At 42.5% G+C, this 57,671-nt stretch carries 62 protein-coding genes and 1 rRNA gene (1 of these 63 running past the window's edge); 14 read left to right on the top strand and 49 right to left on the bottom strand.

The features are described from left to right. Positions 1–904: the 3' portion of a protein translocase subunit SecF gene (secF, locus tag EC846_RS00315; RefSeq protein ID WP_047429292.1), read on the top strand. 65 nt of this gene lie to the left of the window's left edge; the window shows 904 of its 969 coding nt (coding positions 66–969); its start codon lies off the left edge, out of view; the stop codon is at positions 902–904. A gap of 83 nt (positions 905–987) precedes the next feature. Here the strand turns inward: secF and EC846_RS00310 are convergent, their stop codons facing one another. The 36 genes from EC846_RS00310 to EC846_RS00135 form a co-directional block, all read right to left on the bottom strand. Then, positions 988–1,641, bottom strand: a complete 654-nt coding sequence (locus EC846_RS00310) for a 4'-phosphopantetheinyl transferase family protein (RefSeq protein ID WP_123773740.1) — start codon at positions 1,639–1,641, stop codon at positions 988–990. A 25-nt stretch (positions 1,642–1,666) separates the two neighbouring features. Continuing rightward, positions 1,667–2,101, bottom strand: a complete 435-nt coding sequence (locus EC846_RS00305) for an excinuclease (RefSeq protein ID WP_123773739.1) — start codon at positions 2,099–2,101, stop codon at positions 1,667–1,669. A gap of 14 nt (positions 2,102–2,115) precedes the next feature. Further along, the gene (locus tag EC846_RS00300; RefSeq protein WP_047429288.1) at positions 2,116–3,339 is read right to left on the bottom strand and encodes a beta-ketoacyl-ACP synthase; all 1,224 of its coding nucleotides are present in this window, start codon (positions 3,337–3,339) and stop codon (positions 2,116–2,118) included. Then, positions 3,339–4,064, bottom strand: a complete 726-nt coding sequence (locus tag EC846_RS00295) for a 3-ketoacyl-ACP reductase FabG2 (protein WP_123773738.1) — start codon at positions 4,062–4,064, stop codon at positions 3,339–3,341. The genes EC846_RS00300 and EC846_RS00295 overlap by 1 nt, the downstream gene beginning before the upstream one ends. 8 nt (positions 4,065–4,072) lie before the next feature. Beyond that, positions 4,073–4,510, bottom strand: a complete 438-nt coding sequence (locus tag EC846_RS00290; protein WP_123773737.1) for a 3-hydroxylacyl-ACP dehydratase — start codon at positions 4,508–4,510, stop codon at positions 4,073–4,075. Then, positions 4,511–5,713, bottom strand: coding sequence for a beta-ketoacyl-[acyl-carrier-protein] synthase family protein (locus tag EC846_RS00285; protein WP_123773736.1), 1,203 nt, complete (start codon positions 5,711–5,713; stop codon positions 4,511–4,513). It abuts the gene before it with no gap. After that, entirely contained in the window at positions 5,710–6,264 is a 555-nt protein-coding gene (locus EC846_RS00280) for a DUF3261 domain-containing protein (RefSeq protein ID WP_123773735.1), read from the bottom strand. Before EC846_RS00280 ends, EC846_RS00285 begins: the two co-directional genes overlap by 4 nt. Before the next feature lies 1 nt (position 6,265). Further along, a complete protein-coding gene (locus EC846_RS00275) occupies positions 6,266–7,561 on the bottom strand; it encodes an NAD(P)/FAD-dependent oxidoreductase (RefSeq protein WP_123773734.1) in 1,296 nt (431 codons plus the stop codon). Positions 7,562–7,585: 24 nt separating this feature from the next. Beyond that, positions 7,586–9,898, bottom strand: a complete 2,313-nt coding sequence (locus EC846_RS00270) for an MMPL family transporter (protein WP_123773733.1) — start codon at positions 9,896–9,898, stop codon at positions 7,586–7,588. Next, entirely contained in the window at positions 9,873–10,544 is a 672-nt protein-coding gene (locus tag EC846_RS00265) for a LolA family protein (RefSeq protein ID WP_123773732.1), read from the bottom strand. Before EC846_RS00265 ends, EC846_RS00270 begins: the two co-directional genes overlap by 26 nt. Beyond that, on the bottom strand, positions 10,537–10,965 hold the full coding sequence (locus tag EC846_RS00260; RefSeq protein WP_004775601.1) for an acyl-CoA thioesterase: 429 nt from the start codon (positions 10,963–10,965) through the stop codon (positions 10,537–10,539). The genes EC846_RS00265 and EC846_RS00260 overlap by 8 nt, the downstream gene beginning before the upstream one ends. Before the next feature lie 9 nt (positions 10,966–10,974). After that, complete coding sequence (locus tag EC846_RS00255; protein ID WP_123773731.1) at positions 10,975–12,540, bottom strand: HAL/PAL/TAL family ammonia-lyase; 1,566 nt, start codon at positions 12,538–12,540, stop codon at positions 10,975–10,977. A gap of 1 nt (position 12,541) precedes the next feature. Next, positions 12,542–13,471 (bottom strand): acyltransferase, encoded by a 930-nt coding sequence (locus EC846_RS00250; protein ID WP_062846162.1) that lies wholly within the window; start codon positions 13,469–13,471, stop codon positions 12,542–12,544. Between the two features lie 4 nt (positions 13,472–13,475). Further along, complete coding sequence (locus EC846_RS00245) at positions 13,476–14,216, bottom strand: glycosyltransferase family 2 protein (protein ID WP_123773730.1); 741 nt, start codon at positions 14,214–14,216, stop codon at positions 13,476–13,478. Positions 14,217–14,224: 8 nt separating this feature from the next. Then, positions 14,225–15,898, bottom strand: a complete 1,674-nt coding sequence (locus tag EC846_RS00240) for an AMP-binding protein (protein WP_123773729.1) — start codon at positions 15,896–15,898, stop codon at positions 14,225–14,227. Positions 15,899–15,904: 6 nt separating this feature from the next. Continuing rightward, positions 15,905–16,456: a septation protein IspZ gene (locus EC846_RS00235; protein ID WP_171409956.1), complete on the bottom strand. Its 552-nt coding sequence runs from the start codon at positions 16,454–16,456 to the stop codon at positions 15,905–15,907. After that, positions 16,453–16,701 (bottom strand): acyl carrier protein, encoded by a 249-nt coding sequence (locus tag EC846_RS00230; protein ID WP_005193178.1) that lies wholly within the window; start codon positions 16,699–16,701, stop codon positions 16,453–16,455. Before EC846_RS00230 ends, EC846_RS00235 begins: the two co-directional genes overlap by 4 nt. Before the next feature lie 11 nt (positions 16,702–16,712). Next, positions 16,713–16,973, bottom strand: coding sequence for a phosphopantetheine-binding protein (locus EC846_RS00225; protein WP_004775609.1), 261 nt, complete (start codon positions 16,971–16,973; stop codon positions 16,713–16,715). Next, positions 16,957–17,778: a lysophospholipid acyltransferase family protein gene (locus EC846_RS00220; RefSeq protein WP_123773728.1), complete on the bottom strand. Its 822-nt coding sequence runs from the start codon at positions 17,776–17,778 to the stop codon at positions 16,957–16,959. Before EC846_RS00220 ends, EC846_RS00225 begins: the two co-directional genes overlap by 17 nt. Further along, a complete protein-coding gene (locus EC846_RS00215; protein WP_123773727.1) occupies positions 17,763–18,377 on the bottom strand; it encodes a beta-ketoacyl synthase chain length factor in 615 nt (204 codons plus the stop codon). The genes EC846_RS00220 and EC846_RS00215 overlap by 16 nt, the downstream gene beginning before the upstream one ends. Before the next feature lie 252 nt (positions 18,378–18,629). Then, the gene (der, locus tag EC846_RS00210) at positions 18,630–20,039 is read right to left on the bottom strand and encodes a ribosome biogenesis GTPase Der (RefSeq protein ID WP_004775614.1); all 1,410 of its coding nucleotides are present in this window, start codon (positions 20,037–20,039) and stop codon (positions 18,630–18,632) included. 393 nt (positions 20,040–20,432) lie between these two features. Further along, complete coding sequence (gene bamB / locus EC846_RS00205; protein WP_047429262.1) at positions 20,433–21,575, bottom strand: outer membrane protein assembly factor BamB; 1,143 nt, start codon at positions 21,573–21,575, stop codon at positions 20,433–20,435. Beyond that, positions 21,575–22,273 (bottom strand): YfgM family protein, encoded by a 699-nt coding sequence (locus EC846_RS00200; RefSeq protein ID WP_123773726.1) that lies wholly within the window; start codon positions 22,271–22,273, stop codon positions 21,575–21,577. The genes bamB and EC846_RS00200 overlap by 1 nt, the downstream gene beginning before the upstream one ends. 29 nt (positions 22,274–22,302) lie before the next feature. After that, entirely contained in the window at positions 22,303–23,595 is a 1,293-nt protein-coding gene (gene hisS / locus EC846_RS00195; RefSeq protein ID WP_004775620.1) for a histidine--tRNA ligase, read from the bottom strand. Further along, positions 23,592–24,707 (bottom strand): flavodoxin-dependent (E)-4-hydroxy-3-methylbut-2-enyl-diphosphate synthase, encoded by a 1,116-nt coding sequence (gene ispG / locus EC846_RS00190; protein WP_005259644.1) that lies wholly within the window; start codon positions 24,705–24,707, stop codon positions 23,592–23,594. The genes hisS and ispG overlap by 4 nt, the downstream gene beginning before the upstream one ends. A 22-nt stretch (positions 24,708–24,729) precedes the next feature. Beyond that, the gene (locus EC846_RS00185; RefSeq protein ID WP_062846167.1) at positions 24,730–25,527 is read right to left on the bottom strand and encodes a helix-turn-helix domain-containing protein; all 798 of its coding nucleotides are present in this window, start codon (positions 25,525–25,527) and stop codon (positions 24,730–24,732) included. Further along, entirely contained in the window at positions 25,518–26,324 is an 807-nt protein-coding gene (gene pilW / locus EC846_RS00180) for a type IV pilus biogenesis/stability protein PilW (protein WP_004775625.1), read from the bottom strand. The genes EC846_RS00185 and pilW overlap by 10 nt, the downstream gene beginning before the upstream one ends. Positions 26,325–26,341: 17 nt before the next feature. Beyond that, positions 26,342–27,577 (bottom strand): 23S rRNA (adenine(2503)-C(2))-methyltransferase RlmN, encoded by a 1,236-nt coding sequence (gene rlmN / locus EC846_RS00175; protein WP_123773725.1) that lies wholly within the window; start codon positions 27,575–27,577, stop codon positions 26,342–26,344. A gap of 121 nt (positions 27,578–27,698) precedes the next feature. Further along, on the bottom strand, positions 27,699–28,130 hold the full coding sequence (gene ndk, locus EC846_RS00170) for a nucleoside-diphosphate kinase (RefSeq protein ID WP_004775629.1): 432 nt from the start codon (positions 28,128–28,130) through the stop codon (positions 27,699–27,701). A gap of 108 nt (positions 28,131–28,238) precedes the next feature. Then, positions 28,239–28,439: a Fe-S cluster assembly protein IscX gene (gene iscX / locus EC846_RS00165; RefSeq protein WP_004775630.1), complete on the bottom strand. Its 201-nt coding sequence runs from the start codon at positions 28,437–28,439 to the stop codon at positions 28,239–28,241. A 107-nt stretch (positions 28,440–28,546) separates the two neighbouring features. Further along, entirely contained in the window at positions 28,547–29,098 is a 552-nt protein-coding gene (locus EC846_RS00160) for a phosphatase PAP2 family protein (protein WP_004775631.1), read from the bottom strand. 32 nt (positions 29,099–29,130) lie between these two features. Next, positions 29,131–30,402, bottom strand: a complete 1,272-nt coding sequence (locus EC846_RS00155; RefSeq protein ID WP_047429493.1) for a glycosyltransferase family 4 protein — start codon at positions 30,400–30,402, stop codon at positions 29,131–29,133. 533 nt (positions 30,403–30,935) lie between these two features. Continuing rightward, positions 30,936–31,775 carry a symmetrical bis(5'-nucleosyl)-tetraphosphatase gene (locus tag EC846_RS00150; protein WP_123773724.1) on the bottom strand — a complete coding sequence of 280 codons (840 nt, stop codon included), beginning with the start codon at positions 31,773–31,775 and terminating at the stop codon, positions 30,936–30,938. Then, on the bottom strand, positions 31,775–32,587 hold the full coding sequence (gene rsmA, locus EC846_RS00145) for a 16S rRNA (adenine(1518)-N(6)/adenine(1519)-N(6))-dimethyltransferase RsmA (RefSeq protein WP_004775636.1): 813 nt from the start codon (positions 32,585–32,587) through the stop codon (positions 31,775–31,777). Before rsmA ends, EC846_RS00150 begins: the two co-directional genes overlap by 1 nt. Before the next feature lie 32 nt (positions 32,588–32,619). Then, a complete protein-coding gene (gene pdxA / locus EC846_RS00140; RefSeq protein ID WP_123773723.1) occupies positions 32,620–33,588 on the bottom strand; it encodes a 4-hydroxythreonine-4-phosphate dehydrogenase PdxA in 969 nt (322 codons plus the stop codon). An 81-nt stretch (positions 33,589–33,669) separates the two neighbouring features. Beyond that, positions 33,670–34,305: a hypothetical protein gene (locus tag EC846_RS00135; RefSeq protein WP_123773722.1), complete on the bottom strand. Its 636-nt coding sequence runs from the start codon at positions 34,303–34,305 to the stop codon at positions 33,670–33,672. A 267-nt stretch (positions 34,306–34,572) separates the two neighbouring features. On the opposite strand from EC846_RS00135, the gene rplM reads away from it, so the two are divergent. Both rplM and rpsI read left to right on the top strand, forming a co-directional pair. Continuing rightward, a complete protein-coding gene (rplM, locus tag EC846_RS00130; protein WP_005226762.1) occupies positions 34,573–35,001 on the top strand; it encodes a 50S ribosomal protein L13 in 429 nt (142 codons plus the stop codon). Between the two features lie 12 nt (positions 35,002–35,013). After that, positions 35,014–35,400, top strand: a complete 387-nt coding sequence (gene rpsI, locus EC846_RS00125) for a 30S ribosomal protein S9 (RefSeq protein WP_004775642.1) — start codon at positions 35,014–35,016, stop codon at positions 35,398–35,400. Between the two features lie 62 nt (positions 35,401–35,462). Here the strand turns inward: rpsI and EC846_RS00120 are convergent, their stop codons facing one another. Beyond that, complete coding sequence (locus EC846_RS00120) at positions 35,463–35,861, bottom strand: hypothetical protein (RefSeq protein ID WP_123773721.1); 399 nt, start codon at positions 35,859–35,861, stop codon at positions 35,463–35,465. Between the two features lie 126 nt (positions 35,862–35,987). Between EC846_RS00120 and EC846_RS00115 the strand changes: the two genes are divergently transcribed. The 9 genes from EC846_RS00115 to EC846_RS00075 all read left to right on the top strand — a co-directional run bounded on the left by EC846_RS00115 (position 35,988) and on the right by EC846_RS00075 (position 43,271). Next, positions 35,988–36,647 (top strand): glutathione S-transferase N-terminal domain-containing protein, encoded by a 660-nt coding sequence (locus EC846_RS00115; protein ID WP_004775645.1) that lies wholly within the window; start codon positions 35,988–35,990, stop codon positions 36,645–36,647. Positions 36,648–36,661: 14 nt separating this feature from the next. Further along, positions 36,662–37,087, top strand: a complete 426-nt coding sequence (locus EC846_RS00110; protein WP_004775648.1) for a ClpXP protease specificity-enhancing factor — start codon at positions 36,662–36,664, stop codon at positions 37,085–37,087. Positions 37,088–37,102: 15 nt separating this feature from the next. Continuing rightward, positions 37,103–37,765: a hypothetical protein gene (locus tag EC846_RS00105; RefSeq protein WP_123773720.1), complete on the top strand. Its 663-nt coding sequence runs from the start codon at positions 37,103–37,105 to the stop codon at positions 37,763–37,765. 386 nt (positions 37,766–38,151) lie between these two features. After that, on the top strand, positions 38,152–38,511 hold the full coding sequence (locus EC846_RS00100; protein WP_004775651.1) for a hypothetical protein: 360 nt from the start codon (positions 38,152–38,154) through the stop codon (positions 38,509–38,511). A 162-nt stretch (positions 38,512–38,673) separates the two neighbouring features. Beyond that, a complete protein-coding gene (locus EC846_RS00095) occupies positions 38,674–39,642 on the top strand; it encodes a hypothetical protein (protein WP_004775653.1) in 969 nt (322 codons plus the stop codon). 8 nt (positions 39,643–39,650) lie between these two features. Then, positions 39,651–40,193, top strand: coding sequence for a GTP-binding protein (locus tag EC846_RS00090; protein WP_123773719.1), 543 nt, complete (start codon positions 39,651–39,653; stop codon positions 40,191–40,193). A gap of 23 nt (positions 40,194–40,216) precedes the next feature. Further along, positions 40,217–40,636: a roadblock/LC7 domain-containing protein gene (locus tag EC846_RS00085; RefSeq protein WP_123773718.1), complete on the top strand. Its 420-nt coding sequence runs from the start codon at positions 40,217–40,219 to the stop codon at positions 40,634–40,636. Between the two features lie 352 nt (positions 40,637–40,988). Next, positions 40,989–42,332, top strand: a complete 1,344-nt coding sequence (locus EC846_RS00080; protein WP_123773717.1) for a sphingomyelin phosphodiesterase — start codon at positions 40,989–40,991, stop codon at positions 42,330–42,332. Positions 42,333–42,344: 12 nt separating this feature from the next. Then, complete coding sequence (locus EC846_RS00075; protein ID WP_123773716.1) at positions 42,345–43,271, top strand: lipase secretion chaperone; 927 nt, start codon at positions 42,345–42,347, stop codon at positions 43,269–43,271. A gap of 53 nt (positions 43,272–43,324) precedes the next feature. Here EC846_RS00075 and EC846_RS00070 read toward each other — a convergent pair whose 3' ends face one another. The 6 genes from EC846_RS00070 to EC846_RS00045 form a co-directional block, all read right to left on the bottom strand. Continuing rightward, on the bottom strand, positions 43,325–45,283 hold the full coding sequence (locus EC846_RS00070; RefSeq protein WP_123773715.1) for an acetyl/propionyl/methylcrotonyl-CoA carboxylase subunit alpha: 1,959 nt from the start codon (positions 45,281–45,283) through the stop codon (positions 43,325–43,327). Positions 45,284–45,353: 70 nt separating this feature from the next. Continuing rightward, positions 45,354–46,187 carry an enoyl-CoA hydratase/isomerase family protein gene (locus tag EC846_RS00065; RefSeq protein ID WP_123773714.1) on the bottom strand — a complete coding sequence of 278 codons (834 nt, stop codon included), beginning with the start codon at positions 46,185–46,187 and terminating at the stop codon, positions 45,354–45,356. A gap of 10 nt (positions 46,188–46,197) precedes the next feature. Next, positions 46,198–47,358 carry an acyl-CoA dehydrogenase family protein gene (locus EC846_RS00060; protein WP_047429228.1) on the bottom strand — a complete coding sequence of 387 codons (1,161 nt, stop codon included), beginning with the start codon at positions 47,356–47,358 and terminating at the stop codon, positions 46,198–46,200. Positions 47,359–47,455: 97 nt separating this feature from the next. Continuing rightward, positions 47,456–49,069 (bottom strand): acyl-CoA carboxylase subunit beta, encoded by a 1,614-nt coding sequence (locus EC846_RS00055; RefSeq protein WP_123773713.1) that lies wholly within the window; start codon positions 49,067–49,069, stop codon positions 47,456–47,458. Between the two features lie 2 nt (positions 49,070–49,071). Further along, complete coding sequence (locus EC846_RS00050) at positions 49,072–49,947, bottom strand: SDR family oxidoreductase (RefSeq protein WP_123773712.1); 876 nt, start codon at positions 49,945–49,947, stop codon at positions 49,072–49,074. A gap of 14 nt (positions 49,948–49,961) precedes the next feature. Beyond that, positions 49,962–51,767: an acyclic terpene utilization AtuA family protein gene (locus EC846_RS00045; RefSeq protein WP_123773711.1), complete on the bottom strand. Its 1,806-nt coding sequence runs from the start codon at positions 51,765–51,767 to the stop codon at positions 49,962–49,964. A gap of 195 nt (positions 51,768–51,962) precedes the next feature. Here EC846_RS00045 and EC846_RS00040 point away from each other — a divergent pair, with 195 nt between their 5' ends. After that, on the top strand, positions 51,963–52,562 hold the full coding sequence (locus tag EC846_RS00040) for a TetR/AcrR family transcriptional regulator (RefSeq protein ID WP_123773710.1): 600 nt from the start codon (positions 51,963–51,965) through the stop codon (positions 52,560–52,562). Between the two features lie 95 nt (positions 52,563–52,657). Next, positions 52,658–54,280, top strand: coding sequence for a TIGR04141 family sporadically distributed protein (locus EC846_RS00035; protein ID WP_123773709.1), 1,623 nt, complete (start codon positions 52,658–52,660; stop codon positions 54,278–54,280). A gap of 56 nt (positions 54,281–54,336) precedes the next feature. On the opposite strand, the gene EC846_RS00030 is transcribed toward EC846_RS00035, so the two are convergent. From EC846_RS00030 to rrf, 6 genes are all read right to left on the bottom strand, one after another. Further along, positions 54,337–55,500: an acyl-CoA dehydrogenase family protein gene (locus EC846_RS00030; RefSeq protein WP_123773708.1), complete on the bottom strand. Its 1,164-nt coding sequence runs from the start codon at positions 55,498–55,500 to the stop codon at positions 54,337–54,339. 132 nt (positions 55,501–55,632) lie between these two features. Continuing rightward, the gene (locus tag EC846_RS00025; RefSeq protein ID WP_123773707.1) at positions 55,633–56,196 is read right to left on the bottom strand and encodes a DUF4256 domain-containing protein; all 564 of its coding nucleotides are present in this window, start codon (positions 56,194–56,196) and stop codon (positions 55,633–55,635) included. A 22-nt stretch (positions 56,197–56,218) separates the two neighbouring features. Then, positions 56,219–56,566, bottom strand: a complete 348-nt coding sequence (locus EC846_RS00020; protein ID WP_123773706.1) for a GFA family protein — start codon at positions 56,564–56,566, stop codon at positions 56,219–56,221. Between the two features lie 89 nt (positions 56,567–56,655). Then, a complete protein-coding gene (locus EC846_RS00015; RefSeq protein ID WP_123773705.1) occupies positions 56,656–57,048 on the bottom strand; it encodes a DUF2007 domain-containing protein in 393 nt (130 codons plus the stop codon). Between the two features lie 54 nt (positions 57,049–57,102). Beyond that, a complete protein-coding gene (locus tag EC846_RS00010; protein ID WP_052138574.1) occupies positions 57,103–57,444 on the bottom strand; it encodes a hypothetical protein in 342 nt (113 codons plus the stop codon). Between the two features lie 139 nt (positions 57,445–57,583). Then, positions 57,584–57,671 (bottom strand): 5S ribosomal RNA (gene rrf / locus EC846_RS00005); the annotation flags it as partial.

The raw sequence follows: 57,671 nt of genomic DNA, 5'->3' as shown, positions 1-57,671 counted from the left end.
GTTCATGAAGATTGCCAAACCTGCGGCTATCTTCTCGATCCTGCTGACGATTGCGAGTATCTTCTTTATCGCGACCAAAGGTCTAAACCTCGGTTTGGACTTCACTGGTGGTATTTCTGCTGAATTGAACTACAAGCAAGGCGTGCAGCCATCGCAAGTGGTGCAGGCACTGGATCGTGCTGGCTTTAAAGATGCAGTAGTACAAACTCTAGGAAGTAATACGGATCTGATCGTCCGTATGCCTGTACAAGAAGATCTGGACGTCGAAGACCTTAGCAATAGTATCACCAAAGCCGTTCAATTGCCAAATAACACCGTAGAAGTTCATAAAGTGGACTCTGTCGGCGGTGCAGTAGGTAATGAGCTTTATGTGCGTTCTGCGGGTGCAGTGGCGCTTGCATTGATCTTGATGCTGATCTACGTGACCATCCGCTTCGAGTTTAAACTCGCGATGGGTGCGGTCATGTCGTTATTCCACGACATCGTCATTATTATCGGTGCATTCGCATTGTTCCAGTGGCCTTTCGACTTAACCGTATTGGCTGCGGTACTTGCAGTGATTGGTTTCTCGCTCAACGATAACATCGTTGTATCGGATCGTATCCGTGAGAACTTCCGTAAGATTCGCGGTGCCACACCTCGTGAAATCGTTGATATTGCACTGACAGAAACCTTACGTCGTACCATCCACACCTCGATGACTTTATTACTCGTGGTCCTTGCCATGATGTTCTTGGGTGGTGATGGCTTACACTGGTTCTCTGTTGCCATGTTTGTCGGTGTATTCGTGGGAACTTACTCATCGATTTATATCGGTACAGCATTCGCTTTATGGCGTGGTCTGAATCGTCAGGACTTTATTGTTCAAGTTAAACCTGAATTTGAAGAAGAAGAGATTCCTTAAATCCCTCTCCTCTTGGATTCAAATAAAATGCCAGCAATTGCTGGCATTTTTTATCGCGTTAAAATCTGCTATACCTGTCGATCTTAATGCTGAACAATCTGAATTTTTGGAAACTGAAAACCTCGGCAAGACTGCTCTGCCCGCCATGCGATAGTCACCACGATTTTCTGGTTCAGGATAAAGTTCTGATACGCAAAAGTTCCAATCAATGGATGTGAACACATGCCGCCCTGATTTGAGGGATGAACCTGCGTATTCAAGCTATTCAGATCCAGACGAATCCCTAAACCAGAGGCTTTTAAAATCGCTTCTTTGGTGGTCCAAACTCTAAACCAATATTCCAGATCCTGATCTTGCTGTTGCCAAATCTGGTATTCCTCGGGATGAAATGCATGCTGCGCCAAAGCATCGTAACGGACTTTTCGATCTAGCTCCTCAACATCAATACCGATATCTTGAACACGCTCACTCATTGCCAACGCATAATATTGCTGACTATGCGAATGATTAAAATGTAAGGAATGAGAGCTTAAAAAAGGTTTGCCATGCTCATGTTTGGCAAAAATCAATTTATCTATGCAGCAATCCAGTTGATGGGAAAGCAACTGATTACGTCGGGCCTGAATCTGCTGTTTTTTATAATGATTAAAGCTTCTTAAATCAGCAAAATCTGTTTTATTCTTTTCAAGCAGTTGAGCCAATGCCTGAACATGGATTTCAATTTCACGTGTCGTCATTGGCTTAACCTGATCTTATCTATGCTTAAAATTTAACAAGATCGCCTTTGAGCGCAACACTCGCTACCGCCATGCCTTTATAGCATTGATAGGTGCTTGAGCTTTGTGCTTCATTCTTTTTAAAATAGCTCACAATATTCGTCACAGCATTGGCGCCACGTGCTTTCGCAGCTTTGTCTAACTGTATCAATGCAGAACGAAGTACCCAGTCACATGACTTTTCAGCCGACTTACCAAAGCCATTGGTCTTCTGATTGGTCACGATATCTTGTTCTAACACCTTGCCACCTGCTTTATTTCCTTTCAGGTAGAACTTTACGCTCCCATCTAAAGTACCATCCGCAACTGCACGATCCACAGCAGCTTTAAAATCAAAATTATGTACAGTATCGGCAGCTTGAACAGATGCGGCAAAACCTGTGCTTAAAATTGTTGCTAGAAATAATTGTTTCATTGACATTATTATGCCCCTCGTTATGTTACACGTTTAAAAATCAGTGACGTATTAATACCGCCAAAAGCAAAGTTATTGCTCATCATTATATTGATATCACTCGTTCTTACCTGCTGAGTAATATAATCCAGATCACCGCATTGTGGATCAATTTCATCCAGATTCAGGGTTGGAATCAATTGTCCGCGCTGCATCATTTCAATTCCTAACCACGCCTCGATCGCACCACAAGCACCTAAAGTATGTCCAAAATAGCTTTTTAAGGAACTAATCGGTTTACGTCCTAATATTCGTGCAGTGGCCTGACTTTCTGCAATATCCCCCTGATCGGTAGAAGTCCCATGTGCATTGACATAATCAATCTGGCTGGCATCCAGCTTGGCATCTTTAAGCGCCATTTGCATGCATTGTCCCATTCTTTCAGTATCAGGTCTGGTGACATGCTGTCCATCGGTATTGCTTGCATAGCCAATAATTTCAGCATAGATCGTGGCGCCACGCTGCTTGGCATGTTCATATTCTTCAAGAATCAAGCTACCCGCACCTTCACCAATCACTAAGCCATCACGTTGTGTATCAAATGGACGAGGTGATTTTTCAGGATGATCATTCATTCCACTGGTGGCCAATAGCACATCAAAGACGGCTGCCCCTGCGGCACTCAGTTCCTCTGCGCCGCCTGCAATCATGACAGTCTGTTTGCCATATTTAATCGCCTCATAAGCTTGACCAATAGCCATTGAACCTGAGGTACATGCACTTGAAGTCGGTAAGGTTAATCCTTTTAAACCGAAGTAGACCGTCATATTCACGGCGCTGGTATGGGACATCATCCGGATATAAGTGGTGGCATTGATCTTACTCATATCCTGATCAATCAACATATTACCAAACTCGCGAACGGCATCGACGCTACCCGCCGAAGAACCGAAAGCCACGCCAGCATCGCCACTTTTCAGGATTTCGTGATCAATAAGTCCCGCATCCTGTAATGCATTTTCCGCACTGATCACGGACATAAGCGCAACACGTCCCATGCCACGCGTGACCTTACGATTAAAATGCTTGGCAACCTGAAAGCTGCTAACAGGTCCCGCCAGCTTGGTTCTTAAATCTGGATATTGCTCCCACTCAGGCATATAGCAAATGCCACTTTTACCCGCATGGAATTGCGCAAAAATTTCATCCGCAGTTTCACCTAATGAGGTAATACCTGCCATGCCTGTAACCACAACACGCTTCATCAGATCAGTCCTCCATTGACCGAAATCACCTGACGGGTAATATATGATGCCTCATCTGAACACAAGAATTTCACCACACCAGCAACTTCATCGACGTGTCCCATGCGTTGCATTGGAATCATTTTTAAGGCGTGCTCTTTAACTTCTTCAGTGACCATTTCGGTTTCAATCAGGCCTGGTGCAACACAATTCACCGTAATTTTGCGCTTGGCTAATTCCAGAGCCAATGCTTTAGTCGCGCCGATCAGCCCTGCTTTTGCTGCACTATAATTCACTTGTCCACGATTGCCCATAATCCCAGATACCGAAGACAGTGTGACAATACGTCCACCTTTACGTAAATGGATCATTGGCATAATCAAAGGCTTAAGCACATTATAAAACCCATCTAACGAGGTCGAAATAACTTCATCCCAGTCCTGATCGGTTAAAGCTGGAAATGCACCATCATGGGTAAGACCTGCATTCAGCACCACACCATAGAATGCTCCATGCTGCTCAACATCTTGTTCTAATAAGTTTTTAACCAGTTCCCGTTCATTCACATCAAATAATAAATAATGGCTGTTTTGCCCAAGACTTTGAATCTGCTCGACCACTTGCGCGGCTTCAGCTTCACGCGAACGCGCATGAATGGTGACATCAAACCCCGCTCGAGCCAGTTGCAATGCAATTGCTTTACCAATGCCACGACTTGAGCCTGTCACTAATATTCTTCTATTCATTGTTGTTCCTAAAACGATAAAGTCTGTGTCGATGGATCTGTCGGCTCATAAACACTTAACATGGCACTAATCACCTGCGCATTGCAGTGAATTTCACAAGAAAACTGCCCTAAGCCTTCATGCAGATATTGCTGTTCAACTCGAATTTTCAGTGTCTGTCCAACTGCAAAATAGGCAAAAGGTAATTGAAGTTTTCGCGTTCCCAACAGGAAACCAACCTTAGGCGCTTGCTGTAATTGTTGCCCCATCCAGCCTGAATAAGCACTAATGGTCTGTGCCATAATTTCAATGCTTGTCCATGTTGGCAAACCTGCTGCTTCACAGAACATTAACTCAGGGCGAATGGTCAGTTCAGCAATCGCATAACCGTCATTGGCTTCAACCAGATGATCAATAAAGACCATGGGCTGTTCGTGCGGAATATATTGAATTGCATCCAGTTTCATTTATGTTCCCACACCAAATAATAAGCTGATATTACTGCCCCCAAAGGCAAAAGAGTTACTCAACACATAATGAATACTCTCAGCCAACTGAGAATCAGTGACATAGTGCTGATCAGCCAAATCAGGATCAATTTCTGTGTGTTGATGTAAGGGCAACCAGTTCTGATCTTTTAATAGCTGGGTACAAATAAAAGCCTCTATCGCCCCCGCCGCACCCAAACAATGTCCTGTCTTGTGCTTGGTACTGCTTAATGCCACATGCTGAGCAGAGAAGATTTGCCGAACTGCCTTGATTTCCATTGCATCATTTTGCGGTGTGGCAGTCCCATGCAAATTGATATATCCCACCTGTTCAGGTGTAACCACGGCACTCTCTAAAGCACGCTGCATTGCTGTCGCAGCCCCTAAACCTTCAGGATGAGGTGCAGAAATATGCCATGCATCCATCGACTCACCCACACCGTAGAGCATGATAGGTGCAGATGCCTTGGTTAGTAAAAATAATGCAGCAGCTTCACCAATATTAATTCCATCACGATTGACACCGCAGGGTTGGCAAATATCAGCAGATAAGCTTTCCAGACTATTAAACCCGTTTAAGGTCAATTGACATAAGCTATCGACACCGCCCACCAGTACGGCATCTGCCAATCCAACCTGAATTAAACGCTGTCCCGCAGCAAATGCTTTGGCACTCGATGAGCAAGCCGTCGAAATGGTATAGGCAGCGCCCTGCCAATCTAAATAATGTTGCAGTGCTTTTGCCAGACAGCCCATTTCCTGTGGCTGATGTGAAATTTCAAGCGTTTCATCGCCATTAAAATACCGCTTGAGTAATTTCTCACTGTCAGAAATGCCTGAGGTTGAAGTTCCCATCACAATACTGAGACGTTTTGGATTAATCCCCGCAATCTGCTGTTGGAGCTCAACCTCAATTTTTTGCAGCGCAGTCAAGGCAAAACGTAGATTTCGTGAATCAAGTGTCTTTAAAGATTCTGGCACGGTTTCAATTAATGCATCTGCATAACGCCCTACCCAAACTGGACGATCGGCTAAAAATCCTGTTTCCAGTGTCAGGGTATTGTCAGGCGTCGTTAAGCGTTCGCGAATGTGCTGAATATCCTGACCTAATGCGGATAGTCCGACACTGAGGGGAATACCAACCGCTTGCAACGGTGCTTGCTGAGATAAAGAGTGACTCATGGCTGCATCCCTTGCTCAGGTTGATCACTATTTAAGGTATTTTCAATCGGACTTAAAGTCATTCGATAAGGGACTTGCACATTATCCAGCTCAATTGAACTGCCATTTTTCTGGATCTGCAAAATGACTTTCTGCTGAATCAACACCTGTTGTTGATGCTCGCCATTGTTAACAGTGACGCCTTGCTGTCCCAAAGTTGCAAATTCAGGATAAGTTGCAAATAAAATATCCCGAACCACAAACTCAAAAGGAAGTAAGCGCATCTGGTCAATGCGTTGCTGCACCTTGACTTGCTGTCCATCAAACTGGAGCTGAAACAAGGCTTGTCCTGTCAGCCCCAAACCCACCAGACTAAGCTGTTGTCCCTGCTGCTGCTGATATAGCAAAAAACTAAAGCTCTTGTCTTTCCACTGCACTTCAACTTGATCTTGTCGTTGATATTGCTGCGCAGGCCAATGACTGCTTTGCAGCCCTTGCGCATGCGGTGTCAGCTGACAGCCCGTAAATAACAATACACTACAGCACAATAGGCTGGTCCAAATCCGTTGCATATTAAACCTCAAAGGCTTTCTCATGCGCCACACCATCACGGCAATACTCAGCCAGAGTACTTAAACGGCGCTTGGCATTTTTATGAATTGGATTGTGATCATCCCATGCATATCCCGCCAAAAGTGAGGAAATCATACGGCGAATTCCTTCATTTTGATGCGTTGCAAATACCACATCCTGAAATTCACCTTCATACCAGGACTCCACATAAGCACGGAACACCTGAATACCTTTACGTAAAGGCATTTCATATTCCTGCATCCAGTCCACTGGTTCACCTTGCAACATACGGTCAAGCAAAGGAATCGCCAGACTGGAAGATTTCAGTGCGATGGTTACACCCGAAGAAAATACCGGATCAAGAAACTCTCCCGCATTGCCGAGTAAAGCGTAATTACGCCCTGCCAAATGTTTTACATTGGCGGAGTAACCGACCAAAGTACGCACTGGTGTATCAAATTTTGCTTGCTGCAACACCGCAGATAAAGCGGGATCATCTGCCAGAATGCGTTTCAATAATGCTTCTGGCTCATTTTGTGTCGCATCTTCCACATGATAATGGTCAAAGAAATCCTGTTCTGCCACCACACCAAATGATGCGCGACCATCCGCAAAAGGAATCAGCCAGTACCATGCACGGCGATCTTTTTCATGAACCGTGATCAGAATTTTCTCACGATCGAAATCGGCACGGTCACCAATACCATCTTCAATATGGGTAAATAAGGCACGACGAACAGGAAAATTTGACGGACTTTCTAATTCTAGAAACTTCGGTAAGATGCGCCCGAATCCACTGGCATCCAATAAAAATCTAGCCTGAATTTGATAATGTTGTTGTGATTCATCCATCACCGTCAAAATCGGATGTTCAGTCTCAACATCGACTGCAATCACTTCGTGCCCAAAGCGTATATCAGCACCATAATGCTGTGCCTGCTGAGCCAGTAAATGGTCAAAATCAGCACGGCGAACTTGCCACGTTGTACCAGGGCCTTCACTAAATTTCTCAGTGAAATCATAATGGCTACGTTTTTCACCACACAAAAATGCAGCACCATTTTTAAACTGGAAAGCATGCTCTTCAACATGCGCACGCACCGTTTCCAATAGTCCCGCTTCTTCCAGAAACACCATACATTGTGGCAATAGCGATTCGCCAATTGAAAAGCGTGGAAAATATTGCTTCTCAATCACCGTCACAGCATAGCCTTTTTGACGAAGCAAGGCTGCGGCTGAACTGCCCGAAGGCCCAGCGCCTATAATCACCACATCTGTGTGTTGTAAAGTACTCATCTCATCCCCTAAAACTTAAATCTTCTAATGCTCTTGTAAGTTCACAATATGTTTTTGATCTGCTGGTGTAAGCAATGTCGCATAAATAAATGAAAAGATGACGCCCAATAAAACCGTTAAACCGAAACAATGAATTGCATAGGTATGACTTAATGATAATAAACCAAAGCCCAATAAGGTCGACATCATACACAAAAACAGTGCCATGCCAACGATCTGGGGATGATCATGTCCATGTCGATAGAAAATCGCATAATCCACGCCAATCCCGATAATCAGGAAAGTTCCCATGATACTAAACAGGTTAATTTCCACACCCAACCATGCTTGAATCGCAAACGTCGTCAATAACGCCAAACTGACTGGTAGAACCAGCGGCAGGATTGAACGCTTGCCATAGATGATACCCAACCCGATAGCCAAGCTCAGCAAAGCATAAATCAGTAAGTGCTGGGCTTGCTGGCGATGCTGTGCAAAAGCATGCGAAAGCGTACTGACCGGTTGCTGAAAATCAATATGGGACGATTCCAGTTGCTGCAATATATCGACCTGTTTCACCCCACTGACCATCACCAGACGTTCAGTTGGATTAGGCTGTAAAAATGCCAATGGATGCTGCTGAAAAACCTGTTGTGTCAATAAAGGTTGCTGCTGCAATTGCTGTTGCCACTGCTGCACATCTGCAAACTTTAAACCCATGCTTTCTGCATAGTTTTTCAGTGCTGTTGCTGGAATTTGCTGAAGCAATTTCACATTTTGCTGTTGCTGAGCGAAGGGTGGAATCCATTGTCCCAAGGCCTGAAAGCTTTCAATCTGGCCTTGCGCCTGCAAGTGTTGCAGTTGCTGGACTAATTTTGACTCCTGCTGTTCAAGCTCCGCATTTGAGTTTGCCCGCACCACAAAATAGTCACTACTTTGCTGTTGCCCAAACAGAGAACGAATATACTGATCTTCCTGTTTCAGCTTGCTGTCCATGCTTTGCAAATTACGAATATCATCATTCGCTTGCAATGCAAATAGACTGACGCCACCGATCACCAGAATAGTTAAAATAAAGCCATAGCGAACTTTCTGATGCTGCTGAAACCATTGTCTCACCTGCCCGATCCAAACTAGACGGCGAATTGCAGGCTGTGCATTTAAAGGCGGTAAGCGTGGCAATAACAAGACACTGGTGATCCATGCCGCAACCAAGCCCACAATCGAAAAGACCGCAATTTGTCTAAAGGCAGGAAATGGCGTGAAGCTTAGAAAAATATAAGCCACCACCGTTGTCATTAAGCCCATAAACAAGCTGGGTAACAACGGGGTTAGAATTTTAAAGCCATCCAGCTGACGGTGCTGGGATTGCATCGCCATAAAATAGAAAGAAAAATCGACACAGACCCCGATTAAACTTGCCCCAAACACCAGCGTCATCAGATGAATTTCCCCAAACACCAGATGGGTGACTGCAAATGCCAGCAAGCTGCCTGTTGATACAGCAATAAATTCAGTGATGAGTGGACGAAATGAACGGAAACCGAACCAGACCAATAAAATTAATCCAAACGTCGAGCCTAACCCAATGGTTGAAATTTCCTGTTTCGCCGACTGCGTGCCGAAATTAGAAAATAAAATGGTTCCAGTCCAATGTGACGTTACTTTGAGCTGTGTAAGCTGCGGTTTGAGCTGCTCAATCCAGCCTGTGACCTGTTCCTGATAATCGATGTTATAAGGACTATTCTTTAATTCCAACACCAATAAACGTGATATTTTATGCTCATCATGAATCGTGGCGAATCCGTCTTCCAACTCGATATGATTTCCCGCCTGATTTACCACATTTAGCATATAACGTGGAAATAACAGCAACGGATCCTGCTGCAATGAGGTCGCAGTAATCGGCATGCCGACACTCATGAGTTGCATCAAGCTTTGCTCAGTGAGTGCTTCATAATCCTGTTGCTGTAAAAACTGCCGATCTTGCTGGCTCAGTAAGCCTGCTCGATGCTGATATAACTGTTTGGAAAATTGTTCTAAATCGAGTTGTGGCTTAAGCGGCTGCCATAAATCACTGTGTTGCAGTTTCTGCTGGAACAGTTGAGTCGCTTGCGCTAAGGCCTGTTGATCTGAGCTCTCTAAAACGACAAAAACTTTCTCATTCAGTTGATCGCTTATATATTTCTGAGTTTGCGCGAGTTCAGGATTTTGCTGTGTTTCAGGCAACAGAGCAAAAATATTGGTCTGGATATGAATATCCTTTTTCAACCATGCCACTGCAAGCGCAAGTCCAACAATGGTTAAAAGAACTAACCAGATGGCAGTAAATTTATTTTGCCAATTGGAAAAGCGCATCTTCAGCAGCCGTGAGTTGGTTCGGTTGAGTATTTTGATTACGGAATAAAATCGTGGTGCTGTTATTGCCCTGTTCCTGAATCACAATTTTATTCACATATTGCTGTCCTTGTGCATCTATTCGCACAAACAGCTTTTTAAATAATCCTGATTTAGGTGTCAGAGCAACGTTCCAGCCTGTTGGTCGATAATCCGCTGAAACAACATTAAAATTCTTCGCCAGTGCCTTTTCATCACCAGACATCAACTGTAAGAATAAAGTCGCAACTGAACTATAAGGTGACTGATCAATCTGAATCTGGCTATAGGTTCTCTGTGTTTTCTGGACGAGTTTCTTTTGCGTAACGATCAGATCTGCCTGAACAGGACGCTTAATTTGCCACAGCACGCCATTAGATTTGGCAAAGGTCAAGGCACCATTAGAAGTAAAGGTTTTATTCAAACTGGCGAGTTTCTTTTGCTGCTCAAAATCAGCACGTACGATGTCACTTTTAGACAGCTGCTTAAAAATTGAAGATACCTGTTCGGTATTGGCAGAAGCAGCCACACTGAAACCAAGCAATAAACTCCACACAACACTGTGCATTGCTAACCAGTGACGTTTTTGCAGCAGGCGCTGTAAGATATTCGAGAGCAGATTAATCATGATGATGCTCCTTAAATGCATCCCAAGCATTCAAACAGTCCAGTAAAACTTGCGGAGACTGAAAACACATTTCACGATTGGCAATGTTTACCGCAACTTGTGTGGTATAACCCTTGGTTAAACGGCGCCCGGTTTCTGCATCCAGAATCAAATACTCGATTTTTAAACGATTCTCCCACTCTTTTAAAATGGCACGGACTTTGATTTTCTGTTCAAACTCAATGCCCTGTACATAACGCACATGACTTTCAATCACGGGCCATGCATAGCCTGATGCTCTCATCTGGTTGTAGTTATAATTAAACTGTTCCAGCAACTTACAACGGGCGATTTCAAAATACTTTAAATAATGTCCATGCCAGACCACATTCATGGTATCAACATCATGAAAAGGAATCTCAATGATTACATCTGCCTGCATTATGCGCTCCTATGCCTTTTCCTGAAACTGATTGAACAATTCAAAGTTGTCGAAACGATCAATGATTTGTTGTAATTCAGTTTGTAATGGGCGGTCTTCTTCAAGTAATGCAAAACTTTGTAAGGTCCATTCGACAAAGGCTTTTAAACTTGGACTGAGTTGTGAAACCACACCTTTTAAATACACCGCCTGTACGCTGGCACAACATAAAGCCGCCAGAACCTGCTGAGTCAAGGTAATCACACGAGTTGCATCCCGTGCTGCAATGGTGCCCATACTGACTTTGTCTTGATTATGGCATTCGGTAGAACGAGAAAAAATAGAGGCCGCTAAAGTATGCTTCAATGCTTCGGCAGTCCAAGCTGACACCCCGATTTGTACGGCTTTAAAACCATGATTTAGTGGCAAGCGGTCTGCACCAGAGCCTGTCAGATTACGCGGCAATCCATGATTCATTTTATGATCAACCAGTTGTGCAATTTGGCGATCCATCAGATCTGCAATATTGGCAATCATGATCTTTAAACTGTCCATGGCCTGTGCAATATGCCCACCATAGAAGTGTCCACCATGCAGGACCCGTAAGTTCACAGGATCAATCAACGGGTTATCGTTACTCGAATTTAATTCATTTTCAATAAACTGGCGCAACCATGTTTTTGAATCTTCAAACACCCCAATAATATGCGGTGCACAACGTAAGGAATAACGATCCTGCAAACGTGGACTTTGATGCGCTGTTTGTACTTCACTATTCAGCCATTCACGTAGTTGCTGTGCAATCAGTTGCTGTCCCTGATGAGGCTTTTGTGCAAATAAGACTTCATCAAAATGACTTGGATTCCCTTCAAGTGCCAGTACATTTAAGGCTGTAATCAAAGTACTTGCCAATGCCACCTGTTCAGCCTTTTTATAGTTTAAGCAAGCAATCGCCGTCATCACAGCAGTACCATTCATCAGTGCCAACCCTTCTTTCGGACGTAAGGTGAGCGGCTGAATTCCTTTCTCGGCATAGACTTGGGCGATCGGCACAACCTTAGCTTGTGCATAGACATCCCGCTCGCCGACTAAAGCACCAGCAATATACGATAAAGGGGTCAAATCACCACTTGCGCCGACAGAACCTTCTGATGGAATCACAGGAATGATATTTTCATTAAGCATCCAGACCAGACGCTCCAGCAATGCCAAAGAGACCCCTGAATAACCACGCGCCAATGAGCAAAGACGTGTGACCACGACCGCACGTGCAGTGATCAGGTCCAGATTTTCACCCAAACCACAGCCATGAAAACGAGACAAATGCAAAGGCAGTTCATTGACTTGATGCATAGGAATTTCAACCAGACAGGAATCCCCATAACCCGTGGTCACGCCATAAATCACACCTTCATCAAGCAAGAGTTGATCTAAAAAATCAGCACCACGCTGAATCAATTCACGCCAAGCCGTTGATGTAGGTAAAGCCACTTGCATCTCTTGGCGGGCAACAGCCACCACATCTTCGATACTCAGCGCTTGTTCCCCCACAACCAGAACAGGCTTGACCCTTGCTTCAATTTGACTTGCATTCACGTTATTTTGTCCAAAACTGATAAAAATTAAACCATTGATACGGTGCACGTAAGCAATGCTGTTCTAATACGGTGACATAGGATTGTGTGATGTGTTGCATGCTGCTTAAACGGGTTTTACGCGGTAAATCGACCTGTTCAGCAATCAAATGAATATGCACCTGAAAGTTTTGCTGGGCACGATAACAAAACACAGCCAGCACAGGCACTTTGAGTAAATTTGCCAGAATCCATGCACCTTGAGGTAGAGCCGCTTCTCGACCTAAAAACTGTACGCTTTGCACACGATCTGATTGCACAGGGACACGATCTGCGGCCACAATCACCCACTCACCTTGCTGCATTTTTTCCTGCAACAATATGGCGGTTTCAATTCCCAATTCATCGACAGAAATTAAATTCACATCGGCTTTATCATTAATTTTTTTTAAAAACTGGTTAAATTGAGACGCGTGTTTTTGATAGACCAGCACGTTAATTTTTTGTGGATGTTCAGACTTTATCGCACGCAACAATTCAATATTGCCAAAATGCGACACCACAATAATCGTACCTTTCTGATAATGCTGCTGAAAATGCTCATGCCCAAATAACTGTAATTTTTGTTCAGGAATATGACCTAACCAGCCTTCAATTTTATCTAAAATGCATTCACCGAATTGCATAAAATGCGTATAGCTGTTGGTCCAGTTCGGCATCGCTTCAAACGGTGATTGTGTGCCTGCAAACTGGTGCAAACGTTGTAAATATTGCAGCGATGCCTTGCGTGCAGTCACGGCAAAGAGCCAATACCACATGATAATAAAGTACAGCACGACACGGCATAACCAGCGCCCGCCACAACGATAAAAACCAAGCATGAGCATCAAGGGTAAAAGCCCGCCACGCTCTTTAATATCGTGCCAAGTGCGATCTGTTCTGTGCTGTACCATAAAATTAGTCAGCCTTGATCTTATGCCAGACTAATTTAGGCAACCGAATCAGCATGCCAGCAAATAGCCTTGCATGGGCTTTGCTTAAACCGAGATTATCTCGCCACACATTAAAATGAGAAATGCCATGTTCAGGATAAATCACCTTGGTCGGTACATTTACAAACTGGATATTTTCCCACTTTAACCGTACCAAAATCTCACTATCAAAGCCCATTCGCGGCTGGAATCGGGCTGTGTTCAGAATCGGTATTGTTTGCGCCAATGGATAGATGCGGAAACCGCACATACTGTCTTTAATCTCAAAAGATAGACTATTCAGCCAGACCCAGAAGTGTGTGATATAACGACCATAGAGGCGCTTTTTAGGTACAGAAGCATCAAAAACAGGTTGCCCAATTACCATCGCCTGTGGATGCTGTTGCGATAACGCAATAAATTTCGCCACATCGTCCCAACAATGCTGACCATCTGCATCGATCTGCAATACATGGCTCATGCCCAGTTGTGCTGCATGTTGCAGGCCCGTGATCACGGCTTGGCCTTTACCTAAATTTTCTGGATGCTCAACCAAATCGACCAAAGCATTGTGTTGTGCCAGTTGATGCAGAATCGCTGTACAGGCAGCATCACTGCCATCATTAACCAAGATGATCGGATACTGGAACTGGGATAAATGCTGCACCAGATCAGCCAGATAATGCGGATGATTATAAACAGGAATCACAATGCTATATGTCAACATAACTGCCCCTACACCTCATCAACGGCAAACGAAAGACGGCCAGAAGCCAAAGTCTGTTCTGCGGCAGTCATTTCAAAGCTAATTTTATGCTGTTTTCGCGTTAATTTTAATTGTATCACTGCATATGGACGTATCAGGTTCTGGAACTTGATCTGCTCTAAGCCCTGACACTCATTTAAATCAGACCAGCTATTCTTGGCAAACTGTTGAATAAAACTGATCTGCCCAACGCCAGGATAAATCGGTTGATTCGGGAAATGTCCTTTAAAGCATTCCAGCTCAGGTGGGAACTCGAGTAAAAGATACTGCTCATCCTGCACCTGCCACTGTGATAAAACCACGGGTTGTAGCATTGGTGCAAAGAGCGCTTTTAAATAGTTTTTATCTCGTTTTGACTGCGCATTTTGTGGAATCTGACTGAGGAAACGCCATTGTCTTGGAATCGCAATGTTTTCAAGCTGAAACTGGAGCTGCTGCTTTAACTTCTTCACAAATGTAGCTTTACCCAGTTCAATCATTTGCTGCTGAGCCGCTGGTGTAAGCACCACAATGCACGCCAGAATTTGGCGATTCTGATGTTCTGTCACCAAGGCATGACTTTGTTCAACCTCAACCAAAGTATTGATCTGCTGTTCAATGGCATCCAGACTTAAACGCTTTTCTTCGAGCTTGATAATCCGATCGAGTCGCCCCAATAGTTTAAATTGCTTCAGATTGATATCGATCAATTCAGCAGCATCCCCAGTAATGATCCAGCCAGACTCACCCGCATGGTTACTTTGCACCATAAGCTGAGTAGTCGCAGAAATCTGAATTTCGACATTATCAAATGCTGTCCAAGCGGCCTCATCCTGATGACGGTGTGCGATGCCCCCCGTTTCGGAGCTACCCAGAACTTCCACAATCGGTACATTCAGATGCGGACGAATACCTGCATCCAGTTTTCCACCTGAACTAAAGGTCATTTCACAATGTTTTAAGGCTAAATCCTGACTCCAACGTTTTAATAGCGCAGGACTTGAGATCACATAATTCATCCAACCCGCTTGAGCTAAACGCTGTTGTGCTTGAATAACATCTTCTGGGAAAGCCAGTTGTGTATTGAAAAAAGGACGACCCATTGCCAACGGTAAAAGCAACTTAAACAATAATCCATAGATATGCTGGTGGCTAACCGTCGCAATCGCAGCACTTTTTTCATTGAGCTGGAAACTGCTGGCCAAGCCTGAAACTTCATTTAAAAGCTGCTTTAAGGTCCGTTCAATCTTTTTCGGTTCCCCTGTTGAGCCAGAGGTAAAAAACATTACTTCCGCCTGATCGAGGAATTCATCCTGTTGCAATCTGATCAGGTTCGCTTCATATTCACTGTGCTTTAAAGATGCTTGAACAGGTTGACGCTCAAGAAAATGAATATCTTGCTGTAAAAATTGTTGCTCTAAATCACGCACTCGATGCGGCGGTAAAATAATTTTTTTATTCGCGAGCAAGCCTGCAAAAAACAAGACACTAAATTGATAACTGTCCTGCTCCCATAACGCCCAGATCTGTTGAGGTAAATTTTGAATAGCCGCTGTCTGTTCAGCAACATCTTGCCAAAAGTCCGCATAAGAAATAGTTTTAAATTCAGTGCTAATACAAAACGTTTTCGCTGAATCGGTATCGTTATAAAAGAAGATAGGCATAGTATTTTAAGATATTGTTTGATTTAAACGTTGATGTCTTTTGCGCAAGATAAACTCACCCAATAATAAAATTCCCATCAAAACGTAAGAGATAAAACCATTATAGATCACCCAAAACTTCATTGGCGCAAAGCAGGTTGCTAATGCAATCAGGGCATTGATACTAAAAAATATACACCAGACCACAGTCACTTTACGTGTCCACTGTACCCCCGATGCAGGTAAATCAGGTTCCATCAGACGGGCAAAACGCTCAATCATGGAAGGTGGCTTATATAATGTCAGGGCAAAGATAAGCAAAGCGCCCAAACTCATCCCAACTGGATAAAGCTTTAGCCAGGCATGATCTTTTAAAATCAGACTCAAACCACCGCAAACAATGGCCAGTCCAGTCAAAGGTAACATCAAGTCTTTTTTCGCACTGACTAAACGAAGTATACCCAGAACGACGAGTAAACCGCTGACCCAGAGAAACTGACCATGCGATAGACTCCATCCGACAATAAAGGGGTATAACACAAAAAATGTGATCACGCCCCCTCTGAACAGATATTTCATTCAGCCGTCATATTCTGAATGACAACAACCACATCTTGTACTGTTCTAACGGCTTTAAAGTCTTCTGGCTTCACTTGCTTGCCAGTCAGTTCTTTAATTTTCACCACTAAATCCACAGCATCAATACTGTCGACATCGAGATCTTCATATAAATTTGAATCAAGCTGAATATCGTCAGGCTCAATTTCAAATAAATCCTGCATCCATTCTCTTAATTTTGCCAGCACCTGTTCTTGAGTTAACATCGATCTACTCCTTAAACTGCTTGCTGTGCTTCAACCAAAGCCACCAGACTTTGAACTGATTTAAAATGTTGTTTGGTCTCATCTGACTCAGCATTCAAATGAATGTTGTAACGCTTTTTCAATGCCAAGCCCAACTCTAGAGCATCAATTGAGTCTAAACCTAAACCCTCACCAAAAAGTGGAGCATCGGTTTCAATATCACTGATGCTAATATCCTCAAGTGCGAGAACATCAATAATCATTTGCTTTAATTCATCAGCAAGATTGCTCATTTTTAGATAACTCATCATTAAAAATTTGATAAAACTGTTGATTCAACTGACGTACCTGCTTAGGGCTAATGTCTGAATCCGCTAATAGGTCTTTGACCTCAATTGCATCGAGTACCTTAATTTCAATATGAAAGGGTTGCGCAGGTACATGATACCATTTTTCATTTTTGGTTAAGGTCGACGGTGTACAACGTATCAACACTGGACGCACTGGCACATTGGCACGAATGGCAATATTTGCAGCACCACGTTGAAACTCATTCAGAGATTCGCCTTTTTCTGTGCGGGTTCCTTCAGGAAAGATCAACAATGAAGCCGCGCCCTGCTCTTTTAAACGCACCACGCAATCCTCAATAAACTGCTGTGAACCTGCATTTAAAATATAACCTGCGCTACGAACTGGCCCACGGGTAAAGGGATTTGACCATAATGATTGCTTAACCACACAATTGGCTTGTTGCATCAGACCAATCATCACCACCACATCAATCAAAGTGGGATGATTGGCAATCACCAGTTCTTGGCGGCTATTTTGTAATTTTTCCAGCCCTTCTACCGAATAGGTCATGACGCCTAACTTGACCATCATTTCGGTAAAGCCTTTAAAGCTATAACGAATCACTTGCTGCGCACGTTGCTGGCGGATTTGTGGATCACGGCTGGTCACATGAACCAGAGGCGCAACCAATGTTGCAATGCCGATACCGCCCGCACCAAAACTTGCAAAGCTAAATCCTGTAGCGGCAACACGCCAAAAATAATTGGTTTTTTGTTTAATCTGCTTGAGCTTTAACATTTTTTCCATCTCACTACAGACGGTTTTTCTTCTACAGATTGCCAAAATTGGTAAAAAGCCAAACTTTCCATGTGCTCTGAACCAAATAATGCCAGAACCTCTAAATTAGGTTGTTCTAGACTCACAACCGTTGCCAACGAAAATGCTGGAAAATCAGATGCATCACTATAGAGTGTCGGTAAAGCTTGATCATAAGCCACCACCAGAACATGCTTTACTTTGGTGCTGGATTTTAAAATGGCATAGGCTTCAATCAAGGCTTCGGTCCATTCACAACTCAGGCTTATAGAAGGTGTATCGTCCTGACACAAAATCGAATATAAGCCTGCAATCGCATTATGGACAGAGGTTGAAAATTGTGTAGGTGATGGTGTTTGTTCTTGTAATACATCTTTTAGAATATCTAAAGTTTTTTGCTCATCCCCGTATTTTGAAACCCAGACGATATAATCTGCATGCTGACCTGCCAAAGCGGTTAATGCGCCATGGAGAGCCATTTTTGCCAATGGAGATAAACGGCGACGTTGCATTGCAGGAATAGCCTCTAGCGCAGCATAGTTTTGCTGTGCATAGGTAAGCTGAGGCTGCGTTAGATGTAATTTAAACATGCAATGCACAATCCAATCTGGTTTAAAAAATAGACAATTTAAGGAAATTTTGCGGTGGCATTATAGCACTAGCACGAAATTTAACAAAAAAATTATTTTCATTACATTTCAAGAACTTATGCTTAAATACTTATTGTCAATTTTCTCTAAAGCCTAGCTAAACAAAAAACCTAATTATTAATATTTATTAATAAAACAATAGAACCAAAAAAGCCCAAAGCAAACTTTGGGCTTTTGAGCATTAAGTACGGCTTAACGCTTGAATTTCTTTTCTGCTTTTTTAAATTTCTGAACATAACGACGTTTACGTGCTGCAACGCGTTCATCCACTTGCGACTTACGTCCTTCAAATGGGTTTTCAGAAGTTTTAAAGTCAATACGAACGGGTGTACCTTCAAGCTTATACACTCTACGGAATACATTTTCCAGATAACGACGATAATCCGCTGGGGTCTTATCCACCTTATTACCATGAATGACGATCGTTGGTGGATTTTGTCCGCCCATATGCGCATAACGCATTTTAATACGACGACCACTGATCATTGGTGGCTGATGTGCCTCAGTTGCATCGCTTAGAATCTGAGTCAGTTTTGCAGGTGAAACTTTTAAGTTTGCTGACTCATAAGCACGGTGAATCGAAGGATAAAGCTCGCCTACACCAGTACCATGTAAAGCTGAAATCAAATGGATTTTTGCCCATGGAATAAAGTCAAAACGGCGTTCAACATCAAGTTTACATTGCTTACGATCATACTCGGTCATGTTGTCCCATTTGTTGATCGCAATGACCATGGCACGGCCCGCTTCGAGCGCATAACCAATCAAATGTAAGTCTTGTTCAACAATCCCTTCACGTGCATCGACAACCACCACAACAACATGCGCGTCTTTCATGGCTTGCAAAGTTTTAACGATTGAGAATTTCTCAATCATCTCATCAACCTTACCTTTACGGCGTACACCCGCAGTATCAATCAAGGTATATTGACGACCATCACGCTCATAAGGAATATAAATCGAGTCACGCGTTGTACCCGGCTGGTCAAACGCAACAACACGTTCTTCGCCCAGTAAACGGTTGACCAAAGTTGATTTACCGACGTTTGGACGACCAATAATCGCTAAACGTAAACCTGTATTTTTGTTGTGCTCATCTGGATTTTCATCTTCTGGAACTTCAGCCAACACTTCTTCAAGCATTTGCTGCACACCACGACCATGACTGGCCGCAACCTGCATCGGTTCGCCCATACCGAGCTTATAGAATTCAACTAATGCAGCTTCTGCATGTACACCATCGACCTTATTGGCAACCAAATGTACTTTCTTGCCCAATGTACGTAGCTCACGAGCAATTTGCTCATCTGAAGCCAATAAGCCAGCGCGTGCATCAACGACAAAAACAATGATGTCTGCTTCATGGATTGCAGTTTTTGACTGCTCTGCCATGTAGGAGTCAATGCCACCTTCATTCTCACCAATACCGCCCGTATCTACGACAATGAATGATTTATTTTGATAAACCGCATCGCCATATTTGCGGTCACGAGTTAAACCAGCGAAGTCAGCAACCAAAGCATCACGACTTTTGGTGATTTGGTTAAATAGCGTTGATTTTCCGACGTTTGGACGACCAATGAGCGCAATAACGGGTTTCATAGATTAACCTTGATATAGAGAATAACCTTGAGGTATGAATGATCATAATGGGATCTTGCCGAGTACTCATCCTATTTTGGAATAAGCCGTCGGCTCGACCTACCTTACGAAACGTTGTTTCTCATTTCGGGAAAAGTAGGCAAAACCATTGTCATCCGCAAAACTCGTTCATTGTCATCGAGTCTCTTACCCATCACAGAAACCACATCTAATCAATGTAGTCCTGTCTCAAACAGTTGCGGATGACGTTTTCGAGTACCATATTTCAGTTAAAATTTGATACCGAACTCAAGTAAATAAAATAAAAATTCGGGGCTTTGATAATCAAACACCCCGATATATGTTTTGTCTAGCAATAGCTAATTGAGCATTTTACCACAAGCTAAGGCAAAATTATCGATTCTGCCAAATGGTTAATGCACCTTTTCGAGTGGCAACATAAAGCTGATTGTCAATCACACGTAATGAACGGACTTCACCGCTGGTTTTCGCACGACCGATCAACTTGCCTGATGCTGGATTAATCAGATGAAGTACCCCATCCAAGTCACCAACAACAAGGTTTTGTCCCAACATCACTGGGTTGCTCAACTGACGATTTAACAATTCTTCATTTTGCCAAACCAACTCGCCAGTCGCCAAGCTATACGCGTTTAACTTACCATCGGTTGTAGTCACAAATACTTTATCTTCGGCAACTTCAGCACTGTTGGTACTGCTTGCATCTTCACTCCACACCACACGTTGTGAAGCAAGATCTGTCACGGTTACCTGACCTTGGAAGCTGGTCGTTACAAGGAATTGACCTGCAACCACTGGATCGCCAACCACATCAATCAAACGTTGAATGTCTGAACGACCATCACTAATCGCAACACGGCGCTGGAAGCGAGGTACACCACTGATAATGTCTAGTGCATACACATAAGCATTTGCAGAACCAATCAACACGGTACGATCATCCAAGCGAACTGGGGCTGGCTGACCACGTAAACTGAATTGTACGTTTGGCAGTTTATAAGCCCAGACTTGCTGACCTGTTACCGTATCATGTGCAAACACAGTACCATCATTGGCAATGGTAATGACACGACCAGACTGGATCAATGATGGCGACAGAATTGCACCAGACAATTTTGCCGTCCACTTTTGCTCGCCTGTGGCCTGATCTAAACCAAATAACTGTCCTTTGCGATTACCGATTACAACAATCCCTTCCCCTGCTTCTACACCCGCGGTAAGTTCTTGTTTGGTAATCTTGCTTTTCCAAAGGCGTTCTTTACCTTTGTAAGCAGAAACCTGACCATCAGGGTCAATCGCAAAAATCACACCATTGTCTGTATCCAGTTGCAAGCGCAATGCTTCAGCAGCTTTTGTAGACGAAACACTTTGTGAAAAAACAAGGTTTAAACTTTGTTCTTGCGTGATTTTTGGCAATGGGTTTGGTTTTGCCTCTTTTACTTTATTGCTCGAACATCCAACAAGTAAAGCTGAAGCAATTGCAATTGCCAAAGGAAGTTTTAGTTTATTCTGCATTAAGACTCATCCACTTTGGTATCTAAGATCGGGCGCTCAAACTCAGGATCATCTACTAAAACGCCAACACTTTCGAGTTTAATTTGTAAAAGCTGACGCTCTTGTTTACGCTCGAGCAAGTTATCCCATGCACTTTGATACGCTTTACGAGCAGATTCATTATCTTTTTTCGCAACAAAAATGTCACCGCGAAGCTCATCGGCAGTGGCCTTGAACGCAGGCTCTGTCACAGCAGATAAAGTTTTTAACGCATCATCAAACTTGTTTTGTGCCAACTGAGCATCAGCCAAACGTAATTTAACAACTTGTAGCAAACCCTCATCTTTCACTTTTGAGTTTTCAACTTTCTTCAAAGCTTTCTCAGCAGCAGCATAGTCTTGCTTTTCATAAGCAAGCTTCGCCATGATAAATTGCGTCTGAATCGCTTGAGCAGAATCAGCATCTTCTTTCACAATTTTATCTGCAGCTTCAGATAAGGTTGCAAAGGCATTTGGCTGACCAGTGGCAGCTTTTGCCTCATCCATCAACTTCTGTACCTTCGCGGTCTGGTTCTGAGATTCAGCAAGGGTCTTTTTTTGCCAGTATTCCCATCCGAAAAAGGCAATCAAGGCAATGAGAATTCCGCTAATGATTGCAGAACCATATTTTTTGGCAAACGACTTTAAACTGTCGAGCTGTTCATCATCACTTAAACTCATGTGATTGTCCTTTTCCTAAATTTTTCAACTTATTGTTTAAATTTTTCGATCAAAAATGGCGTCAGTTCAGTTAAAGCAACTTGTGACTGTTCTGCTGTCGCAAGTTCTTTAATGAGAAGCTGCTGTGATTCCCACTCGCGCTCACCCAAGATCATCGCAAAGATCGCACCCGACTGATCGGCCTTTTTCATTTGGCTTTTCATGCTGCCTTGTGAACCTGTTTTTAAACGAATCGGGCTATTTGCCGCTTCCAACTGATCACGAATCTGTTCAGCCAAAACCAGAGCTTTGGCTTGATAAGCAGGTTCAGCCAATAAGAAGATTTCGCAATCACGTACTGTTTTGGCTTGTTCAACTTGCTCGAGTAACAGTAGCAAACGCTCCATTCCCATCGCAAAACCAACCGCAGGGACAGACTGATCTGCTTTACCTTTTAGCTGTCCAACCAAACCGTCATAGCGACCACCTGCACATACCGTTCCTTGTGAACCCAACATGGTGGTGGTCCATTCAAATACGGTTTTGTTGTAGTAGTCCAAACCACGTACTAACTTTTGGTTAATCACAAACTCAATACCAGCATCGGTTAAATATTGCTGTAATTGCTGGAAGTGATTGATTGAATCTTCTTTGAGGAAATCATGCAACTTTGGCGCATTTTCCAGAATTTTTTGCGTTGATTCGACTTTAGAATCCAGAATACGCAATGGATTGGTGGTCAAACGGCGTTGAGAATCTTCATCCAAAGCATCTTTGTGCTGATTTAAAAACTCAACCAATGCTGCACGGTATTCTGCACGCTCGTCGGTTTCACCTAAAGTATTCAACTCAAGTTGAACCTTGTCAGCAACACCCATACGCTTCCACAAACGCGCTGTGAGTAAAATTAACTCTGCATCGATATCTGGGGTTGCCACACCAAAGGTTTCCACACCAAACTGGTGGAACTGACGGTAACGGCCCTTTTGCGGTTTTTCATAACGGAACATTGGTCCCATATACCACACGCGCGGTGTCGCGCCACGCAACAAATTATGTTCCAGCAACGCGCGTACACAACCCGCAGTCCCTTCTGGACGTAAGGTCAGTGATTCAGGCGGATTACCTTTGTCGAAAAAGGTATACATTTCTTTTTCAACGATATCGGTCGCATCGCCAATAGCACGTTTGAATAAACCGGTTTGCTCAACGATCGGTAAGCGGATCTGTTGATAACCATAAGCATCCATTAAAGATGCGAGTTGTTGTTCCAGACTTCTCCAAGCCGCAGTTTGCGTTGGAAGGATGTCATTAAAACCTTTGATAGCGACGATTGAACTCATGATGAACTACGAATAATTTCTTTAGATTTTGCTTCTTCAAGCTCTTGAACACGTTGACGAACCATTGTTTCAATTTCATCAACCAACTGATTTGTGTCAATTAAATGGCTCTTTTCACCATTACGGTAGACTAGTGAACGAGGAGATGCTCCCACGATCCCGATATCTGCTTCTTTAGCTTCACCTGGACCATTCACTTTACACCCGATGACAGACAAGTCCATCGGAGTACGAATATCTTCTAAACGCTCTTCCAGCGCCTGCATCACCTGAATCACATTGAATTCTTGGCGTGAGCAACTTGGGCAAGCAATAAAGTTAATACCGTTTGAGCGCAAGCCCAACGATTTTAAAATATCAAAACCGATTTTAATTTCATCTTCTGGCTCGGCAGCAAGCGAGATACGCATGGTATCGCCAATGCCTTCCATCAATAGTCCACCAAGCGCAATCGCCGATTTCACCGTACCTGTACGATAAATTCCTGCCTCTGTAACACCGAGGTGCAACGGATTATCAATCTGTTGTGACAATAAGCGGTAAGCGTCCATGGTCAAAAACACATTCGACGCTTTTACGCTGACTTTGAACTCATGAAAATCTAAACGGTCTAGAATATCGATATGACGCATTGCAGACTCAAGCAAGGCCTGCCCTGTCGGCTCACCATATTTTGCTTGTAAGTCTTTTTCCAATGAACCCGCATTTACACCGATACGGATCGAAATACCATGATGTTTTGCCGCAGCAACCACTTCACGTACTTTCTGATCTGAACCGATATTGCCGGGGTTAATACGCAAACAGTCCGCGCCATAATCCGCGACAGCCAAAGCAATACGATGATCAAAATGAATATCCGCAACCAACGGCACGCTCACGCGTTTACGGATTGCACCAAATGCCTCTGCCGCTTCCATTGAAGGAACAGAAACACGCATGATGTCTGCACCAGCATCTGCACAGCGCTGGATTTGCGCCACGGTCGCATCGACATCACAAGTTTCAGTATTCGTCATACTTTGAACACTAATCGGGGCATCACCACCGACATACACTGAACCGACACGGATTTTACGTGTTGGACGGCGTTTAATTGGGTTCACAATCATCGTATAGCTCTACTCTTTGTCATTAACGAGACAAACGGAATTCTGCTTTTCCATTGACGGTATATGGAGACAACGAAATTTGTTCCTGATTTAGCACCAGAGATACAGCGGTCGCATCATCCAAACGAATCTGGAATGGAGACTGACCACTCAAATTCAATGTCGATGCCTGACGACCTGTTGCCAATACTTTACCTGTTGCGTCCACAATATGCACAGAGGTTGGACGGTTAAAGTTCAGGACTAATTGGTCACCAGATGTTGCTGCTGTTGTATTTCCGCTCATTGGCAGAATTTCAACTTCAGAGTTTTTAATCTTTGGTACATCCGCATCATCCTTATGGCTTGATGTCCAATTCTGTACAGCCACGACTGCTAACCATGCCAATAATGCAATAGCCGCCACAATCGCAATGCGTTTTAACCATTTGCGGTTACGTACGCTTTTCGAACCTGATAATTTCCCCATGATTTTAATCGGAGAATTATTCAGGGCATGGCTGGCTTTAAGACCTGTATCATTAACATAAATTTCATCAAAACGCTGAATAATCGCGCTTGCATCCGCATTTAAATGCTTTGCATAAGCACGATAATAACCTTTGATAAAAGTCGCTTCTGGCAATGACTTATAATCATCTTGCTCTAATGCCGTCAAGGTTTTGACAGGCATGTTCAATACGTTTGCAATCTCTTCAATTTCTTTCTTTTGTGCAATACGAATTTGACGCAAATACTCACCAGGTCGTTGAATATTTCCTAACGCAGACGATGGCGAGGTTGAGCCAGTTGGCTGATGTGAATTTGGATTTATTTCCATACGGCCTCAGTACTGTACTGTAATTGCAAATAACGTTGATATTCTGGACTATCAGGAAATAAAGCGCGTAACTGATTGACTAACACTTGCATTCCTAACTGATCCGCATTTGCGCGAGCAATGCGTAAACCAATCCAAAGCGCACGGGCACCTTGGTTTTTCTGACCTACATTACGAACATATTGTTCGTATAGTTGCGATGCATCTCTATTATTTTGTTGCAAATAGAAAATTTCCGCCAACTCTAACATTGAAATTGTTGCGTTTCGATTCGCTTGTAGCGCCTGTTTGAATGATTTTTCAGCATTCGCAACATCGCCAAGTTTTAAATAGATTCGCCCCAGGTTTTCCAGCGACTGAAAACGCTGATCATAACCTAGGGTTGCGCCCGCACGGGTAAATTGCTCAATGGCTTCATTATAGCGTTGCTGCTGGTACAAATATGTACCGTAATTATTACGAGCCTGAGCGTTATCTGGTTCGGTAGAAATAGCGCGCTTAAAATAAGACTCCGCTTTTTCCATATTTGCTGCACTACCTTCTTGTTGCAGCAAGATGCCCATCATCATATTGGCGTTGGCATCTCGGGAATTCAGTTTTAACGCCTGATCAAGCGAACGCTTGGCTGAATCCAGATCACGTGTACGAATATATTCTGCCGCAAGTTGTGTACGAACCTGCACCGCTTTTTCCGGATCTTTTTTTAATGTTGTAGATGGCGTCTGGCAAGCTGTTAAGCCCAGTAAAGTAAACACAACAGCTGTCGCTATAATCGTTTTTGATCGAGTTGTATTCAACGCTTTTTCCCCAAGTTTTATCCTTGTGTGCGCAATATTTCTTGTCGTTGCGCCACTTTCTTTTTCCACTGTTCAGCACGACGAGTACGGTCAGCAACCTGTCCTACCAATTGTCCACACGCCGCATCGATATCATCACCACGTGTCTGACGAATCGTACACACAAATCCGGCATCCGACAAAGTTTTTTGGAACGAAATAATACGGTTACGGCTCGAACGACCATATGGTGCGTGCGGGAACGGATTAAATGGAATCAGGTTGATTTTACTTGGTAAGTTTTTCAATAATTTTAACAATTGCTGTGCATGCTCAGGTTGGTCATTGACCCCTTCAAGCATCACATATTCAATCGTGACATGGCGACGAGAGCTTTCATTGCCATCTTTGCCCAAATAACGCTGGCAAGCCGCAATCAGTTGCTGTAACGGATATTTTTTATTGATCGGCACCAATTCATTACGCAGTTCATCATTTGGTGCATGCAGTGAAATTGCCAATGCAACATCAATATCCTGCGCCAGTTGATCAATCTTCGGAACAACACCAGAAGTCGATAAGGTCACACGGCGCTTAGACATGCCATAAGCAAAATCATCAAGCATCAACTGCATAGAACTTAGAACAGCATCATAATTGAGTAAAGGTTCGCCCATACCCATCATAACCACATTGGTCACGGTACGTTCACGCTCTGCAACAGGAACATCTTCCATGTAGGAGTAGTTCGCCATCCACAACTGACCAATAATTTCCGCTGGAGTTAAGTCACGCTGGAAACCTTGCTTACCGGTAGAACAGAATGAGCAATCCAGTGCACAACCCACTTGTGAAGAAATACACAAGGTTTTACGCGCGCCAGTTTTATCATCTGCTGGAATCAATACGGTTTCAACCAGCGAACCATCACCATCACCGACACGGAATACCCACTTACGGGTACCATCTTTGGAATAGTTACGATGCACCACTTCAGGCGCTTTAATTTCACAAATTTTTTCTAATTTTTCACGTAATTTTCCCGAGATATTGGTCATCTCGGCAAAATCTGTCACAAAATATTGATGAATCCATTTCATGACCTGACCCGCGCGAAACTTTTTTTCGCCCAGATCTTCAAAGAATTTTTCCAGTTCAGCTCGAGACATGCCAAGTAAATTTACTTTATTATCGGCAGCTTGAACGACAGGCATAGGAACAGACTGTTGTTTTTCATCTAAATTTTCTGATGAAACGACCACTGCAGAACTCATGTATATTTACCTAAACAATATCAGCGCTAAAAAATACTGTGCATTATTTACACAATACAATCTATAAAAAATAAAAAACCAGATAAGTAGTATACCACTTATCTGGCTCGAATACTTTGGATTAACGAGTGCGTGGGCAAATCTCGTTATCAGCAAAGAAGTAAGCGATTTCGCGCTCAGCAGAAGCAACTGAGTCAGAACCGTGAGCAGCGTTTTCGTCGATGCTTACAGCGAAGTCAGCGCGGATTGTGCCTGGAGCAGCTTCTTTAGGGTTAGTCGCGCCCAAGATATCACGGTGAGCAAGAACTGCGTTTTCGCCTTCAAGAACTGAAACAACAACTGGACCAGAAGTCATGAATGCAACAAGGTCAGCAAAGAAACCACGTTCTTTGTGCTCTGCATAGAAACCTTCAGCATCAGCTTGAGAAAGGTGTTTCATTTTAGTTGCAACGATTTTCAAACCTGATTTTTCGAAACGAGCAAAGATGTCGCCGATGTGGTTTTTAGAAACTGCATCTGGTTTTACGATAGATAAAGTACGTTCAATCGCCATGATTGACTCCTATTATGGTTTAAACTAAAAAAATTTGCCGCATTATACCGATGTCATCGCTAATAATCAGCTTGAATATGCAAAAGTTCAGCGATTTCTGACGAATTTCTAACGAACTTCATCCAGCCAAGCCATTTGAATGGCTTCAAGCAAACCTTCAGTTGATTTAGTAGGATCATCACTAAAGTCTGGTAAAGCACACACCCATGCATGTAGATCCGTAAATCGAATCCACTGTGGATCGACTTCTGGATGCGCTTCAGTGAGTTCAATCGCAATATCAATCGTATCTGTCCAGCGTAAGCCCATATAACAACCTGAATAAAAGTATGTGATTGAGCGTACTTTAACAAAACACCAGATTTAAGAGATAGTGTTGAAGTGCTAAATTGTCGCTAAAACACTTATATAATGCGTTACAAAATGAGATTAAAGCTCGGTGCCAGCAAAATGATTGCACTTGCAACCGATGCCCCAATCACTGCCCCCACAATGACATCGCTTGGATAGTGTAGTCCCAGAATCATACGGGACAATGCGACCAAGATCGTAAACGGTAACATCAGGATCAATAACAATGGCTCAATATAGCCCAATGTGATGGTCACCATGACAGCATGTAAGGTATGACCAGAGGGAAAGCTAAAATGATCCAGTGGTCGCTCTCCCAAGATGATCACCTGATGTACCTGATAAGGTCTTGGACGCGTGGTTTTATTTTTTAAAAATTTATAAATCAAGGTTCCCACTGACCCTGCCCCAATCAAATACAAGATCTGCACACCGTATGCCAAACCGTGCATCACCCATACCGACAACAACATGACATACCAAAATGGCCCATCGCCCAAACGACTGATCGTCTTAAAAAATAAAGCGACACGTTGCGACTGTGAAAGATGATTCAGGTAGACACACCCTTTTAAATCGAGATCCAGCATTTTTATTTTTGCATTTTGAAATTTCATACTTTTTCTCCTCTTCAGGATTTAGGTCGTCGTCATGGGAGACTCCTCACGACCTGATAAAATGCGTGTTCTAATTGTTGTACCGGAAACTGCCAACTGCTTTGTTGTACGCTTTCGCTAGCAAGCAATCCCATTTGTCTCAACTGTGGCAGCGCAGGTAAATGACAAATCGATTGAATAAAATCAGTCGTCTCTCCAAGCTGGCTCAGCCAGCCTGTCACTTCATGTCTCACATGTTGATGCGCACAGACATAGTCATAGGCAACTACAGGTAGGCCACTAGCAATGGCTTCTAAAACGACGTTCCCAAACGTATCGGCCTGACTAGCAAAGGTAAACACATCGGCACTGGCATAAGCCGCCGAAAGTTCCTTTCCACTCAAGCTTCCCATAAAGATAACATCACTGGATTGCGCCATCTTGCTCAGACGTGTCTGATCTGGCCCTTCTCCAACAATCACGAATTTAATGTTTTTACCTTGTCGTGCCTGTAAAGCATGGAAGCTTTTTACCAACACATCGACTTCTTTTTCAGGTGATAAGCGTCCAACATATAGCATGACACGGGTATCAGCATCAGCGCCCCATTGTTGGCGCAGCTGCTCTGAACGGTGTTTCGGTGAAAACTTTTCCGTATCCACACCACGACCCACCACCACCAAAGGACACGTTACGCCAAAACCGCGTAAGGCCTGCTCTGTATATTGGCTGGGTACGCAGGTCACATCGGTACTGTTATGAAACCATGTTAAGTAACGCTGAATCGGCTTGACCAGAAAAGCCAGATCAAAGAAACGGCTAAAATCATGAAAGGCTGAATGGAAGCCACTGGAAACAGCAACCTTTCGTGATTTTGCGGCCTGCAAAGCGGTTAGTCCCAATGGCCCTTCTGTGACGATATGCACTACATCAGGCATAAATTTTTCAAAGGCTTTTGAAACCTTGAGATATTGCGGCCATCCGAATTGTACGCTTGGATATTTAGGAATCGGCTGTGACATCACCAGACATTCCTGATCTGGGTGGAATTCGGTACATACTGCTTTTTGTGTTGGTCGTACCAGTAAAATTTTATGTCCAAGGCGCTGTAAACCCTGACACAATTGCATCATTGATAAAGCCACACCATTAATTTCTGGGGGCCAGGTTTCAGTCACAATTGCAATTCTGAGACGAGGACGAACTAAATCTTGAAGTTCAGACAATTCATCTTGTTTATTTTTGAGTTGTTTCCTTTTAAAGTAAAATTTAAAATTTTCAGGAAACTCTTGCTTTAATAGAGATGTCGCGTATGTACTCTGCATATCGCCATCCATTTGTGTCGTTATTTTCATGCTTTCAGCTTAAAAGCATTTTTTGACACTTTAATGATCAGTGTATGACAGTTTTTTGACAGCCTAAAAATAAAAAATGCCCAGTCTGAAACTGGGTATTGCACACAACACAGTAAATACTTAACCTAAGTTTGATTAGAAACATGATACTCGGAAAGGTCATCAGCAACCTGCGCGAGCCAAAGCAATTAAGCTTTGACTTAGCGCAAGATAAACGAAGTTCGTAGTTTAAGACTCAAGCATAGCTTTCATCTTACGGTACGGCAAAGATTATTAATCTTTGCTATTCGCCCCTCAGGTTTTGCCTACTTTTCCCAAAATGAGAAACAACGTTTCGTAAGGTAGGGCGAGCCTGAACGAAGTTGAAATATATTTCAACTGAAGTGCAAGACGTAGTAGCTGATTCTGTAATCCGATGAGAGTTTATCAAGACTCCGTTAAGATAATTTTTTCCCAACAGACTCTAGATAAAAATATTTAGATCAAACTCACACTGCACTTATTCAAGCCAACGGATTATCTACTGCAAAAATCTGCTGATCTTCCAAACGGAAAGCTACCAATTGTTGCCCCCAGACACAGCCGCCATCTACATTCTGAATTTGAGCATTAATAGTCTTGCCCTGCAAAGCAGCCCAATGTCCAAAAATCAGCTGATGTGTTTGTGCTGCCTGACTTTCAAACTCAAACCATGGTTGAAAACCTGCTGGCATCGGCGCATCGAGCGCATCTTTAAATTCAAATTCCAAACGCCCTTCTGCATCGGTTAAGCGCATACGGGTCAGATAATTGGTGATGCAACGCAATCGTGCCATGCCTGTCAGCGCATCTGACCAAAGATCAGGTTGAGAACCATACATTTCTGCCAGAAATCCATCTAGTACAGAGAGGTCTTCATGCGCAACAACCTGTTGCACTTCTTGCGCCAGAGCAACTGTTTTTTCAGCGCTCCAGATACAGGGCACACCCGCATGCGTAATTAAGGTCTGTTCATTAGGAGACAAACTTAAAGGCTGTTTACGCAACCAGTCAATCAGCTCATCGCCATCAATCGCATCAATCACTTCTTGCGTATGATCTTTTTCTTTAGCCTTTTTAAAGCCACGCGCACAGGCAATCAAGGTCAGATCATGATTACCCAATACGGTTGCGGCTGCCCCACGGTCGGCCAGCTTTTTAATAAAGCGTAATGCACCCACCGAGTTTTCACCACGTGCCACGAGATCCCCAGCAAACCATAAAAAGTCTTGGTCTGGATCAAAGCGAATTTCTTTAAGCAAAGCTTTCAGTGCTTCGAAACAGCCTTGCACATCACCAATGACGTAGTTATAGCGCTTAGACATCAAGCCACCATCTGATCAGAAAGAGCCACAAAATCTGCCAGACTTAAGGTTTCTGGACGCGCCATTGGATCAACACCCGCTTTTTCAAAGCCATCTTCTACCAACATGCCTTTTAAGCTATTGCGCAAGGTTTTACGGCGTTGAGTAAATACATGTCCCACCAAACGCGCTAACGCTTTCTCATTTTTTGCCACGATAGGTTTGGTTTCGTATGGCTCTAAACGGAAAACTGCTGACGTCACTTTTGGCGGTGGGTTAAATGATCCCGGCGGTACTTCAAATAAGAAAGTTGGTTTGCAGTAATACTGAATCATGACCGACAGACGACCATACTCTTTGGTATTTGGCGTTGCGGTAATACGGTCCACTACTTCTTTTTGCAGCATGAAGTGCATGTCTTTCACTTTGTCGCCAAACTCCAAGAGATGGAACAATAGTGGTGTTGAAATGTTATAAGGTAAATTCCCCACTACACGTAGTGGACGGCCTTCCTGAAATAGTTGGGTAAAGTCATATTTCAAAGCATCAGCTTCAACAATGGTCAAACGCTCAGGATGTGGCACGCGACCTGGTAAGCCAGCTGCAAGATCACGGTCGAGCTCCACCACTGTCAACGCATCACATTCACCGATCAAAGGCGAAGTTAATGCGGCCAAACCTGGACCGATTTCAACAATGTTTTCGCCCGCACGAGGATTCACTGAGCGTACAATTTTGGCAATCACACGTTGATCATGTAAAAAGTTTTGACCAAAACGTTTTCGAGCCTGATGCCCTTCATCTTTAGGGTTTAGGGCATTAATTTGATACATAATAATTCCAACGTGAATAATTTACTCGTTAATCACTGACGAGCTAAATCAAGTGCTAAATCCACTGCAACATGCAAGCTCGATGCTTTTGCCTGTCCAGTGCCTGCAAGAGAGAGTGCTGTACCATGATCGACAGAGGTTCGAATAAATGGCAAGCCTAATGTAATGTTTACTGCTTCACCAAAGCCCTGTGATTTTAACACAGGTAAGCCCTGATCGTGATACATCGCTAAAACAGCATCTGCATCTTTCAGATTTTCAGGCGTAAATAATGTGTCTGCAGGCAGACTCAGACTCATATTGACACCCTGCGCGCGATAACCTTCCAACACAGGATTGATCACATCAATTTCTTCGCGGCCTAAATATCCGTCTTCACCAGCATGCGGATTTAAACCACACACCAGAATACGCGGAGCCGCAATTTTAAATTTTGTTCTTAAATCATGGATCAGAATATCAATCACTTGATGCAAACGTTCGGTGGTAATGGCAGCGGGAACATCGCGTAGGGGTAAATGTGTCGTTGCTAAAGCCACCCGTAGCGTTTTCGTTGCCAGCATCATCACCACACGATCAACACCAGCAAACTCTTGGTAGTATTCTGTATGTCCACTAAACGCGATGCCTGCCTCATTGATAATGGACTTTTGTACAGGCGCTGTTGCCACACCCACACTTTGTCCAGACATTGCATAATCGGCTGAACGGCGTAATTGTTCTAGCACATAAGCCGCATTGGCAGGATCTAACTGCCCTAAAGCCACTGGTTGTGCCAATGGTACATGTTCAACAAAGAGTTGCCCCTTCAAACTGGATTCTGCTTGTCCCTGATAAGCAATCAGTTCAACATCCATACCCAACACGTTAGCGCGCTGCTGTAACATCTGTAGATTAGCAAGGATAACAATCGGTCGCTCATCTACACGCTCTGCCAGACTGAGACAAATATCAGGACCAATGCCTGCAGGTTCACCTGAAGTGACATATAAAGGAAGCATACATACCGCCAATCTTTTGATTCTGTTCTAGTGTAACGAAAATCTAAAAGCAGTATAGCTCTACATTTTTATAATTTAAGTTTAAGGTGCCGAAGCTTTGGTTAAATTCTGTGGCACCAGATTCGATGGGACAAACTCAACCTTTCGTGTCCAAGGATTCACTTTAGGTTGTACTTTCTTCTCGGGTTGCACCAAAGCCACTTCATCTTTTTTCTCGCTCACGATGACTGGACTCACAGCCTTCTCAATAGAAGGATTGCTTACACTCTCTTTCTTTTCTAAAGCTTGCACAGTTTGCTGAAGCTGAGGTTCTTTTTTCTCTGCCCCTGTAGTTGTAGCAACGGCATTCGCAGGTCGGGTATAAGGCGCAGCAATTGCACCTTGTTTCACGATCGTTTGGGTGGTGGGTTGTTGTAATTGAGCCGTTGGAGTTGAACCCACAACACTTGAAGCGCCTTGCAAATTCATTTGATCAACAGGAATTTCAATCGCTTTCATTTCCGCAGTAACCGCCATTGCAGGATCGACATGGTCATTGCCACGACTTTCCAGAACTTCAAGTTTACGGCTAGTACCTTCTTTGGGTTGGAACTCGGAGTAATTGGTGACACTGGTTTGGTCTACCCATTTATATAGTCGTCGTGCATTGGTTTGTGTAGAACAAATGCCCACTAATAATGTAACTACAACAATTTTTGTAGAAAGCGACAACTTCATCAAATTCCCCGAGAGAAGAGGTAAATACTTCTATTTATTTCAAATGATTGGTATAAAAATGATAGGTTAAATCCCACCCGCTCTCAAGATAAATAATAGGCAATTCAACTCAGCGCTGATTAGTTCTCAATTCAGTCACATTACAGCAATTTATGGCTTCTCTAGTGAATTTTTCTTGTGCGTAGATATAAACTCATGTAGAATTCGGTCTCCTTTTGTTTGGACAGATTCCACCGTCCAAACCAACTATAATAGGTAGTGGTTTAAATGAAAACTCTCAGCGCTAAGCCAGCTGAAGTTCAACACGACTGGTATGTTGTTGATGCTTCTGGCAAAACTTTAGGTCGCCTTGCGACTGAAATCGCTCGTCGTTTACGCGGTAAGCACAAAACTTCTTATACTCCTCACGTTGACACTGGTGACTACATCGTTGTGATCAATGCTGAACAAGTTCAAGTGACTGGTAACAAATCACTTGATAAGAAATACTATCGCCATACTGGTTTCCCTGGTGGTATCCGTGAGACTAACTTCGAGAAGTTAATTGCTCACAAACCTGAAGCTGTTTTAGAAAAAGCTGTTAAAGGTATGTTGCCAAAAGGTCCTCTTGGTTATGCAATGATCAAAAAAATGAAAGTGTACGCTGGTAGCGAGCATCCTCATACTGCTCAACAGCCACAAGTTTTGGACATCTAAGGGATACAGCACATGGCTACTAATTATGGTACAGGTCGCCGTAAGACCGCAACTGCACGTGTTTTCTTATCAGCTGGTACAGGCAAACTCGTAATCAACAATCGTACTTTAGAGCAATATTTCGGTCGTGAAACTGCTCGTATGGTTGTACGTCAGCCTTTAGAGCTTTTAGAAGTTACTGAAAAATTTGACCTTTACATCACTGTTAAAGGTGGTGGTATCGGTGGTCAAGCTGGCGCTATCCGTCACGGTATTACTCGTGCATTGATCGCTGCTGACGAAAACTTAAAACCTGCTCTTCGTCAAGCTGGTTTCGTTACTCGTGACGCTCGTGAAGTTGAACGTAAGAAACTTGGTTTACGTAAAGCTCGTAAACGTCCTCAATTCTCTAAACGTTAATCGTTTTACGAATTGGACAAAAAACCTCGGATTTTCCGAGGTTTTTTTATTGCCCTAATTTATTACTTCTTTTTAGAACAATCCATGACTGCATCACCTGTGCCGTCGGCAGAAGAGAATTCCGTGATCGTACAGCCATTTTCCTGATAGCTTCGAGTACTCTTGGAAAATTGATGATCTTTCGGAATCGGTGCATTACAAGGTTGTCCCGTTTTTTCATGCACCATCTGGATCGGCCCATCATTATAAATAGTCACCTGACAAGCTTTAACCACATACTGTTTTTTGATGCCACCATATTGTTGCCCACTATCATCATCAGCTCCAGCAGCAATCACAGCATCGGCCGCCGCTTCACTCTCTACTGAAGAGATATTGCTCTGTCCCACTCCCTGAGGTGAACCAGCACAACCACCTAGTAACAACGCACCACACAATACAATCAGGTAATCTCGCTTCATTCTATTTTCTCTCATTGAACTTATTGAATAATAAATCTATTCTGTAAGGCTCATATTATTAATGTTTAAGTGCTTTCCAACGTTAATTTTAGTATTCTAAACAGTCAATCAGAATTTTTTGGATTTATGTCTTTAGAAAATCCCCCAAGCCCTGTCCAAGGCATTACGCTTTATAGTCATGCAGATGATTTCCGCTCACACTGGATTCGTTTTTTGCTTGCTGAAAAACAAATCAAATATCAGCTCATTATCACAGACCATGAAGATGAGGATTTAGCAGACCTCAATCCCTACAATCAGCTCCCGATGTTGATTGAACAAAATCTGAAGCTATTTTCAGCCAATGTCATTGCTGAATATCTGGATGATCGTTATCGCCAGAATAAACTCTATGCCGATGCGCCGATGGCCAGAGCAGAACAACGTCAATATATCTGGCGCTTTGAGCAGGACTGGTTCAAACTGGCAGATCACATGCTTAGACATGCCGACAGCCTCGATCTGAAACAAAAACAAAAAGCACAAAAAGAACTCAGAGATACCTTGATTTCACTGACCCCCCTGTTTCAACATTTTCCATTTTTCATGTCGGAAACCTTCTCGATTCTAGACTGTATGCTGGCCCCGATCTTCTTGCGCCTGAAAAGTATGGGGATCGAATTACCAGCACAGCATTGCCGACCGATTTTCTTGTATTGTCATCGTATCTTTAGCCGTCCATCTTTCATTAAATCAATGACAGCTCAAGAAAAAAACAGCTACAATGAATTGATTTCTACGATTTAATAAGTTTTTCAATTATGTCAGAGCAAATAACTTTTACGCCTACACGCCCATATCTTGCTCGTGCCATTTATGAATGGATTTGCGATAACCAACTGACGCCTTATTTGTTAGTTGATGCAACACAACCGCATACCGATGTTCCCTTACAATTTGTAAAAGATGGGCAAATTGTTTTGAACCTTGCACCACATGCAGTTCACCAACTACACATGAGTAATGATGCAATTACCTTCTCAGCCCGTTTTGGCGGTGTTGCAAAAGAAATTTATGTGCCCATTCGTGCCGTGCTTGGAATTTATGCCAGAGAAAATGGACAAGGTTTATTCTTTGATCCTTCTGAATATGAAGAGATAGAAGAAACTGCTGTGCCAGAAACAGAAGAAACAAAGCAAGAAGCAGAACCAGCGAAAAAGAAACCTTCACTAAGAATTTTAGATTAAGCGAGGATATATACAATGGCATTTGACTTGGTTCAGTATTTTGCTGAACAGATTAAAATTCAAAAACCGCAGCTTTTTAGCCAATATTCTCCAAAAGAAAAGCAGTCTTATATTGATGAAGTCAATGTTTTAGCGCTTGGTCAATTGATCAGTCTGTGGAAACAGAATCCCCAGAAACTTTATCAGGAAGTTCAAACCGCTGATCCGCTTTATATACAAGAGATTGCTCGTCACCTGACGACTTCACCTCATAATCAGTCTGAGCTGAAAGCCACAGAACTCGAAAATAGTGTTTCAGAGGTACTCGCCTTACAATTGGCAGAATTGAAGCAACTCGACCAGACTGGTAGTTTCGGACAGACAGGACTCACTGAGCTATTAATGGGTCAAATCGAGCATTTATCTGGTCAAGCGGAAGATTGGGTATGGTCAACCAACCAACTTACTGAATTACTTGGCTCGAAGCCTGTTGTACAAGAAGAAGTCTCTCTTGAAGCCACCATGCAAGAATTTAATCAGATGGTGAATCAGGCACAACCCGTTGCTCATGATCATCATGACGTCGCAGAGGTTGCACCACCGGTAACACCAACTTGGGCGTATATCGTTTCTCCTTTAGTGGCATTGGTCATTCTTATATTTTTGTATTGTTCATATTGCCAATTAATCTCGGCTTGATTTTAAACACCTAGATAAGGAAAGAATTAAATTCTTTCTTTATCATTAACTTAATAAAAAATTAATTAAAATTAAAACAACAATTTAATCGATCTAATTAATAAATTTACATTTATTTACAATCAAAACCACATATTAAATCTGAATATTAATGTGAATAAAATCACACTAAAAATCAATTATCCACCTTAATTAATATTTTTATTTGTTTATCTGACAAAAAATGTCAATTATTAGCATTACTTAAATTTTAATTCATTTAAAGCATGATTGATTTAATAAAAGAGTTTCCTATAATGAGTTTATCTGCTTTTGAAAACCAATCAGAAACAAAAGTAGTGAATATATAAATTCATAAACAAAGATGTATTAGTAGAGATAAAATCATGGCTAAAATTTCATTAGAAAGCTTAACAAATATTGATGGGTTCGTTGCAGCAGCTTTAGTTGATACAGAAAGCGGTTTGGCGCTAGCAACACAAGGTGGGGGGTCACTTGATTTAGAATTAGCAGCTGCAGGTAATACTGAAGTTATCCGTGCGAAACGTCGTGTAGCTAACTCACTGAAACTTAACGATGATATTGAAGACATTCTCATCACACTAGGTAAGGCATATCACTTAATCCGTCCACTAGAAAGCAATGGCAATTTGTTCCTTTATCTTGTTTTAGATCGTACTAAATCAAATCTTGCAATGGCGCGTCACGAACTTAAAACATTCGAAAAAGAATTAGATTTCGCTTAATTCTTAATTTAAAAATATTTAATATATTAGGTTTCTTGTATATATTTCTGTTTTACTTATTCAAAATAATAAAATAGAAATAATACAAGCACCCTAATATTAGCCTATAGTATAATGGCTATTTTTTGCAGTCCAATATTTTAAAAACATTAAAGTGATACTATGAATGGACATTGCATTAATATCGCAATTTCAGGTATAAGTTTAAAAGTTTCAGATGAATTAAAAATAGAACTTAGAAAAACCATACCGCACGAGTTTGGCATTAACTGGATCAATATTGCAGATCCCAATATCGACTTATTATTAATAAATGAAAATTTCTTTGAAACCGAAGGCATTCAACGCATTTTAGAACAAAAACAACTTCCCTGCTTAAAAGTTGCTAAAGGAGAAGGCTCACATCATATCGAACAACACAATACTTTATATTTACCTTTTCAGCATACAGATGCATTAAAAAACTGGATTCAGCTTCGATTGCTCAGCTATCTATCGCACCAACAATCTCAACAGCCAAAGACAGAAACCGTTTCAACTCACAATGCAATAAATGCAAAGTATTTAACGGATATGCTCAATCCGGAAAATGCCAGACTTCACCTTTTCGATGATCATGGTACCTTGGCCATTATTGATACACGCAGTCAAATTGCATGGCTAGAACCAACAAGGATTCATACAAAAACCAATCACAGCTTTAAATACGAATTTGCAACCACCTCCAATTTCACTAAAGTCTCTCGTAAAGTGGAATATAACTTACAGGACTGGGTCTGGAATCTGTTCTGGCACTCTATGGAGTTCCAGCGTCTGGCACCCAATGAAAATGAATATTATAAAATCGAATACTGGCCGCAGCCTGCTCAAAGCGAAGGCCGTAAAACCGCCCTTCTGCTTTCAGCCTGCTTTATACAAGGCGCCCAGCTTTATCAAGTTGCAACACAGTTAAAACTTCCAATTCAAACGGTTCAACAATTTATCGCTGCCTGCATGATTTCTAACAATGGCGGCATTATTCCAGCTTCAGAAAGTCATTACCTCAAAACAGAAGCAGACGAACAAACGATTGAACAAAAAGGTTTTTTAAATAAATTTTTCGGAAAAATCAGACGCCGCTTTGGGCTTTAAGGAATGCTATGATTCTCCAACAATATAAAATTGTCTTTGCAGGAAGCATGGGCGCAGGAAAAACAGAAGCCATTAAATCGCTTTCAGAAATTCCTGTGCTTGCGACTGAAGCATTAAATACAGACAGCCAAGCCCACAATAAGATGCAAACCACAGTGGGTATTGATTACGGTGAAATCACGCTGGATGACGGCGTCAAAATCGGCTTGTATGGTACACCTGGTCAATCACGTTTTGATTTTATCTGGCCGGTGATCTGCCAAGGTGCCTTGGGCGTTATTCTATTGGTCGACCATAACAGTAAAGTGCCGATTGAAGAACTTGAAGCGTATCTGGAAACATTTAAGGATTACACCCAGAACATTTCGATTGGCATTACACACATTGATGAAAATAAAGAGCAATCGACCAACATCTACCGAGACTGGTTAATTCAGAATGACTATCAATATCCCCTATTTTTTATCGATGCGCGTAAACAAGAGCATATCTTGCTCATGATTGAATCTCTCATTGCAGCATTAGAAGTCAATTTAAAAGCAACAAATTAATTACTTTATAAAAGAGAAGAATTATGTTCAGTATTCCCAGTCAGCAACGTATAGCACCGAAAGAGCTGATCCAGTTTGCCAAGGCACAAGCCAATGATATTCTGATGAATATTCGAGGCGTGGATTATATTATGCTGTGCTCAACGGATGGTTTTGAGCTAGCCGCAATTTATAAGAAGAATCCGTATAACAGTACAAAACTGGCTGCTGTCAGCAGTTCAATTCTGGCGATGGTCACGGCTTTTCTCAATGAAATTCAGCTAACAGGATGCCAAAGTATTACGCTGGATGCTGAAAATGGTAAAGCGATTCTCACCTCTATCCCAGCGCAACATCATCCAATGGTGATGGTGACCTTGAGTAATAAAGATGTACTATTGGGACAACTGCTCTATAGTTTAAAGCAAGCAAGCACAGCCATTTCCGAAGCTGATCAAGCTTAAACGGCTTACCGAACAAATAATCTGGCATGGTGCAGTCCTTGTCAGATTTTTTTCATCTATACTCCTTATAATTTAACCCCCTTCCTAATTTTCGTTTATGAACACTTGTATATTTTAATAGCACTACAGCATTTCATACCGATTCCTAATTCCTTCCAAAAATCTTCATAACTATAAATAAGATATGACTTTTCAAACATCAGATGAATGGTCATGAATTTAAATGATTTAGCAATATTTTTTCATTATTATAAATTTCGAACAAATAACGATCATAAATTTTTCATAAATGAATAATTTTAATAATACATCCCGTCTTTGTTCAAACAATTAGCACGATGGAGAGAGAAAAATGAAGCTGAAAAGCTTAAAAATCGGCGCAGGGGTTGCGTTGTTTATCTGTGGTTTTTCAAGTCAGCAGGCGATGGCCGATTCCTATGTTTTTGTGACCAATACCACGCCACAAACGGTATCGATACAAGTCAACCAAACTGGCGCATCATTACAGCAAGGCAATGAATGGGCACAGGAAGCCACACAAATTGCGCCTTACGAAACCAAACGTATTTTACGAATGAACCGTTATAGCGGGATTAAATCAGGTAAAACCTATAACTTTGATACTGTAGTAACCAGCGGCAATTCACAAGTGACCTTAAAACAAACCATGACTGGCACTTGGTCTGGTAGCAACATTCAGCACGGGATTCAAACGGCAACCACGACATCACCGTGGTATTCAGATCGTAATGTTCATCGTATCAATACCACTTATGCAGGCTTATCCGCTCAGGCGGCAGTAAAAGCTGAATATACAGGTGGTTATGATGACTTCCACTACACTATTCATCAAAACACGGTACAAGAGCCTGTTTCAGCCAGTGCCGATGAACTCAAAGTCCTGACCTATAATATTTATGCCCTGCCAATGGTAGCGAGTAAAATCAGTGAACGTCTGGCTGAACTGCCGAAGCATCTGAATGGTTACGATGTGATTATGATGCAAGAAGCATTTGCCTCCTCGCGTACAGACATGTTGAACCAACTGGCACAACAATACCCGTATCAAACCCATATTCCTGTCGGTTCTGGTTATAACCTGTTTGACAGTGGTCTGGTGATTGTCAGCCGTTATCCGATCGCGAAAACGGCTCAATTAATATATCCAGATTGTACGGGAACCGATTGCTTCGCCGATAAAGGTGTGCTGTATGCTGAAATCATTAAAAATGGTAAGGCTTATCATGTGACTTCAACTCATACCGCTTCATTTGATACCGATGAAGCACGCGCCCTACGCCAAGTTCAGTTCAAACAAATCCGCCAATTGGTCAATCAACAAAATATTCCAAGTTTTGATGCCGTATTGATGGGCGGTGATTTTAATGTAAATAAACTACTTTGGCCGCAAGACTATCAAGATATGTTGAGCAATCTGAATGCCACCGCAGCAACAAGCACAGGCTATACCGCTTCGACCTTTGATCCGCGTGTGAATAAATTGGCAGGTGCAGCAGGTTCAGGTGGTTCAACTGTTGAATATCTGGACTATATCGTGGCATCGAATAATCATCGCCAACCCACTCAGTCCCGTAATGATGTTCGTATTTTGCGTACTACGGCTGACCCGCTATACATGACATGGGATCTCTCAGACCATTTCCCAGTGATGGGCCAATTTAATTACAACCCATAAACGGAAGAGGGTATGAATAAAAGACTATTGCTGACAATAATGATTGTTGTCGTGGTCTTGGTTGGGATTGTTGTCTGGAAGAGCACCGCCTCTTCTGCTGCAATCCAGCACACCAGATCCACAGTATCTCAGGATTCATCGACACAGATGCGTGATGACAGCATGCCAAATAAAAGCAAGGATGAAATTTTTCAGGACTCGCTCTTAAAGCAAATCAAGAATTTACAGCAGCAATCTGGCAATATCACTCAGTTTCTCAATGACTTTAAGGCCAACTGCCCTGTATCTGACTGTAATGCTGCTTTGGCAAAAGCTTTAGCCCATTATCCTGATCAAAAGTTTGCACAACTGGTCGCGAATCTACTCAAACGTTTGCCTGAGTATGAGCAGCAGATGCAAAGTACGGTGCTATCCACCTCTTTATCACCGAAAGAGCGTTTTGATCGCTTATGGAAACTGAGAGAGCAGACTTTGGGAAAAGCAGAAACGATGCTTGGTTTTGGGCAAGAGCGCCAGTATGCTGATTATCGTTTTGCCTACAATGATTTGGCTCAGAATCAAAAACTCAGCGCTGAACAACGTTTAAAAGCCTTTGAACAATTGCAGCAACAATATCCTGATGCAACTGAGCAGGAAAGCAAGATCGGACAATATCAACAAGCCTTAAATTTGATTCAGCAAGGCCAACAAAATGCTGCTGAAACTGAACGTTTAAAGCAGAAATTGCAACAGCAATATTTGACAGAACAGGAACGCCAAGAGGTTCAGCAAAGAGAACGACGCGAAGCTCAGCAACAGCAGCAAGTTGATCAATATCAGCAAGCCTTGCAGCAGCTACAACAAGAGATGGAACCATTAAAAGCACAACTCTCAGAGACAGAATGGCAAAAACAGTATCAGAGTCGTTTAGAGAGTCTACGCTTAAAAATGTTTCTGTAAATCGATCGAACCCACGCGATCGCTCATCGCGAGGGTTCAAGCAACTGATTCAGTTAAAGTAATGAAACATTTAATAATTGCTGACGTTTTTTCACCTGCTGTCCGACCTGACCAATCAGTTCTTCGACCACACCATCAACATCGGATTTGATCTGTTGCTGAATCTTCATGGCTTCGAGCACCAATAAGGTTTGTCCTTTTACTACCTGATCGCCAACATTGACCAACAGATTCACAATCGCCCCATCCATCGGTGCTCGGATTTTTCCATCACCAACAACTTCTGCGGCTTCAGGTGCTGCATAGGTGATATTTTCAATCACCACATTGCCATTGTCTGCATCTAAATACAGCTGATCTTGATCAAATACATAAGCCAGCTTACGGCGAACGCCATCACAGCTATAAACAATCTCTTCACCATTGATGCTTATAATTTTGATCGTTGCCTGTTGATCACATAATTCAACTTTGACCTGCTGCTGATCATTTTGTACATATAACAATAACTGTTGATCTGCATATTTCAGTTTCAGCGGAAATGGCAACGCGACACCTGTTTGCCAAGCAACGCGCTGCTGATTCTGTTGGGTAAATAGTGCTGCCGCCACTGCAAGTGTTTCAATCTTTAAGCTTTGTTGATGCAGACTCACATCATCCTGAAAATGCTGCTGAATAAATGCGGTGTTGGTATCTCCAGCAACAATAATCGGATGACGCAATAAATTGCTCAAGAATTGTTTATTACTATTCACGCCCAACAACACACAATCATCAACGGCGCGAGCGAGCAATCGAATCGCATCCTGACGGGTCTTGCCATAAGCAATGACCTTGGCCACCATTGGATCATAGAATGGACTAATTTCACCTTGTTCTAACATGCCGTGGTCAATACGGACATTCGGCAACATACCATCAGCACCAGCGGGTTGCCAACGTAGCACTTTACCTGTTTGTGGCAAGAAATCCTGTCGTGGGTCTTCGGCATAAAGACGCACTTCAATCGCATGCCCATTCAGGGTCAGTTCATGTTGCTGCAAAGCTAAAGTTTCACCATTGGCAACACGGAGCTGCCATTCCACCAAATCTAGCCCTGTAATCATTTCCGTGACAGGATGCTCGACCTGCAAACGGGTATTCATTTCCAGAAAATAGAACTCACCCGATCGATCCAGCAAGAACTCCACTGTACCTGCCCCGACATAATCACAAGCTTTGGCCGCAGCAACGGCTGCCTCACCCATTTTCTGACGCAGTTCAGGCGTCATCACAGGACAAGGAGCTTCTTCGACCACCTTTTGGTGACGACGCTGAATTGAACAATCACGTTCAAACAAATACACATAATTGCCATGCGTATCACCAAAGACCTGGATCTCGACATGGCGTGGGGCTATCACAGCTTTCTCTAAAATCAGCTCACCTGAACCAAAGGCATTTTCTGCTTCTGAACGCGCTGTTTTTAAGGCATCCAAGACATCCGAAGCCTGATGAACCAAGCGCATGCCACGTCCACCACCGCCAGCCGATGCCTTAACCATTAGAGGATAACCAATCTTCTCTGCCTGTTCAGCTAGATAATCAATATCCTGCTGATCCCCTTCATAACCAGGCACACAAGGCACGCCTGCCTGAATCATGGCAATTTTAGATAGGCGCTTGCTGCCCATTAATTCAATCGCAGCAGCGGTTGGCCCAATAAAGGTAATACCATGCTCAAGACAAGCCTGAGCAAAGTCGGTATTTTCAGACAAGAAACCATAACCGGGATGTACCGCATCCGCACCTGTCTTTTGGCAGGCTTCAATAATATTGGCAATCGATAAATAGGATTCTGAAACTTTAGATGCACCGATATAAACCGCCTCATCTGCCAGCTGGACATGGCGTGCATTGACATCGGCATCTGAATACACGGCAACCGTTTGATAGCCCATCGCTTTGGCCGTTTGCATGACACGAACGGCGATTTCACCACGGTTTGCTACTAATACTTTTGAAAATTTCATTATTTAATCCCTCAAAGCACCGTATGTACAGTTTTGACCGATACGGTGCGCAAAGACATACTTTGCTCTTTTACTGCTCAGTCCAGTTTGGCAAACGTTTTTGAATAAAAGCCATCGTTCCTTCTTGTCCTTCTGCACCACCGACTGCTTGTGCAAATTGTTGTGCTGCATCATCCAGCAGAGAAGTTAAAGGTTCATTCAGCGTTCGATGTAATAAAGCTTTGGTGGCACGAGAAGCCAAAGGTGCAGCACGTTTAATCTGTTGAATGGTCTCAGCAAGCTGCTGTTCCAGTTCAGCGTCATTCTGCGCCAACTGATGAATCACCCCTAAATTCAAAGCAGCATGACCATCAAAACGTAAACCTAATAAAGCCAAACGACGCGCTTGAGTCAGACCAATCCGCTTCACCACAAAAGGCGCAATTTGCGCAGGTAAGATACCTAAGCCTGTTTCGGGCAAACCAAACTGGGCACTCTCACGGCTGATGGCAATATCCGAAACACAGGCTAAACCCAAGCCCCCACCAAGTACTGCCCCTTCCAATACAGCAACAACGGTTTGGGGTGCTTGATCAACCTGTTCGATCATGGCACCAAAACGGCGATTAAAATCCACATAGGGCTGTAAGCTACCGCTATTGGCAGCTTCAACTCGCAATCCCGCCATATCCTTGATATCGCCACCTGCACAGAAATGCTCGCCCTTACCTCTGAGAATGACAGCTCGAATTGAGGAATCATCGGCAATCTGGCTAAATACCTGTTGAATGGCAGTGACCATATTCAAACTCATGGCATTACGGCTTTCAGGACGATTCAGCCATAAGGTCAAAATGCTGCCCTGTTGCTCTAGTTCAATGCTGTCATCAATATTCAAGTCTGCAAGAGAAGTTGAAAGCACCATCTTTCGTCTCCTAGTTTTTCTGCTTTTTAGGCAGAATATCCATCAGCTTACAAATAATCCCCAACATAATCTCATCTGCACCGCCGCCAATTGAACCTAGACGACCATCACGGAATAGCTGTGACGCAGGGTTATCCCACATAAAGCCATTACCGCCCCAATATTGCAGACAGCTATCCGCCACTTCACGACTTAAACGACCTGCTTTCAGCTTTGCCATTGAGGCCATCATGGTGACATTTTCACCTGCAATATGCTGTTCACATGCTTGATAAGTTAAGGCACGCAATGCTTCTACTTCGGTCATCAACTCAGCAAAACGGAAATGCACATATTGATTGTTAATCAAGGGCTGACCAAAGGTGGTACGTTCTTTAGCATAATCAATGGTTTGCTGAATGACTTTTTCCATGCCGCCCACCGCATTGGCACAAGCCCACATCCGCTCCTCTTGGAACTGCATCATTTGCATCATAAAGCCCATGCCTTCTGCACCTACAAGGTTGCGTTGCGGTACACGCACATTATCGAAATAGACCTGTGCCGTGGTGGTGGAACGCATGCCCAGTTTATTTAAGGGTTCAGAGAAACTAATCCCTGCCGTTTTTGCTGGCACAATAATCATGGATTTGTTGACGTGTGGCTTGTCATCAGAAGTATTGGCTAGTAAACAGAAGAAATCTGCTTGTAATGAGTTGGTGATCCACATCTTACTGCCGTTAATCACATAGTCGTCGCCATCTTTTTTTGCTGTGGTTTTAATGGCTGCCACATCAGAACCCGCATGCACTTCGGATACCGCAATCGATGCGACATATTCACCACGAATTGCAGGATTTAAGAACTCATCTCGTAGTTCTTTGCTACCAAAACGAGCAAGCGCTGGCGTTGCCATATCGGTTTGCACGCCAATCGCGAGGGGTACACCTCCACAAGCAGCACGACCTAATTCCTCTGCCACCACAAGGTTATAAGAATAATCAAGCCCTAAACCACCATTTTCCTCAGGCTTACAAATCCCCAATAAGCCCAAATCCCCCATTTTCTTAAACACATCATGAATCGGAAAACGGCCTGCTTCTTCCCATTCTGGAATAAAAGGGTTCAGCTCATTTTCAACAAACTGACGTGTGGTACGGCGTAAAGCATCATGTTCTGCGGTAAATTTCATTGTTTTTGTTCCTTAAAAATTGTTTTTCCCCTCTCCCCAAAATGGCGAGGGAATCCCTTCTCCCTCAGGGAGAAGGCTAGGATGAGGGTGTTAAAAATTAAAATCTCGACACACCAAATCGTGTTGGATTTAACTCACGTTGTTGTGCTTCAAAAATGGTTTGTAATAAGAAAATCAGTACTTTTCGGGTATCTCTCGGATCGATAATCCCATCGTCATGCAGCATTGCGGTATTGAATAAAGCCGTCGACTGCTGTTCCAATTTCATTGCTGTACTTTGTTCCAGGAAATCCAGCATCTGCGGATTCGGTTCCATCCCTGATGCTTTCTGTTTACCCTCAGCCACGATACGCAATACCTTACCTGCTTGTGCCGCGCCCATTACTGCCACATGCGAATTTGGCCATGCAAAGATAAATTGTGGCGACAAACTGCGTCCACACATCGCATAGTTGCCTGCCCCATAAGAACCCGCAACCACAATCGAGATTTTTGGCACCGTCGCATTGGCGACTGCCTGAATCAGCTTAGAACCATGCTTGATAATACCGTTCTGCTCTGCATCCGTTCCGACCATAAAACCGGTGGTGTTGTGCAAGAATAAGAGTGGACGTTGGGTCTGTTCACACAGATGAATAAATTGCGCCGTTTTAGCCGCACCTTGCGGGGTAATGGGACCATTATTGGTAATGATGCCAATATGCAGCCCCCCCATTTTTGCCCAACCGCAAACAGTTAAAGCATCATATTCCTGTTTAAATTCCAGAAAGTCTGAATCATCAATGATCCTTGCAATGATTTCCTTCATATCAAAAGGTTGCTTTGGATCTTGCGGAACAATACCTAACAATTCTTCCGCAGCATAACGTGGTTCTTTATAATTCTGATTCGATTGCGCGGTTTGTTCTTTCCAGTTCAGATGTTCAAAAATCTCACGCGCCAAACGAATACCATCCGCATCATTCTCCGCCAGATATTCCGCCACACCTGAAACTTGAGTATGCATTTCCGCACCACCCAGTTCTTCAGCTGTTGCGACCTCACCTGTTGCTGCCAATAATAGTGGTGGTCCTGCCAATAACATTTCTGTCTGTTTGCGTACGGCAATCACATAATCAGATAAACCCGGCTGATAAGCCCCACCCGCGGTGGCATTACCATGCACTACTGCAACTTGTGGAATTCCCGCGGCAGACAATCGTGCCTGATTGGCAAAGGTCATACCGCCATAGGTAAACACTTCAGCCGCATAGTTCAGGTTAGCCCCACCACTTTCAGTCAAGGTGACCATCGGCAGCTTTTGCTCTAATGCGATCTTTTGCAAGCGTAGTGTTTTATGAACCCCCATCGGTGACATGGTGCCACCTTTGATCGCACTATTACTGGCAGAAACCAGCGCACGCACACCACTAACAAAACCAATCCCAGCGATCACCCCACCACCTGCCTCGGAGCCATCTTTATCATCATGCATGTTGTAGCCAACCAAACCACACAGCTCGACAAAAGGTGAATCCGCATCTAATAACAGTCGAATACGCTCATGGGGCAAAATTTTGCCTTTCTTATCAAACTTGGGTTTTGCCGCATAGGACTTATCGATGCTTTTTTGCTGCACCGCACGCACTTCAGCCAACTGCGTTAATAACGCCTCTCGATTTTGCTCATATTGCTCACTACCCACTGCAATTTCAGATTGGAGAATACTCATATTTATTCTCCATCTGTTTTGAATATGTCAGGAATAAAAGCACGATGGAAACCATTAAAGGCTTCATTATTGGTCGCATCTGCCAATGGATACATACGCGTGCCTTGTGAAGCAGCCCCATCGATGCGAAGTGTTACCCCTGAGACAAAAGCAGCGGCATCAGAGAGTAAATAACAAATCGCAGAGGAAATTTCTGACTCTGTACCCATACGTTTTAACGGGACATTGCTCGCCAAACTTGGAATAATCACTTTGGCAAAATCACCACTATAGTTATCCATGCCTGAAGAAATAATCCAACCTGGTGCAACCGCATTGACGCGAACCCCTGACTTACCCCATTCAACCGAAGCGGTTTTCGTGAGGTTATCGACACCTGAGCGTGCTGCACCTGAATGGCCCATACCCGGCATACCGCCCCACATATCTGCGGTCATGTTGACAATGCTGCCCCCATGCTTTGCCATCCATTGATTATAAGCTTCACGCATCAGATAGAAGGTTGAATGCAGGTTATTACGGACCACAGCATCAAAACCGTTGGCAGAAATATTTTCAAGCGCAGAAGGAAATTGTCCACCTGCGTTATTGACTAAACCATCGAGCTTGCCGAACTTTTCAATGACTTCGGCAATCATACTTTTGACTTGTTCTTCATCACGGTTATCACAGACGATGAAATGAACTTTGCCGCCATCTTCTAGGATTTCCTGACTGACCTTCTCTAATTTTTCAACTTTACGTCCCGTGATCACAACTTGCGCACCTAAGGATGCCAGTTCATGTGCCGTACAACGGCCAATCCCTGAACCACCGCCTGTCACGATAATCACTTTGTCAGCAAATGCATCTGTCCTGAAAATTGATTGATAACCCATGTTTACATCCTTACTTATTTTTCTAACAGTTGTGCTGGCACTTTCACCGGCATATCCAATAATTGCTGTGCAAAGGCTTTACCTTGTGGATCGATTCTCAAGCTGGCAATCCCACCACCACCTAAAGCATTTTCCAGCATGAAATTCAGCGCATTCATCTCTGGCAATTCATAACGGATCACCTTTGATTTGTCTGGGTCTAAAACATGCTGCATATACGCGGCAACATTGGCTTCAGTCAGTGCCGCACGAATCCACGGTAAATATTCAGCTTTACGTGCAATCACTCCGATATTGCTATGATTGCCCTTATCGCCACTACGCGCATGCGCTACCTGAATTAAAGGCACTTCAATCTCATCACCTTGATAGGTTGCCACTTCACCGACGGAATGTAGCTCGACAGCTGGTGTCTTTTGCCCCGTAGGAATCTGTACGGGGTAACGCTGTCCCTCAAAATCAACTTCTACCTTTAATTGATCTTTATCAATCAAAAATGAAAATAATTTCACTACTGCCGATGCCTTAGGACGGCCTCCGACAATCCCTGCCAATGCAGGTGCCATCCCTGTTGAAGCTTGGGCAATTTCAGAAGCAAAGAACATACAAGCTTCTTTAAACAGATGTTTGACCGCGATTTTGACCACCACTTCACGGCTGTCTTTGATTCGGGCATGTGTGCCGTAAGTACTTTCAATCCCGAGAATCTCGACTGACTTTTCACTAAACGGAGGGACTGATCGTAACGCCAATACCCGTTCACATTTATTCAGAATGGCATCGGCAATCATTTGGGCTTTTTCTGGTGCTTCACGACCAGCAATTAAGAAACTGACCAAGACTCGATAGCCATCGGCATAGGTGGCACTGACTTTATATTGCTGAGTTGGTGCACGACCTGTGGCACCGGTCACCTTGACTCGATGTTCGCCCACCTGCTCTAAATGCACTTGGCTAAAATCGGCGGTTACATCAGGTAAAAGATAAGCTTGCGGATTGCCAATTTCGTAAACGATCTGTTCTGCTACAGTCGCAGTTGAAACAAGCCCACCTGTCCCTTTCGGCTTGGTCACGATGAATGATGCATCAGCACTGACCTCTACGATTGGAAAGCCCATATTGTCAAAGCCTTGAACCAGACGCCAATCGGTAAAATTTCCACCTGTACATTGCGCACCGCATTCAATCACATGCCCTGCCAATGAGCCTTGCGCCAGCTTGTCATAATCCTCAAGTGACCATTTATACTCATGCAACAGGGGTGCAAGCACAACCGCTGAGTCGACCACACGGCCCGTAATCACAATATCTGCGCCCAAATCGAGTGCATCGCGAATCGCAACAGCGCCTAAATAGGCATTGCTACTGGCAACCTGTGCAGGCAAGGCATCACCATTAAACATTTCTTGAATATTTTGTTTTAATAATTCGGCATGCTTGGGTAATACATCATCCCCTAACACCACAGCAACTTTTAAATTTAAGCCCTTTTCATCAATGATTTTTTGTAATGCATCTCGGCAAGCCAGTGGATTTACCCCACCTGCATTACTAATCACTTTAATTTTTTTCTCAGCAATTTTATTGATCAGTGGCGACATGACACGACTGACAAAATCCAGTGCATAACCATGACTTGGGTCCATCATCATCGCCTTCGCCATAATCGACATGGTAATCTCAGACAGATAATCAAAGACCAGATAATCAATATCACTTAGGTGTACCAACTGAAATGCAGCGGTATTGGTATCGCCCCAGAACCCTGATGCACACCCGATTTTGACTACCCTCTGGTCATCCTGTTTGACACTTGTCATGCGCTTTCTCATTGTTATTGCTAAAAACGCCTTAACATTACCAAGCAAGTGCTTGGTTTGTAAAGTGCATAATGCTATGCTGTATTGGCAAAAATAGTCAAACGCAAGCAACTGCTTGTTATAAAAAGATAAGACAATGCATCAGATGAATTTTGTTACAATGTACCTCAGCTTAAATAGGATAGACGGATAGGCATGATCGCAACTTCAATTGAACAAATCCCCAAAATTGTTTGTTTTGATGACAGTCCCCGTGGCCGTTTATTGCAAGGTGCAGCCTATCTTTTTTATAAGCAGGGTTATGACAAAACCACGGTTCGTCAACTCGGTGAATTTATCGGAATTCAATCAGGTAGCCTGTTTCATCATTTTAAAAGTAAAGATGAAATTCTGGCGACAGTGATGGAACAAACCATCATTTATAACTTTGCCCGTTTAAAAGAAGCAGCTGAACGTGCAACTGATCCTGAACAGCAATTACGTCATCTTATCAAAGCTGAATTACTTTCCATTGCTGGTGATACGGGTGCGGCTATGGCGGTACTTGTACATGAGTGGTTTGCGCTATCAAAGGAAAAACAAGACTATCTTCTAAAAATGCGTAATGAATATGAGCAAGTTTGGCTGGATGTGATTGAAAAATTACGGGCTCAAGGCAAGGTGAAACATGATGCCTTTATCTGGCGTCGTTTGCTCGGTGGCTCGATTTCTTGGACGGTGACATGGTACAAACCCGAAGGCAAAGTCAAAATTGATGAATTGACTGAAATGGTTTGGGAAATGGCGGTGAAATAGTTAAAATATTTTAAGACGATAGATTTTATAATATTTACAATTTTCTATTAGTTTATTAAATTAAATAATAATATTTAATTAATAGAAAAAATACTATGAAGGCTCAAAGAATTCGAAAAGAAAAATTATCCATTTATCTAGCACGAGATGGAAGTAAACCAGATGACCATGTAATTAAAATAGAGAATTCCGACTCTCCAATTCCTCTAGACATACCCGGAGCTGATTCAGCTTATTTATATATAAAAAAATTCCAACCAAGGGTTACCCCTTCATGGACAAAAATATTTACTGAAGACAACCAAGTTTCTCCTTCACATTTTGGTCAATCCTCCAGTGTAGGAGCTGCTCTGATTATAAGAATTTCGGGCACCATTTTCATATTAACGTTTGGTACTGGCTTTCATCTATTAAAATCTGAAGCTATTGAACGTGATTTCGGTCTTAAAGTCACTTTAAACTCAGTTGATCCAGATAAGTTAAGAAGCTTAGATAAAGCAAGCTATGATCACAACCCACTAAACTCAAGAACTCAAAGTACATTAGATGTAGATATTTTCAATTTACATTTAGATTCAGAAATGGAAATGCTATATGCCATTACAGGAGTATCCACAGTAAAAGAGTTTGGTAGTCAAGTAACTGGAAGGGATGCATTAACAATTGCTGTAGAAGCTAAGCTGAAAGACATTCCTTTAATTTTAAAAGAAGCTCTCAAACGTTATCGAATGAATCTAGCAGAGAGATTTAATTGGGTCGAAAATATCTATCGTGTACGGGAGTTCGATGAAATTGAGATTCTTGATCTTGAACTTGATACTTATCTTAAAATGAATAATTATGATAGTTTTTGGTTAGGTGAACCTGAAGTTATTGATTGGGAGAACCAAATAGGCTATTCCTTTGATATGCGCCCGAAGAGCCCTAGATTTATTGTTTTATCATTTAATGACTACTTAAACTATTTAAATGGTACTCCTCCAACAGTAGAACTAATGAAAAATTCATCAATAAATGTAAATAACAATGAATATCAATCTATAAAAAAATGGTCAGTTTATCGCTGCTTATATGCGGAAATAAAATATAATTCACATTACTACATTTTGAGGAATGGAGTTTGGTATAAAGCAAATCCAGATTTTGTCACTTCAATTGACATATACCTTGAAAAATCTTTAGAAACTTATTCCTTTAAATTTCCAATTTACAACCATGATAGAGAAGATGAATATAACTCTCATGTCCTAGATATTGAAGCTAGTTTTTGTTTAATGGATAAGAAAAATATAAAAATAGGTGGTCCATATGACAAACTTGAACATTGTGATCTAATCAGAAATGGAAATGAGTTCATCCATATAAAAATTTATCGAAGCTCAAGTACCTTGAGTCATTTATTTTCTCAGGGGTTTGTTGCCGCTGAAGCCTTCGTAAAAGATGCTTCATATAGATGCGAATTAAATCCTAAATTACCAGAATCTATTCAACTGAAAGATCCAGAAATTAAGCCAGATGCTAGTAACTATAGTATTGTTTATGCCATAGCAACAGAAAAAAATCTTCCTAATGAGCTTCCTTTTTTTTCAAAAGTCACTTTAAAAAATGCTTTAAAAAACTTAACAGCTCTCAATTATAAAGTTTCGCTAGCAAAAATTGATATCGACCCCATGCTATTAAATAAAAAAAAATATAAGTCTCAAAAAGATTTTAAATAAATCTCTAGAAGAAACAGAGTACTATATTTTATAGCTACTCTGTTTACTTAATAAAACTAATAACCCAATTGTTTACTAATTAAATCCTTCATAATTTCTTCTGCACCACCACCAATCATATTCACCTTCACTTCACGATAAATACGTTCGGATTTAGTACCGCGCATAAAGCCCATCCCACCTAGTGTCTGTACCGCAGCATCTGCACAGAATTGCATGGTTTGAGTAGCAACATTCTTCAGCATACAAATCTGGGCAATTAGTTCACTGCCTTGCAATTCTGGCTTACCCAAGCGATAAGCAGTATCCTCGAGTAAAGCACGGGTTGCGGTCAATCGAGTTGCCATGTCCACCAACTTATGACGCATCACCTGATGATCAACCAAACGCTTGCCAAAAGTTTGACGTTGCTGTGCCCAATCCAGTGCCTCTTCATAGCAAGTCAAAGCAAAGCCATAACTACTGGCAGCAAGGAAAAAACGCTCCATATTGAAGTTATTCATAATCACCAGAAAGCCCATATTTTCAGGGCCTAACAAATTGCTGGCTGGCACTTTGACGTTATCAAAATGCAAATGCGCGGTATCTGATGCCCACCACCCCATTTTGTCCAGCTTGGTTTTGCTGATCCCTTCACTATGGGCATCAATCAACAGCATGGATATACCATTTGCACCTTTGGCATTTGGATCAGTACGAACCGCAACAGAATAATAATCTGCTCGCATCCCTGAGGTGATAAAGGTCTTTTCTCCACTTACCAGAAAATAATCGCCGTCTCGGACAGCTTTGGTTTTAAGTGCTGCCACATCCGACCCACCACCAGGCTCCGTAATCGCCAATGCCGAGATTTTTTCACCTGATAAAATCTGTGGAAGTACGTGAGCTTTAACCTCTTCATTTGCAAAATGCTGGATCGGTGGCGCGCCAATCGTATGTGAAAGTAAAGAAGCAGCCAGACCACCCGATGCACATTTTGCCAGCTCGATAGAAGCTAACAAGGTATAAAATGCATCTGTTCCCGCAACCCCGCCATATTGCTCTTCAAAGCCGAGTCCCAACAAACCAATATCTGCGGCTTTTTTATAAAGCTCTCTGGGAAAAGTCTCACTTTCATCCCATTCATTAATAAAAGGTGAAATCTCTTTTTCTACGAAACGTCGAATACTCTTGGAAAATTCAAGATGCTGCTCGTTATAGTACAAAGGATTAAGGTGCATATCTGCTTCCTAGCAATTATTCATCATTGTTTATTGAATGAGCACTAAAGTAGCAAAACCAGAAAAACCAAGCAAGCGCTTGGCAAAATTAAAAGTTAAAAATACTTAGAAAAGCTAATGAAGATGAGAAAACTATATTGTTAATCGGCCGCGAAAGCCACGAGTCGCATAGTAAGATTGCGCCCCATTGTGATAAGTAAAAACTCGACCATAACGACTATCACAAAAAATTGCACCTCCCAATTTGCGAATATCTTCTGGCGTTTTGACCCAACTTGAGGTTTTTAAATCAAATTGCTCAATGGACTGTAACTGTCTATATTCTTCTTCTGTTAGCAACTCAATTCCGATGGCTTCTGCCACCTCAACCGCATTATTTTCTGGCTTATGCTCCTTACGCGCATCTAAAGCGGCACGATCATAACAAAGGCTTCTACGCCCTTTTGGTGTTTCCATAGCACAATCATAAAAGATAATTTCAGATGATTTTGAATCAAATGAAACCACATCAGGCTCTCCGCCCGTATCTTCCATTTGATTGAGTGACCATAATTTTTCTGGTTGCTGTTGTAATCGATCTTCAATATCGGACCAATTCAAGTCTTTGTGACGATGCATATTTTTTTCAAAACGCATCTTTAATATCTCTAATAGTGCTGCAACTTCTGCGGGATCTAACTTTTTATTCTTGGTCATTTTTATACTCTAAATTTTATGGTTACACCGAATGGCCATCAAAATGATTGATCTTAATACTTTCAAAATCCAGATTATCAATACAACGCACATTGATCGCACATATCGAAATCCCTTTTGGATCAGTGCCTATCGCATAGGAATGAATGCCACAGTCCTTGCAGAAATGATGCTCAATCACATGCTTATTAAATTGATAAGTCGCCTGAGCGTCCTCTTCAACATTAATTTCGACTTCGCTTTTCGGTAAAAACCAGAGCAAAGAGCCTTTTTTCTGGCAAATTGAACAATTACAAGATAATGCTTCAGTCAGTTCACCCTGTGCAATAAAGGTGATTTTTCCGCAATGACAACTTCCTTTATATTCCATCTTTTTTCCTTTTTTAATTTTCTATTTATTTTTACAGGACGCCATGCATAAATTCAAATCTGCTTCTGTTAATCAATGCTTATGCTGACTTAACTCCAGAAATGTTGGCATTGTTGGCACTTGGTTCCATGTTTATATGAAAATAATGGAAAACCCAGCAATAAGAAAACAAAATATGCAGGCCGCTTCCCTTCTGTATAAGGCTTTATATCTGTACTTCCGCAATTAGGACAGCATTCACTTAAACCAAACTCTTGTTCTAATTCCTGACTAAAATCTTGAGCCAGTAATGCTTGTGCCTCTTCCAAATAACTTTCGGGAACTAACAAGCGAACACCACCCAATGCATTGGAATAAAGCCAATCCATATTAATGGTATATTCATTTTCGATACGGGCAGGAATTTCAGCAGCTTCCAATTGTGTTTTAGCAATTTGTGCTTCGTAGGGAAAAGAATATGTTTCAGCAACAACCCATTGCATAAGAAAGCCTAAAAGGAATAAAAATGAATTTTAAACTCTCTCAACTATACATTGTTATGTATTTTCGCTATGAAATTTTTCCCATGCTATCGATTCTATATTGCCAGTCAGTTCATTTGATTCCTCATCAAATAGCCTATACATGATTTGATGTCGACCAATTGATGCACAGCCATCAAGACCGAGTAAGATGGTATACAACGCATCAGTTAAAGCTTCTGAAACAATTTTTTTCGTTAAGTTAATTTGCTCACTATTCATTCCGGACTTTTCTAATAGACTGATTCGTGATATTTCAGAATCGACAGTAAAGTAACTCTGGATCAGATCATCTCTTAAAAGTCTAAATTCCTCTACAAATTCTTCTGAAGTCATGGCAAGGTTATTATTGATCATTTAAATTTCATCCTTTTATTATTTTGATTCAGCCTATAAAACAATAACATATTCCTCAAGAGATGCTATTCAATGTATTTTTCCCACGCGCAAAAAAACACCCCAACCTCTCTCGAGATTGGGGTGTTTCTAATTTAAAAGCTGGCGATGACTTACTCTCACATGGCAAGTGCCACACTACCATCAGCGCTAAGAGGTTTCACTTCTGAGTTCGGGAAGGGATCAGG

This window comes from Acinetobacter sp. BIGb0102 (genome assembly GCF_003815055.1).
GTDB classification, from domain to species: domain Bacteria; phylum Pseudomonadota; class Gammaproteobacteria; order Pseudomonadales; family Moraxellaceae; genus Acinetobacter; species Acinetobacter vivianii.
This window is presented reverse-complemented; position numbering and strand designations above follow the sequence as displayed.

Excerpts from the sequence above, each read along its gene's own strand:
- bamB (WP_047429262.1), bottom strand. The coding sequence starts at position 21,575 with ATGCAGAATAAACTAAAACTTCCTTTGGCAATTGCAATTGCTTCAGCT.
- EC846_RS00290 (WP_123773737.1), bottom strand. The coding sequence starts at position 4,510 with ATGAAACTGGATGCAATTCAATATATTCCGCACGAACAGCCCATGGTC.
- EC846_RS00300 (WP_047429288.1), bottom strand. The coding sequence starts at position 3,339 with ATGAAGCGTGTTGTGGTTACAGGCATGGCAGGTATTACCTCATTAGGT.
- ispG (WP_005259644.1), bottom strand. The coding sequence starts at position 24,707 with ATGATTGTGAACCCAATTAAACGCCGTCCAACACGTAAAATCCGTGTC.
- EC846_RS00220 (WP_123773728.1), bottom strand. The coding sequence starts at position 17,778 with ATGGAAAAAATGTTAAAGCTCAAGCAGATTAAACAAAAAACCAATTAT.
- EC846_RS00075 (WP_123773716.1), top strand. The coding sequence starts at position 42,345 with ATGAATAAAAGACTATTGCTGACAATAATGATTGTTGTCGTGGTCTTG.
- EC846_RS00225 (WP_004775609.1), bottom strand. The coding sequence starts at position 16,973 with ATGAGCAATCTTGCTGATGAATTAAAGCAAATGATTATTGATGTTCTC.
- pdxA (WP_123773723.1), bottom strand. The coding sequence starts at position 33,588 with ATGCTTCCTTTATATGTCACTTCAGGTGAACCTGCAGGCATTGGTCCT.
- EC846_RS00090 (WP_123773719.1), top strand. The coding sequence starts at position 39,651 with ATGATTCTCCAACAATATAAAATTGTCTTTGCAGGAAGCATGGGCGCA.
- EC846_RS00050 (WP_123773712.1), bottom strand. The coding sequence starts at position 49,947 with ATGGGTTATCAATCAATTTTCAGGACAGATGCATTTGCTGACAAAGTG.
- EC846_RS00085 (WP_123773718.1), top strand. The coding sequence starts at position 40,217 with ATGTTCAGTATTCCCAGTCAGCAACGTATAGCACCGAAAGAGCTGATC.
- EC846_RS00260 (WP_004775601.1), bottom strand. The coding sequence starts at position 10,965 with ATGCAGGCAGATGTAATCATTGAGATTCCTTTTCATGATGTTGATACC.
- EC846_RS00280 (WP_123773735.1), bottom strand. The coding sequence starts at position 6,264 with ATGCAACGGATTTGGACCAGCCTATTGTGCTGTAGTGTATTGTTATTT.
- der (WP_004775614.1), bottom strand. The coding sequence starts at position 20,039 with ATGAAACCCGTTATTGCGCTCATTGGTCGTCCAAACGTCGGAAAATCA.
- EC846_RS00135 (WP_123773722.1), bottom strand. The coding sequence starts at position 34,305 with ATGAAGTTGTCGCTTTCTACAAAAATTGTTGTAGTTACATTATTAGTG.
- EC846_RS00095 (WP_004775653.1), top strand. The coding sequence starts at position 38,674 with ATGAATGGACATTGCATTAATATCGCAATTTCAGGTATAAGTTTAAAA.
- EC846_RS00160 (WP_004775631.1), bottom strand. The coding sequence starts at position 29,098 with ATGAAATTTCAAAATGCAAAAATAAAAATGCTGGATCTCGATTTAAAA.
- EC846_RS00120 (WP_123773721.1), bottom strand. The coding sequence starts at position 35,861 with ATGAAGCGAGATTACCTGATTGTATTGTGTGGTGCGTTGTTACTAGGT.
- EC846_RS00185 (WP_062846167.1), bottom strand. The coding sequence starts at position 25,527 with ATGGAAATAAATCCAAATTCACATCAGCCAACTGGCTCAACCTCGCCA.
- EC846_RS00295 (WP_123773738.1), bottom strand. The coding sequence starts at position 4,064 with ATGAATAGAAGAATATTAGTGACAGGCTCAAGTCGTGGCATTGGTAAA.
- EC846_RS00200 (WP_123773726.1), bottom strand. The coding sequence starts at position 22,273 with ATGAGTTTAAGTGATGATGAACAGCTCGACAGTTTAAAGTCGTTTGCC.
- EC846_RS00240 (WP_123773729.1), bottom strand. The coding sequence starts at position 15,898 with ATGCCTATCTTCTTTTATAACGATACCGATTCAGCGAAAACGTTTTGT.
- EC846_RS00065 (WP_123773714.1), bottom strand. The coding sequence starts at position 46,187 with ATGGTGCTTTCAACTTCTCTTGCAGACTTGAATATTGATGACAGCATT.
- EC846_RS00045 (WP_123773711.1), bottom strand. The coding sequence starts at position 51,767 with ATGACAAGTGTCAAACAGGATGACCAGAGGGTAGTCAAAATCGGGTGT.
- ndk (WP_004775629.1), bottom strand. The coding sequence starts at position 28,130 with ATGGCGATTGAACGTACTTTATCTATCGTAAAACCAGATGCAGTTTCT.
- EC846_RS00285 (WP_123773736.1), bottom strand. The coding sequence starts at position 5,713 with ATGAGTCACTCTTTATCTCAGCAAGCACCGTTGCAAGCGGTTGGTATT.
- EC846_RS00080 (WP_123773717.1), top strand. The coding sequence starts at position 40,989 with ATGAAGCTGAAAAGCTTAAAAATCGGCGCAGGGGTTGCGTTGTTTATC.
- EC846_RS00060 (WP_047429228.1), bottom strand. The coding sequence starts at position 47,358 with ATGAAATTTACCGCAGAACATGATGCTTTACGCCGTACCACACGTCAG.
- rpsI (WP_004775642.1), top strand. The coding sequence starts at position 35,014 with ATGGCTACTAATTATGGTACAGGTCGCCGTAAGACCGCAACTGCACGT.
- rplM (WP_005226762.1), top strand. The coding sequence starts at position 34,573 with ATGAAAACTCTCAGCGCTAAGCCAGCTGAAGTTCAACACGACTGGTAT.
- rlmN (WP_123773725.1), bottom strand. The coding sequence starts at position 27,577 with ATGAGTTCTGCAGTGGTCGTTTCATCAGAAAATTTAGATGAAAAACAA.
- EC846_RS00025 (WP_123773707.1), bottom strand. The coding sequence starts at position 56,196 with ATGACCAAGAATAAAAAGTTAGATCCCGCAGAAGTTGCAGCACTATTA.
- EC846_RS00015 (WP_123773705.1), bottom strand. The coding sequence starts at position 57,048 with ATGCAATGGGTTGTTGCTGAAACATATTCTTTTCCCTACGAAGCACAA.
- EC846_RS00250 (WP_062846162.1), bottom strand. The coding sequence starts at position 13,471 with ATGGTACAGCACAGAACAGATCGCACTTGGCACGATATTAAAGAGCGT.
- EC846_RS00215 (WP_123773727.1), bottom strand. The coding sequence starts at position 18,377 with ATGTTTAAATTACATCTAACGCAGCCTCAGCTTACCTATGCACAGCAA.
- hisS (WP_004775620.1), bottom strand. The coding sequence starts at position 23,595 with ATGAGTTCAATCGTCGCTATCAAAGGTTTTAATGACATCCTTCCAACG.
- EC846_RS00010 (WP_052138574.1), bottom strand. The coding sequence starts at position 57,444 with ATGATCAATAATAACCTTGCCATGACTTCAGAAGAATTTGTAGAGGAA.
- EC846_RS00035 (WP_123773709.1), top strand. The coding sequence starts at position 52,658 with ATGAAGGCTCAAAGAATTCGAAAAGAAAAATTATCCATTTATCTAGCA.
- EC846_RS00275 (WP_123773734.1), bottom strand. The coding sequence starts at position 7,561 with ATGAGTACTTTACAACACACAGATGTGGTGATTATAGGCGCTGGGCCT.
- EC846_RS00040 (WP_123773710.1), top strand. The coding sequence starts at position 51,963 with ATGATCGCAACTTCAATTGAACAAATCCCCAAAATTGTTTGTTTTGAT.
- EC846_RS00155 (WP_047429493.1), bottom strand. The coding sequence starts at position 30,402 with ATGCAGAGTACATACGCGACATCTCTATTAAAGCAAGAGTTTCCTGAA.
- iscX (WP_004775630.1), bottom strand. The coding sequence starts at position 28,439 with ATGGGCTTACGCTGGACAGATACGATTGATATTGCGATTGAACTCACT.
- rsmA (WP_004775636.1), bottom strand. The coding sequence starts at position 32,587 with ATGTATCAAATTAATGCCCTAAACCCTAAAGATGAAGGGCATCAGGCT.
- EC846_RS00310 (WP_123773740.1), bottom strand. The coding sequence starts at position 1,641 with ATGACGACACGTGAAATTGAAATCCATGTTCAGGCATTGGCTCAACTG.
- EC846_RS00245 (WP_123773730.1), bottom strand. The coding sequence starts at position 14,216 with ATGTTGACATATAGCATTGTGATTCCTGTTTATAATCATCCGCATTAT.
- EC846_RS00265 (WP_123773732.1), bottom strand. The coding sequence starts at position 10,544 with ATGATTAATCTGCTCTCGAATATCTTACAGCGCCTGCTGCAAAAACGT.
- EC846_RS00110 (WP_004775648.1), top strand. The coding sequence starts at position 36,662 with ATGTCAGAGCAAATAACTTTTACGCCTACACGCCCATATCTTGCTCGT.
- EC846_RS00270 (WP_123773733.1), bottom strand. The coding sequence starts at position 9,898 with ATGCGCTTTTCCAATTGGCAAAATAAATTTACTGCCATCTGGTTAGTT.
- EC846_RS00100 (WP_004775651.1), top strand. The coding sequence starts at position 38,152 with ATGGCTAAAATTTCATTAGAAAGCTTAACAAATATTGATGGGTTCGTT.
- EC846_RS00235 (WP_171409956.1), bottom strand. The coding sequence starts at position 16,456 with ATGAAATATCTGTTCAGAGGGGGCGTGATCACATTTTTTGTGTTATAC.
- EC846_RS00020 (WP_123773706.1), bottom strand. The coding sequence starts at position 56,566 with ATGGAATATAAAGGAAGTTGTCATTGCGGAAAAATCACCTTTATTGCA.
- EC846_RS00230 (WP_005193178.1), bottom strand. The coding sequence starts at position 16,701 with ATGTTAACTCAAGAACAGGTGCTGGCAAAATTAAGAGAATGGATGCAG.
- EC846_RS00070 (WP_123773715.1), bottom strand. The coding sequence starts at position 45,283 with ATGAAATTTTCAAAAGTATTAGTAGCAAACCGTGGTGAAATCGCCGTT.
- EC846_RS00105 (WP_123773720.1), top strand. The coding sequence starts at position 37,103 with ATGGCATTTGACTTGGTTCAGTATTTTGCTGAACAGATTAAAATTCAA.
- EC846_RS00305 (WP_123773739.1), bottom strand. The coding sequence starts at position 2,101 with ATGTCAATGAAACAATTATTTCTAGCAACAATTTTAAGCACAGGTTTT.
- EC846_RS00150 (WP_123773724.1), bottom strand. The coding sequence starts at position 31,775 with ATGTCTAAGCGCTATAACTACGTCATTGGTGATGTGCAAGGCTGTTTC.
- EC846_RS00115 (WP_004775645.1), top strand. The coding sequence starts at position 35,988 with ATGTCTTTAGAAAATCCCCCAAGCCCTGTCCAAGGCATTACGCTTTAT.
- EC846_RS00030 (WP_123773708.1), bottom strand. The coding sequence starts at position 55,500 with ATGCACCTTAATCCTTTGTACTATAACGAGCAGCATCTTGAATTTTCC.
- EC846_RS00055 (WP_123773713.1), bottom strand. The coding sequence starts at position 49,069 with ATGAGTATTCTCCAATCTGAAATTGCAGTGGGTAGTGAGCAATATGAG.